Source organism: Variovorax sp. GW821-FHT09B05 (assembly GCF_059418265.1).
This window is the reverse complement of the sequence record NZ_JBWKPN010000014.1, coordinates 165,435-216,749: the sequence shown is the minus strand read 5'-3', so window position 1 is coordinate 216,749 and position 51,315 is coordinate 165,435. Positions and strand designations below refer to the sequence as shown.

Sequence of the window (51,315 nt, the reverse complement as noted above, 5' to 3'; positions counted from 1 at the left end):
TGGGTCGCCTTTTCTTTGGTTACTTTCTTTTGGCGAAGCAAAAGAAAGTGACTCGCCCGCCGGGGCGAGTCCCGGCCGACAACCTACCCAAAGTCAACAGCCGCAAAAAAATCAGAGCGTATGACTCCGATCCCCCTCACTAAACCCAACAGCCTCCCACGCATCACCCACAGCAAACCCCACCACCTTGAACAATTCCCCCATCTCATGCTCATGCACCAGCCGAGCCCCCATGGCCCTCTCCCCCACAGAAGCCGTCTCCATCAACGAAACCAACCCACAGTTCAACAAAAACCGCGCCTGACTCGCATACCCCAACACAGCCAGCCCCGCCTCCTGCCCAGCCAACGCCACCCCCGTGAAGTCAACGTGAGCAGTGATGTCCTTCAGCCCCACGTCGGACAGCGGATCCCCATCCGCCCGATGCGCCCGATGGCACATCACCGTCCCCATGTGCCGCTGCGGGTGGTAGTACTCGCTCTCGGGAAAGCCGTAGTCGATCAAGAAGGCAGCCCCGCGCTCGAGCCGGTCCGCCAGGGTCGCGACGAAGGCCTTGGCCTGGGGATGGATCTCGGTCAGGTAGTCGTGCTCGCCCGGCACCTCGACCGGCGGCCGCAGCTCGGTCTCGCGGTCGGCCCAGGCCCAACCGTCGCCGGCCGCATTGCGCACCACGCCGCGCTCGAACCAGCGCCCGCCGTGGCGCGCCAGCAGCTGCACCGGCATCGCGTCGAGCACCTCGTTGCCGACCACCACGCCCTGCATCGCCGCGGGCAGCTCGAGCCGCCATTCGACGCGGTCGCCGAAGCGCGCCAAGGCCTGCTGCTGGCGCGCGCGCAGGGTGCCCGAGAGGTCGACGATGCGGTAGTTCACGTCGCCGCGGCCCAGCGCATCGAGCGCATCGAGCAACTGGGCGGCGAGCGCGCCCGAGCCGGCGCCGAACTCCCACACCGTGGCGGTGCCGGTCTTCTCGAGCGCCTCGGCCAGCTGCGCGGCCAGCGCGCGGCCGAACAGCGGGGTGAGCTCGGGCGCGGTCACGAAGTCGCTGCCCGACTCGGGCATCTGGCCGAACTTGGCGAGGCTGTTGGCGTAGTAGCCGAGGCCGGGCGCATAGAGCGCGAGCGCCATGAAGCGGTCGAAGCCGATCCAGCCGCCGGCGCGCTCGACGGCGCGGGCGATCAGGGTGTCGAGGGCGATGGGTAAACTGCTGTGGGTCTGTGTCGTCACGGGCACCGATTCTCCTCGCATCCTCCAGCCCCCACCTTCCGCATGAGCGCCGCGCCCTCCTTCACCGCCCCGGCCCCCGAGCGCCGCACCGTCCTCGTCACGGGCGCGGGCAAGCGGCTGGGGCGCGAGATCGCGCTGGCGCTGGCCGCCGGCGGCTGGCGCGTGGCGGTGCATTTCCGCCAGTCGCGCGCCGAGGCCGAGCAGACGGTGGCCGACTGCGCCGCGCTCGCGGGCGAGGCCCACGCCTTCGGCGCCGACCTGCTCGACGAGGCCGCCACGCGCGCGCTGCTGCCGCAGGTGGCGGCGCACTTCGGCCGGGTCGACGCGGTGGTGCACAGCGCCGCGCTGTTCGAGCACGACGACGCGGCCAGCTTCAGCTACGCGCTGATGGACCGCCATGCGCGCGGCAACACGGGCGCCGCGATCGTGCTGGCGCAGGCGCTGCACGCGCACCTCGCGCAACGCGATCCAGAAGGCACGCTCACCGGCGCGGTGGTCCACATGCTCGACCAGAAGCTGTGGAACACCAACCCCGATTTCCTCAGCTACACGCTCTCCAAGGCCGCGCTCGAGGCCGCCACGCCGATGCTGGCGCTGGCGCTCGCGCCGCGCGTGCGCGTGGTGGGCGTGGCGCCCGGCCTCACGCTGCCGAGCCACATGCACGACGACGACAAGTTCGCGCAGCTGCACAAGCTGTCGCCGCTGGGGCGCTCGTCCACGCCGGCCGACGTGGCCGCCACCGTGCGCTTCGCGCTCGAGAACGGCTCGATCACCGGCACCACGCTGCTGGTGGACGGCGGCCAGCACCTGATGAAGTTCGAGCGCGATTTCTCGCACATGTGAGCTGAACCCGCCGCCCGCGGCCCCTTTTTCGAGCACCACCCGATGTCACCCACCACCCCCCTCGGGCGCCAGACGCTCACCCTCAACGGCCTGCGCTTCGACGCCAACCTCGGCATCCTCGAGCAGGAGAAGGTCGCGCCGCAGCCGATCCAGGTCGATGCCGAGCTCAACCTCGGCCCGCAGCCGCTGCTGCCCAAGGACGACGACATCTTCCACGTGCTCGACTACCGCAAGGTGCGCCGGATCATCATCGACGAGTGCACCGCCGAGCACGTGAACCTGCTCGAAAGCCTCATCGGCAAGCTCGCGCAGCGCCTGCTGCAGCTGCCCGGCGTGCTGGGCGTGCGCGTGAAGATCGCCAAGCTCGAGATCTTCGAGGACTGCGAGGTCGCGATCCGCATCGAAGCCGGGGAATGGTGATCCGGGGCAAAATCGCCCCCTTCCCCCGTTTTTTGCTGCCCCGGGCAGCCCTTTTGCCATGAACGCCGTCTGGATCGACGAGGCGCCCGTCGCCGACGCCTCCGCCTCGCCCCCGCCCGCCAACTCGATGAAGATCGAGCGCGAAACGCACAAGCTCGAGAAACGCCTGTGCCGCGAGGTGGGCCGCGCCATCGTCGACTACAACATGATCGAGGAAGGCGACAAGGTCATGGTCTGCGTGTCGGGCGGCAAGGACAGCTACGGCCTGCTCGACATCCTGCTCAAGCTCAAGGCCCGCGCGCCGATCCACTTCGACATCGTCGCGGTCAACCTCGACCAGAAGCAGCCCGGCTTCCCCGAGGAAGTGCTGCCGAAGTACCTGAGCGATCTCGGCGTGGCCTTCCACATCGAGAACCAGGACACCTACAGCATCGTCAAGCGCGTGATCCCCGAGGGCAAGACCACCTGCGGCCTGTGCAGCCGGCTGCGCCGCGGCATCCTCTACCGCGTGGCCGACGAGCTGGGCGCCACCAAGGTCGCGCTGGGCCACCACCGCGACGACATGCTGCAGACCTTCTTCCTCAACATGTTCTTCGCGGCCAAGCTCAAGAGCATGCCGCCGAAGCTGGTGAGCGACGACGGCCGCCACGTGGTGATCCGGCCGCTGGCCTACGTGGCCGAGAAGGACCTGGTGCGCTGGGCCCAGCACCGCGAGTTCCCGATCATTCCGTGCACGCTGTGCGGCAGCCAGGAGAACCTGCAGCGCAAGCAGGTCGGCGAGATGCTGCGCGAATGGGAGCGCAAGTACCCGGGCCGGATCGAGAACATGTTCAGCGCGATGCAGAACGTGGTGCCTTCGCACCTGCTCGACGGAACGCTGCACGACTTCAAGGGTCTGAAGCCGACGGGCGTGGCCGACGAGAACGGCGACAAGGCCTTCGACGCGCCCTCCTTCGACCCGCTCTCCCAGGCACCCGCCGCCCTGCGCATCGTCCAGGGCTGATCCGGCTACCCAGGGGAATTTTGGGCTCACCAGCCCGGAGACCCTCATGAAACGTGCTTTTCCTGCTCTGCTTCTGGTAGCAACACTGTCCGGCTGCGCCACCTCCTGGGTGGTCGACAGCGACGTGAAGAGCTTCTCCGCCATCGACACCGTTCCCGCCGGCGCCACCTACCGCTTCGAGCGCCTGCCCTCGCAACAGGCCAACGGCGAGCGCCAGGCCTCGCTCGAGGCCATGGCCGCCGCCGCGCTCGAGCAGGTCGGCCTGCGCCGCGACGACGCCAACCCGCGCTACACGGCGCAGATCAGCGCCCGCGTGACCACCACGCTGTCGCCCTGGGCCGATCCCTGGCTCTGGGACGGCCCCTTCGGCTACGGCTATGGCTACGGCCCCTACGGCTACGGCCGGCGCTGGTACGGCGGCGGCTGGTATGGCGCGCCGATCATTCCGCAGGCCTCCAATCCCTGGTACGAGCGCGAGGTCGGCGTGGTGCTGCGCGAGCTCGGCAGCAACCGCGTGGTCTACGAGACCCGCGCGCGCAACGACGGCCCCTACACCGCGAGCGCGGCGGTGCTGCCGGTGATGTTCCAGGCCGCGCTGCAGGGCTTCCCGAAGCCGCCCGAGGGTGTGCGGCGCGTCAACATCGAGCTGCCCACGGCGAAGAAGCAACAGTAAGGGCCCGCCTCGGGCCTGGAGCGGCGGCACGATCCGAAATGCCGCCCTCCTAGAATTTCGACCATGGAAGACCTCACCCGCCTGATCGCCGTTCGCCATGGCGAAACCGCCTGGAACGTCGACACGCGCATCCAGGGCCAGCTCGACATCGGACTCAATGCCACCGGCGTCTGGCAAGCCCAGCGCGTGGGACAGGCGCTGGCCGACGAACCGCTGGCCGTCATCTACGCCAGCGACCTCTCGCGCGCATGGCAGACCGCGCTCGAGATCGCCAAGCCGCACGGCCTCGAGGTCCGGCCCGAACCCGGCCTGCGCGAGCGCGCCTTCGGCCGCTTCGAGGGCATGAGCTTCGCCGAGATCGAGGCCGAGCTGCCCGAGCAGGCCAGGCGCTGGCGCGAGCGCGATCCCGAGTTCGAACCCGAGGGCGGCGAGAGCCTGCTGGTGTTCCGCGAGCGCATCACGCGCGTGGCCGCCGACCTGGCCTCGCGCCACACGGGCGAGCTGGTGGCGCTGGTCGCGCACGGCGGCGTGATGGACGTGCTCTACCGCGCCGCCACGCGCCAGGAGCTGCAGGCGCCGCGCACCTGGCAGCTCGGCAACGCGGCCATCAACCGCATGCTGTGGAGCAGCGAGGGCTTCAGCCTCGTGGGCTGGAGCGACATCTCGCACCTCGCGGCCGAGGGCGGGCCGCGCGACGAGTTCGCCAACTAGCTCAGTGCGTCAGTGCGAGCCGGGCGCCACCATCCGGTGGCGCAGCTGGTCGGCCACCACCGCCACGATCAGCAGCGCGCCCAGCACCACCATCTGCAGGTACGACCCCACGCTCGCGAGGTTCATGCCGTTCTGCACCAGGCCGATGAAGATCGCGCCCATCACCACGTTCGGCACCCGGCCCATGCCGCCGCGCAGGCTCACGCCGGCGATCACGCAGGCCGCGATCGACTCCAGCGCCACGGTGCCGCCGAGGTTGGCCTCGCCGGTCTCGACGCGCGCGGTCAGCAGCAGGCCGCTGACGGCCGCGAGGCCCGCGCACAGCAGGTAAGCCACGAGCAGCACGCGCCGGGTGTCGATGCCCGACAGCGCCGCCGCCTTGGCATTGCCGCCCACGGCCAGCAGGTGGGTGCCGGTCGGCATGCGGCCCATCAGCACGCCCATGGCCGCCACGCAGACCGCCGTGACCCAGATCGGCACCGGCACGCCCAGCAGCGTGCCGAAGCCGAACAGCTCGCTGAAGCCCGCGGGCAGGCCCGACACCGGCACGCCGCCCGTGAGGTAGAGCGCCAGGCCGAAGCCGATCGACTGCACGCCCAGCGTGACGATGAAGGGCGAGACGCCGATGAAGGCCACGCCGATGCCATTGACCAGCCCCACCGCGAGCCCGGCCAGCATGCCGCAGGCACAGCCCAGGGCGATGGCCAGCCAGGCGGCGTCGGGCAGCGCGGCGCCGAGGAACTGCATGGCCAGCGCCGCCACCACCGAGGTGATCGCCATCACGGTGCCGACCGAGAGGTCGAAGCCGCCGGTCACCAGCGCCAGCATCTGGCCCATGGCCACCAGGATCAGGTAGACCGACTGGCGCAGCAGGTTGACCAGGTTCTGCACCGTGAGGAACTGGTCCGAGAGGCTGCCGAACACCACGAAGGCGATCGCCAGCATGAAGGGCAGCACGCCCAGGCGCAGGAACAGCGCGCGCAGCAGCGCCAGCGCGCGGCCGGCGGGACCCGGTGCCGCGGGCACGGCGGTGGCGACGGAGGAAGACGAAGTCATGGCTTGTTGTTCTCGCTGGGACCGAAGAAGAGGTTGAGCACGGCGCTCTCGCCGATGGCGTCGCCTTGCAGCTCGCCGGCGATCTCGCCGCGGCACATCACGTAGACGCGGTGGCTCAGGTGCAGCACCTCGGGCAGATCGGAGGAGATCACGACCACCGCCGCGCCGCCCTCGCAGAGCTTGCGGATCACCTGGTAGAGCGCGCTGCGGGTGCCGATGTCGACGCCCACCGTGGGCTCGTCGAACACGTAGAGCGCGGCGTCGCGCGTCATGCCCTTGCCGAACAGCACCTTCTGCTGGTTGCCGCCCGAAAGAAGCGCCACCGGCCGCTCGAGGTTGCGCGGCGCGAGCTCCACGCGCTCGGCCGCGGCCGTCGACAGCCGGCGCCCGAGCCGCTTGCGCAGCCAGCCGCCATGGCCGCGCAGCGGGCCGTGCACCAGCGGCAGCGTGATGTTGGCGCGCGAGCTGAAGCCCAGCACCAGCCCTTCGCCCTTGCGGTCGGGCGGCAGGTAGAACAGGCCCTCGTCGAGCAGCCGGCGCACCCTGGCGCCGGTGCGCGGCTGGCCCCTGAACAGCACGCGGCCCGCGCTCACCGGGTCGAGCCCGCAGACCGCGCGGAACAGCTCCGACTTGCCGCAGCCCACGAGGCCGGCCAGCCCGACCACCTCGCCGCGCCGCACCCTGAGGCTGGCGCCGCGCACGCCGTTGGGCGAATGCAGGCCCTCGAGCTCGAGCACCGTCTCGCCCGGCGCGAAGGCGATGCGCGGATAGACCTGCTCGATGGCGCGCCCGCTCATCAGCTCGATCAGGCGATCGGCATCGGTCTCGCGCGCCTCGACCGTCGTGACCTGGCGGCCATCGCGCAGCACGGTGATGCGGTCGGCGATCCGCGCGATCTCCTGCATGCGGTGCGAGATGTAGACGATGCCCACGCCGCGCGCCTGCAGCCGCGCCACCAGCTCGAACAGGCGCTGCGCCTCGGCATCGGTCAGCGAGGCCGTGGGCTCGTCGAGGATCAGCACCGAGACCTCGCCGCGCAGGCCCTTGGCGATCTCCACCATCTGCTGCTGCGCGCGCGTGAGGCCGGCCACCGGCGCATCGACGTCGATCGCGAAGCCCAGGTCGGCCAGCATCGCGCGGGCGCGTTCGCGCAGCGCGCCGCGGTCGAGCAGGCCGCGGCTGCGCGGCTCCTCGCCGAGGCTCAGGTTCTGCGCCACCGACAGCGTGGGGATCAGCGAGAACTCCTGGAACACCGCGCTGATGCCGTGGCGCCGCGCGTCGTGCACGTTCGCGAAGCGCACCGGCTCGCCGCGCAGCCGGATCTCGCCGGCGCTCGGCACATTGGCGCCGGCCAGCAGCGAGATCAGCGTCGACTTGCCGGCGCCGTTCTCGCCGAACAGCACGTGCACCTCGCCCGCGCGCAGCTCGAAGTCCACGCCGTCGAGCGCCAGCACGCCCGGATAGCGCTTGCCGAGTCCGCGGGTCTGCAGCAGGGGTGGCATCGCGGGCCTTACTTGACCTCGAACACCGGCTTGAAGCCGGTCGGCGGCAGGATGTCGGCCTGCTTCACGCTCTGGATGTTGCCGCTGTCGACCACGAAGATCTTCGGGCCCACGTGCTTCGCGACCTCCTTGCCCTCGAGCAGGCGCACCGCCTGGTCGACCGCGATGCGGCCCTGGATCACCATCGAGTCGGCCGGCGCGGCCACGATGCGGCCGCGCTGGATGCCCTCGTAGACGCCCGGCGTCATGTAGAAGGACAGCACCTGCACCTTCTTGTCGAGGTTGCGCGAGCGCAGGATGCCGGTGGCGGCCTCGGCCGTGACCGCCGTGCCGGCCACGTAGGCCAGGTCGGGGTTGGCCTGCAGCACGTCCTCGATCAGCTTGCTCTGCGCTTCCTTGCCGGTGTCGCCGTACTTCGGATCGAGCACCACCACCGCGCTGCCCTTGACCGCCTCCATGAAGCCCTTGTGCGCGGCCTCGACCCAGCCCGCGCCGGCGGGTCCCGGGAACCAGCCGACCTTGACCGGCGGCGAACCGGCCGGATGCTTCTTCGCGAGGTAGGCACCGGTCGACTGGCCCATGGTGTGGAAGGACACCAGCGACTTGGCCGAGAGGTCGGGCGAATTGATGCCGTTGACCAGGTCGATCACCGGCACCTTCTTCGCGGCCGTGGCCTTGATGACGTTGTTGAGGCCGTCGCCCGAGATCGCGCCGATGATCACCGCGTTGGCGCCGCGCGCCACGCAGTCCTCGATCTGCGAGACCTGCTTGCCGAGGTTGGTGTAGCCGCCCGCGTCGGCCACCTGCAGCTTCACGCCCTGGCGCCGGGCCTCCTCGATCACGCCGTAGTCCACGCCGAGCCAGTAGGCGTCCTTCATGTGCGGGAACGACACGCAGAGGTCCCACTTCTTCGAGGCCTTGGGCAGCGGCACGTAGTCGATGGGCTTCTTCGTGCCCTCGGCCGAGAAGGCGGGCTCGGTGGCCTCGGCCTTGTAGGGAAACCAGTCGGCGGCCGAGGCACCGCCGTGCCACAGCACGGTGGCGGCGAAGGCGGCGGCGGTCAATGAAACGCGCAGGGGCAAGCTGTTCATGAAGAACTCCTAGGTGGCAACGGGGAAGAAAAGAAAGGGGGTGGGCGGCCTTGCCGCCCGGGCGCTCAGTCGGCGAGCGCGGCGCGCAGGCGCTCGATGCGCCGTCGTCGCTCGGCGCGCGCGGCCAGCGCCTGCGCCATGTCGACCGCGACGAAGCGCGCCTTGTGGTTGGGCTGCATCTGGGCGATCAGGTCCATGTCGGCGCTGATCACCGTGCCGACCATCGCGTAGCCGCCGCCCGAGACCGCGTCGCGGTGCAGGATGATCGGCTCGCGCCCGCCCGGCACCTGGATCGAGCCATAGGGATAGCCGGCATCGACGATGTTCGACGGATCGGCGCCCGCGCCGAAGGGCGGCGTGCGCTCGATGAACTTCAGCGGCGTGCCGTTCTTGTAGCGGTAGCCGATGCGATCGGCCTCCGAGCCCACGCTCCAGGTGTCGGCGAAGAAGCTGCGCACCGAGTCCTGCTGCAGCCGGTGGAAGTAGATGCCGGGCAGCACGCGCAGCGTCACCTCCTTGGCGAGCACCGGCAGCAGCTCGGCCGCCACGCCACGCCCGGGCCGTGCGCGCGCCGAGGGCGTGCCCACGGGCAGCCGGTCGCCGGCCAGCAGCTTGCGGCCCTCGAAGCCGCCGAAGGCGCCGAGGCCGTAGGTCGAGCGGCTGCCGAGCACCAGCGGCACGTCGATGCCGCCGGCCACCGCGATGCACATGCGCGCGCCCAGCAGCATGAAGTCGAAGCCGAGCACGTCGCCGGCCTGCACCGCGAAGGCTTCGTTGCGCGGCCTCTCGGCGCCGTTGAGCTTGACCTTGGCCTGCGCGCCCGTCACCGCCACCACGGCGGGCGCATCGAAGCGCAGCTCGGGCCCGAGCAGGGTGCTCTCGATCACGGCCGCGCCCTCGTCGTTGCCCACCAGCAGGTTGGCCAGCACCAGGCCCTGCTGGTCGAGCGCGCCCGACAGCGGGATGCCCAGGTGGTAGTAGCCGGGACGGCCCGCGTCCTGCACGCTGGTCGCGAGGCCGGGCTTGAGCACTTCAATCGCCATGGAGCACCTTCAGCAGCTGTTGGTTGTAGCCGTCGGGATCGGCCAGGAATTCCTGCAGCGAGAACGACACCGGCGCGATGCGCAAGGTGTAGTCGCCGGCCTCCACCTGCGCCACCTGGCGGTCGTACTCGGCGCGGTCGATCGGCTTCCACTTGACGATGTCGCCGGGGCGGAAGAACACCATCAGCTCCTTGAGGTAGGGCAGGCGCTGGGCCGGATCGAAGATCGGCGCCGGCGTGACGCCGAACATCTGGTAGCCGCCGGCCCCGCGCACCGAGTAGATGCAGCTGAAGCAGCCGCCATGGCCCAGGGTGAGCCGCGGCGTGTCGGTGCGCGGGCTCAGGTACTTGGGCACCTCGAGCTGGCGCTCGCGCTCGACCATCTGGAACAGGAAGGGCAGCCCGGCCACGAAGCCCACCATGGAGACGAACCACGGCGCGCCCGAATGCGCGGCGATGAAGGCCTCGACGGAATCGAGGCCATTGATGCGCGCGGCGTATTCGATGTCGGTGCTGGCCGGGTCCTGGTGGCGCTCGCGGAAGCGCATCAGGGTCTCGTGCGTCCACGGGTCGTTGTAGAGCACGGGAATCTCGACGATGCGGGTCTGAAGCCGCAGGTCGGCCTCGCCGATGCCGGACTCGATCCCCTCGAGCACGGCCTGCAGCGCGTCGGGCGCGATCAGGTCGGGATCGAAGCGCACCAGGTAGGCCGCGTTGGCCGGGCAGATCTCGGTGACGCCCGCGATCTCGCCGGCCTGCACGCGGCGGCGCAGCTCGTTGCAGATCGCCATGCCCTTGAAGAAGGCGGGCAGCGACATCGATTCGCTGATCTCGACGAACAGGTGCTCGTCGCCGCCGAAGCTGTAGCGGGCCTGGGCCGGGAGGATGGCGGCGGCGGTCATGCGGGCACCTTCTCGGCCATGGAAGCAGGAACGGGAGCGGCCGGCTCGGCCAGCGGATGCGCCGCAAGCCACTGCTCGAGGAAGCCGGTGTGGAAGGCCGCGGCCGCGACCTCGGCGTCGTCGCACAGCGCGCGGTGCAGCGGGATGGTGGTGTGGATGCCCTCCACGCGCAGCTCGCCGAGCGCACGGCGCATGCGCGCGAGCGCGGCGGCGCGGTCGCTGTCGTGCACGATCAGCTTGCCGAGCAGCGAGTCGTAGTAGGCCGGCACGTTGCAGCCCGCGAACATCAGGGTGTCGAAGCGCACGCCGGGCCCGCCCGGCACCGCGAGCCGCGTCACCAGGCCCGGGCTCGGCATGAAGTTCTTCGCGGCGTTCTCGGCGTTGATGCGCACCTCGATGGCGGCGCCGGCGAGCCGGATGTCCTCCTGCTTCAGGCGCAGCGGCTGGCCCAGCGCGATGCGCAGCATCTCCTTCACGAGGTCGATGCCGGTGACCATCTCGGTGATCGGATGCTCGACCTGGATGCGGGTGTTCATCTCGATGAAGAAGAACTCACGCGTGTCGTCGTCGTAGAGGTATTCGAGCGTGCCCGCGCCGCGGTAGGCCACGGCGCTCGCGAGGCGCAGCGCCGATTCGCACAGCGCGGCGCGCGTGGCGGCATCGATGGCGGCCGAGGGCGCCTCTTCCCACACCTTCTGGCGCCGGCGCTGCAGCGAGCATTCGCGCTCGAAGCAGTGCACCACGCGCTGGCCGTCGCCGAGGACCTGCACCTCGATGTGGCGCGCCTTGCGGATGAAGCGCTCGAGGTAGACCTCGCCGTTGCCGAAGGCGGCCTGCGCCTCGGCGGTGGCGGTGGCGAACTGCTGGCGCAGTTCGGCCTCGTCGTGGGCCACGCGGATGCCGCGCCCGCCACCGCCGGCCGAGGCCTTGATCATGATCGGGTAGCCGATGTCGCGCGCGAGCTCGACCGCCACGCCGGCATCGCTCACCACGCCGGCGCTGCCGGGCACGGTGGGCACGCCGGCCTTCATGGCGGCGGCGCGCGCGGCCGCCTTGTCGCCCATGGTGCGGATCGCATGCGGCGTCGGGCCCACGAACACCAGGCCCGCGGCCTCGACGCGCGCCGCGAAGTCGGCGTTCTCCGAGAGGAAGCCGTAGCCCGGATGCACGGCGCCCGCGCCGCTGTGGGCCGCGGCCTGCAGGATGGCATCGGCGCTCAGGTAGCTCTTGCTGGCATGGGCCGGGCCGATGCGCACGGCCTCGTCGGCCATCTGCACGGCCAGGCTCTGGGCGTCGGCGTCGCTGTGGACGGCGACGGTCTTCAGGCCCAGCTCCTGCGCGGCGCGGATCACGCGCACCGCGATCTCTCCGCGGTTGGCGATCAGCAGCTTGTCGAATGCGGCGGTCATCGCGTCGTCTTCCTCAGGCGGTCTCGATCACGGCCAGCGGCTGGCCCGGATCGACCGGCTCGGCGTTCTCGACCGCGAAGCGCAGCAGGCGACCGGCCGCGTCGGCCGTGACTTCACTGAACTGCTTCATCACCTCGACCAGGCCCAGCACGTCGCCCACGGCCACCGTGTCGCCCTCGGACTTGAACGGCGGCGCATCGGGCGCCGAGCGGCGGTAGAAGGTGCCCGGCAGCGGGCTCAGGACTTCATGGGTAGCGGACATGGGATGCACTCCTGGGGACGGAACGGAAAACGGGGAAGGGAAAGAGGGGATCAGCCCTGCGCGGCGAGCCCTGCAACCTCGATGCCATGCGCGGCCAGCGCGCGCCGCGTGGCCTGCACCAGCGCGAGCGCACCGGGCGTGTCGCTGTGGATGCAGACCGAGTCGAAGCCGATGGCCAGGTCCTCGCCCTCGACCGTGCGCACCGTGCCCTCGGTGCAGGCGCGCAGCACCTTGGCCGCGACCGCCTCGGGGTCGAGCGCGCCGACGCGGCGCGTGAAGACGATGGAGCCGCTCAGGTCATAGTCGCGGTCGGCATAGAACTCGCGCACCACCGGCTGGCCCAGCTCGCGCGCCACGCGGCAGGTGACCGAGGACTCCATGCAGAACAGGCGCAGGCCGGGCTCGATGCGCTGCAGCGCCTCGACCAGCGTGCGCGACAGCGCCTCGTCGCGCGCCGCATGCATGTAGAGCGCGCCATGCGGCTTGATGTGCTGCAGCGCCAGCCCCTCGAGCCGCGCGAACTCGCGCAGCGCGCCGAGCTGGTAGACCATGTCGTTGACCAGTTCCTCGGCCGGCGCCTGGATGTGGCGCCGGCCGAAGCCCACGAGGTCGCGAAAGCCCGGGTGCGCCCCGATGCCCACGCCGTGCTCGCGCGCCAGCGCGACCATGCGCCGCATGATGTTCGGATCGCCGGCATGGAAGCCGGTGGCGATGTTGGCCGAACTGATCAGCGGCATCAGTTCCGCGTCGACGCCATCGCCGATGGTCCAGGGGCCGAAGCCCTCGCCCATGTCGGAGTTCAGATCGATCCGCTTCTTCTTCACGTGTGACAGCCTTTGTTCGTTGTGCGTCCCGTGGCCGCCAAGGCGCGGCGCGGCGGGACGGTCCGAAGATTAGTGAGCGGTCCAAAGACTGAAAAGCATTGTTTTCCGCGCACTCGGTATCTGAAAAACAGATGCTGCGTTGCGGCGCATGCCTTGCTACGCTGGAGCCATTCGATCGCGCGGTATCGGGTTTTCACCAACCCATGCACCGGCTGCCCCGCGTTGCCGATACCGATCCACTCCCCGAAGCCCCGCCATGTCCCTGACCCTTCGCCAGCTCAAGTACTTCTCGGCGGTGGCCGAGGCGGGCCGCATCTCGCACGCGGCGCTGCAGCTCAACATCTCGCAGTCGGCCGTGACCACCGCGATCCGCGAGCTCGAGGAGATGCTGGGCCAGCAGCTGTTCGAGCGCCATCCGCACGGCGTGGAACTGACCAAGGGCGGCCGCCGCTTCCTGAGCCATGCCTATGCGGTGCTGGCCGCGGCCGACGAGGCGCAGCGCATGCCGCACGAGGACGCCGCCGTGCAGGGCGAGCTGACCATCGCCGCGAGCTACACGGTGCTGGGCTACTTCCTGCCGCACCACCTGCAGCGCTTCGAGCAGCTGCATCCGCAGGTCACGCTGAAGGTGCACGAGGTGGCGCGCGAGGCGATCGAGGAAGGGCTGATCACGCGGCGCTACGACCTCGGCGTGGTGCTGACCTCGAACGTGGTGCTGCGCGAGCTCTCGCTCGAGACCTTTTTCGGCTCGCAGCGCCGGCTGTGGGTGCCGGCCAAGCATCCGCTGCTCGACAAGGCCGAGGTCACGCTGGCCGACGTGGCGGCCGAGCCCTACATCATGCTCACGGTCGACGAGGCCGCGGCCACCGCGCTCAAGTACTGGGGCCGCACGCCGCACCAGCCCAAGGTGCGGCTGCGCACCAGCTCGGTGGAGGCGGTGCGCAGCACGGTCGCCAACGGCGGCGGCGTGACGGTGCTGTCGGACATGGTCTACCGCCCGTGGTCGCTCGAGGGCAAGCGCATCGAGACCATCAACCTGCGCGACCCGATCCCCACCATGAACATCGGACTCGGCTGGAAACAGGGCGTGGAGTTCTCGCCCGCGATGACGGCGCTGCGCGACTACTTCCGCCAGCTGTTCCTCGATCCCGCGTCGGCGCGGCAGGGGCGCGGGCGCGCCTGAGCCCGACGCGCTCGCTCAGGCGTGCGAGACCTCGGCCTGCGCTTCCTTCGGCAGGTCGACCATCGGCCCGCTGCCGCTGTAGCGGTCGAGCGCGAGGTAGATCGCGGGCGTGATGTAGAGCGTGATCACCTGCGAGAAGATCAACCCGCCCACCACCGCCACGCCCAGCGGCTGGCGCAGCTCGGCGCCGGCGCCCAGGCCCAGCGCGAGCGGCAGCGCGCCCATCAGCGCGGCCAGCGTGGTCATCAGGATCGGGCGGAAGCGCAGCCGGCAGGCCTCGCGGATCGCCTCCACCGGCTGCAGGCCCTCGGTGCGCTGCGCGTCGAGCGCGAAGTCGATCATCATGATCGCGTTCTTCTTCACGATGCCGATCAAGAGCAGGATGCCGATGGTCGCGATCAGCGTGAGGTCGAAGCCGAAGATCTTCAGCGAGATCAGCGCACCCACCGCCGCCGAGGGCAGGCCCGCGAGGATGGTGATCGGATGGATGTAGCTCTCGTAGAGCACGCCGAGCAGCACGTAGATGACCAGCACCGCGAGCACCAGCAGCACGGCCTGGCTGGACTGCGAGCTCTGGAACACCGCGGCATCGCCCCCGTAGGTGGTGATGATCGACTGCGGCATCTTGAGCTCGTCCTTGAAGCGGTCGATCTTGGCGGTGGCATTGCCCAGCGGGACGTCGGGCCCGAGGTTGAACGACACCGTCACCGCCTGCAGCTGGCCCTGGTGGTTGACCGAGGTCGGGCCCACGGTGCGCTCGATGCTCGAGAAGGCCGACAGCGGCACCAGCCGGCCGGTGGTGCTGCGCACCGACAGGCGCGAGACGTCGTCCTCGAACTGCCGGTCGTTGTCGGACGCCGAGAGGATCACCTGGTAGGTGTTGCTGGCCGCGTAGATGCTGCCGATCTGGCGGTCGCCGTAGGCGTTGTAGAGCGCGGTGCGCAGGTCGCCCACGGCCACGCCGAGCACGCCGGCCTTGTCGCGGTCGATCTTCAGCGTGGCCTGCAGGCCGCGGTTCTGCGAGTCGCTGGTGACGTCGCGGAAGTCGGGGTCGGCGCGCATGCGTTCCATCAGCCGCGTGGCCCAGGGCACCATCTCGCCGGCGTTCACGCTCTGCAGCGTGTACTGGAAGCGCGCCTTGCTCTGGCGCCCGCCCAGGCGCAGGTTCTGCACCGGCTGCATGTAGACGGCGATGCCGGGAATCTCGCGAAAGCGCTGGCGCAGCGACTCGAGCACCTTGGGCATCTTCGGCCGCTCGCCGCGCGCCTTGAGCACCGCGAACAGCCGGCCCGAGTTCTGCGTGGCGGTGGGGCCGCCCACGCCGACGAAGGAGCTCACGTAGTCGACGCTGGGGTCGGCCATCAGCGCGTCGGACACGCGGTCCTGCAGCGCCTTCATGGCGGTGAAGGAGATGTCCTCGGCGGCCTCGGTCGTGATCTGGATCTGGCCGATGTCCTCCTCGGGGAAGAAGCCCTTGGGGATCGTGATGAACAGCCAGGCCGTGACCACGAAGGTGGCGCCGGCCATCAGCAGCATCAGCCCGCGGTGCGCCAGGGTCCAGTCGAGCGTGCGCATGTAGCTGCCGTGCACCCAGCGGTAGCCGCGCTCGAAGGCGCGGCCGATCGCGGTGCCGGGCTCGGGATGCTCCTCTTCATGGTCGTGGCGCGCGCCGCCCTCGGGCCGCGGCACCTGCTTGAGCAGCCGGCTCGCGAGCATCGGCACCAGGGTCAGCGAGACGATCGCCGACACCAGCACCGCCAGCGCCACCACCACCGCGAACTCGTGGAACAAGAGGCCGATCACGCCCGGCATGAAGAAGATCGGGATGAACACCGCCACCAGCGAGATCGAGATCGAGACGATGGTGAAGCCCACCTCGCGCGCGCCGCGCAGCGAGGCCGCCAGCGGGTCCATGCCCTTCTCGACGTAGCGCATGATGTTCTCGAGCACCACGATCGCGTCGTCCACCACCAGGCCCACGGCCAGCGTGATGCCCAAGAGCGAGACGTTGTCGAGGCTGTAGCCGAAGGCATAGAGCAGCGCCACCGCACCGATCAGCGAGATCGGGATGGTGGCGGCCGGGATCAGCGTGGCGACCAGCCGGTGCAGGAACAGGAAGATCACCAGCACCACCAGCGCGATGGTGCCCAGCAGGGTGAGCTGCACGTCGTGCACCGCCTCGCGGATCGACAGCGAGCGGTCGTTGACCATCTGGATCTCGACCGACTGCGGCAGCTCGGCCTTGAAGCGCGGGATCAGCGCGCGCACCGCGTCGACCACCTGCACCGTGTTGGCATTGGGCTGGCGCTGCACGGCCAGCGAGATCGAGCTCTGGCCGTTGAAGCTGCTGGCGGTCTTGACCGACTCGAAACTGTCCTCGATGGTCGCGACCTCGTCGAGCCGCACCGGCGCGCCGTTGCGCTGGCCGACGATCAGCTTGGCGAAGTCGGCCGCGCGCGTGAGCTGCTGGTTGGCCTGGATGGTGAGCGTCTGGCGCGGGCCGTCGAGCACGCCGACCGGCGTGTTGGCGTTGGCCGAGTTGACCGCGCGCGCGAGCTCGTCGAGCGTGATGTTGCGCGCGTTGAGCAGGTCGGCATTGGCCTTGATGCGCACCGCGAAGGCCTTGCGGCCGTACACGCCCACCTGCGCCACGCCGTCGATGGTCGAGAGCGTGGGCGAGATCAGGTTCTCGGCGTAGTCGTTGAGCTCCGAGGGGTTCATCGACGGCGAGATCAGCGCGATGAACAGCACCGGCGCATCGGCCGGGTTGACCTTGCGGTACGAGGGCAGCTGCGTGAGCTCCTGCGGCAGCTGGCGCTGCGCGCGCAGGAGCGCGGCCTGCACGTCGACCGCGGCGGCGTCGATGTCGCGGCTGCTGACGAACTCGAGCGTGAGCGAGGTCACGCCCTGGGTGTTGACCGAGCTGATGGTCTGCAGGCCCGGGATGGTCGAGAACTGCTTCTCGAGCGGCAGCGCGACCGAACTCGCCATGGTGTCGGGACTGGCGCCCGGCAGCTGCGCATTGACGTTGATGACGGGCGTGTTGTAGCTGGGCAGCGCCGCGACCGGGATGCTGAAGTAGGCGAAGATGCCCACCACCACGACGGCCGCTGACAGCAGCACCGTCATCGCGGGACGGCGGATGCACAGCTCGGAGATGTTCATGCGCGTTCCCGCTGCGTCGAGCGGATGTCGACGCCATCGGACGACGCCGCGCTGCCGGGCGTCACGCCCGTGGTGCCGCCAGGCGCGGCCGGGGTCGCGGGCGTGTCGCCGCGCGGCTTGTCGTCGATGCGCACCTTGCCGTTGGGCCGCACGTTCTGGCTGCCCTCGATCACGACCTGCTCGCCGGGCTCGACGCCGCTGACCGCGACCTTGGTGCCGAAGGTGTGCAGCGTCTTCACCTTGCGGCGGCTCGCGTTGCGTTCCTTGTCGACCACGTAGAGCGAGGTGCCCTCGGGCAGCATCATCAGCGCCGCCGCGGGCACCACCGTGACGCCCTCGAGCGTGCGCACCGTGATGCGGGTGCCGACGAACTGGCCGGGCCACAGGCTCTGGTCGGCGTTGTCGAACACGGCCTTGGCGCGCACGGTGCCGATTTGCGGATCGACCGTGTTGTCGACGAAGTTGAGCGTGCCCTGCAGCGTGTCCTTGCGGCCCGTGACCACGGCCTCGACGCGCGAGCGCGTGCGCGCGGCGGCCAGCAGGTCCTGCAGGTTGGCCTCGGGCACGGGGAAGCTCACGGCGATCGGGTCGAGCTGCGTGACCGTGACCAGCGACAGCGTGGGCTGCACCAGCGTGCCCGGGTAGATGTTGACGGCGCCGATGCGGCCCGCGATCGGCGCATGCAGCTTGGTGTAGCTCAGCGCCACCTGGGCCGACTGCACCGCGGCGCGGTCGGCCGCGACCGCCGCGCGCTGCGCCTCGAGCTGCGACAGCGTGGCATCGGTCGCGCTCTTGGAGATGAAGTTCTGCGCCAGCAATTCCTGGCTGCGCTTGTACTGGCGCTCGAGGTCGGCCAGCGTGGCCTCGTCGCGCTTCTGCTGGGCCTGGGCGCGCGCCAGGTTGGCCTGGTCGTTGCGGTCGTCGAGCGTGAAGAGCAGTTGCCCCTGCTTCACGAACTGGCCTTCCTTCACGTGCACCACGTCGACCGTGTTGGTCACCTGCGGTCGCAGGTCCACGCTGTTGAGCGAGACCACGCTGCCGTTGACCTGCACCGTGACCGGCACGTCCTGGCGCACGGCGGTGGCGAGCGTGACCAGCGCGGTCGGCGCGGCGGCCGGCCCCTTGGCGCTCTTCGCCGCGGCGCGCTCGCCCGAGCCGCTCCACCACCATCCCGCGGCGGCGACGATCGACACGCCCACGAGGGCGATGACTGCGTTCTTCTTCATGGGTTTTTGTGCACTTTGGGCTGACAGCGGCTATTGGATCGCGGGGGGTTCCGAGTGTCCATCCGCACCGTAAAGAAAAGTAAAGGCCAGGGCGCCGCGCCCGGTAAAAACGGTCGGGATAAGCACCGATGGACAGGCACCCCGCTCGCTAGAATCCCCGCTCCACAGCCTCTGGATGAACCCCATGAACCGCTGCAAGACACCCACGAACGCTCTTCATTTCATAGCAGCCTGCGCAACGCTGGCAGCCACTTCCAGCTTCTTCCCGCTCCAGGCCAGCGCGCAGGACGCGGTGCCCCGGCCGCAGACCCAGAACGAATCGCTGGTCGGCGGGCGCAATTTTCCGGTCGGCACCCTGCGCGGCAAGTTCCGCGTGATCGACGGCAACGACGTGATGCTCGACGGCCGCGCCGACCGGCTCGCGCCCGGCGCGCGCATCCGCAGCGGCCAGAACATGCTGGTGATGAGCGGCGCGATCACGGGCCAGAACCTGCTGGTCAACTACACGCGCGATGCCGCCGGCATGCTGCGCGAGGTCTGGATCCTCACGCCCGACGAAGCCACCGCCAGCCGCGAATCGCTGAACAAGCCCTTCCTCAACATCTGGCCCTTCGTGCAGAACGACACGGTCAACACGCAGTAGGTATCTCGCCAGCGGCCACCGGCCGCACCGGCATTCCTTTCGCGGACACGCCCCGCCGCTTTCGCCACGAAAGCCCCGTGTCCGCCCGGCCCCTCCGCAAGACGAGGGGCCACTCATACATATAGAAGAGCTCCCCATGACCGCCAAGAAAGTCTTCATCAAAACCTTCGGCTGCCAGATGAACGAGTACGACTCGGACAAGATGGCCGACGTGCTCCATGCCGCGCAGGGCTACGAGCCGACGCAGAACGTCGACGAGGCCGACCTGATCCTGTTCAACACCTGCTCGGTGCGCGAGAAGGCGCAGGAAAAAGTGTTCTCCGACCTGGGCCGCGTCAAGCACCTGAAGGCGCGCGGCGTGAAGATCGGCGTCGGCGGCTGCGTGGCCAGCCAGGAGGGCAACGCCATCATCGCGCGCGCGCCCTACGTCGACATCGTGTTCGGCCCGCAGACCCTGCACCGGCTGCCCGAGATGCTGGCCGAGCGCGAGCGGCTCGACCGCCCGCAGGTGGACATCAGCTTTCCCGAGATCGAGAAGTTCGACCACCTGCCGCCCGCGCGCGTGGAAGGCGCCACCGCCTTCGTGTCGATCATGGAAGGCTGCTCCAAGTACTGCAGCTACTGCGTGGTGCCCTACACGCGCGGCGAGGAAGTCAACCGGCCGCTCGACGACGTGCTGGTCGAGATCGCCGGCCTGGCCGACCAGGGCGTGCGCGAGGTCACGCTGCTGGGCCAGAACGTCAATGCCTACCGCGGCCGCATGGGCGACACGGCCGAGATCGCCGACTTCGCGCTGCTGATCGAGTACGTGGCCGAGATCCCGGGCATCGAGCGCATCCGCTACACCACCAGCCACCCGAACGAATTCACGCCGCGGCTGATCGAGGCCTATGCCAAGGTGCCGCAGCTCGTGAGCCACCTGCACCTGCCGGTGCAGCACGGCAGCGACCGCATCCTGATGGCGATGAAGCGCGGCTACACCGCCATGGAATACAAGAGCACGGTGCGCAAGCTGCGCGCGATCCGGCCCGAGCTCGCGCTGTCGAGCGACTTCATCGTCGGCTTCCCCGGCGAGACCGAGGCCGACTTCGACAAGATGATGAAGCTGATCGACGACTGCCAGTTCGACGCCAGCTTCAGCTTCATCTTCAGCCCGCGCCCCGGCACGCCGGCCGCCGCACTGCACGACGACACGCCGCACGAGGTCAAGCTGGCGCGGCTGCAGAAGCTGCAGGCCGTGATCGACGGCAACGTGAAGCGCTTCGGCGAGGCGCTGGTGGGCAGCACCCAGCGCGTGCTGGTGGAAGGCGCCTCGCGCCGCGACGCGAGCGAACTCATGGGCCGCACGGCCTGCAACCGGGTCGTCAACTTCGAGGGCGACGCACGGCTCGTGGGCCGGATGACCGACCTGCGCATCACGCGCTCGCTGGCCTACACGCTGCGCGGCGAAGTGCCCACGCGCGAGAGCGCGTCCGCCGCCGGGGCGCTCGCCTGATGGCGAAGCGATCGATACGGGGCTCGTTCCAGCAGCTCCTGCTGTTCGCCTTCCTGCTGATCACCGCGCTGCTGGTGGGCGTGGCGCTGCGCTCGGTGCTGCAGTACGACACCTTGATGACGCAAAGCCGCGACGCCGCGGCGCGCGCGCTGCGGCTGTCGGGCGCGGCCCAGTCGCTGGCCGAGCGCAGCGCGGCGATGGAGCGTGCCGGGCGCCAGTCGCTGGTGCTCAACGACTCGGTGCTGCGGCGCCGCTTCGACGATGCCGCGCGCGAGGCCCACGGCGTGCTCGAGCGGCTCGAGAAGAACGGCCTGGCGCCCGCCAGCACCGAGGCCTGGCGCACCCAGCTCGGCGTGATCGAGGGCCTGATGAGCGGCAACGCCGACAGCGCGCTGCAGCGCGAGAGCACGATGGCGATGCAGTTCCGCGACCTCGATGCGCTCAACACCAACATCGCGCAGCAGGCCCAGTTCCTGATCGAGATGCAGAACGACGCGCTGGCCAAGCGCATCGAGAACGCGCGCCGCCGGCTGATGCGCGAGGTGGTCGCGGCCAGCGTGCTCGCGGTGTCGCTGGCGCTGGCCTTCGGCATCTGGCTGGCGCGGCCGTTCAAGCGGCTCGAGCACGCCATCGTCGGCCTGGGCCAGAACCGGCTCGACGAGCCGATCGACATCCGCGGCCCGGCCGACGTGCGGCGCGTGTCGCAGCAGCTCGAATGGCTGCGGCTGCGGCTGACCGAGCTCGACGCCGACAAGGCGCGCTTCCTGCGCCACGTCTCGCACGAACTGAAGACGCCGCTGGCGGCGCTGCGCGAGGGCGTGTCGCTGCTGGAGGACGGCGTGACCGGCGCGCTGAACCCGGCACAGCTCGAGGTGGCGCAGATCCTGAACCAGAACACGGTGGCGCTGCAGGGCCAGATCGAGGCCCTGCTGCGCTTCAACGCGGCCGCCTTCGAGGCGCGCGAGCTGCGCCGCGAGCGCACCGAGCTGCTGCCGCTGATCGAGGAGCAGATCGAGTCGCAGCGGCTGCAGTGGCAAGCCCACGGCCTCACGGTGCGCGCCGAGGGCGAGCGCATCGCGCTCACGGTCGACCGCACCAAGCTCGGCACCGCGATCGCCAACCTGCTGTCGAACGCGATCCGCTTCTCGGCGCGCGGCGGCACCATCACCCTCGTGGTCTCGGGCACGCCCGAGGCGGTGCGCATCGACGTCAACGACGCCGGCCCGGGCATCGCCGAGGGCGACCGCGACCGCATCTTCGAGCCCTTCTACCGCGGCGAACGCCAACCGGAGCATGCGGTCAAGGGCACGGGCATCGGACTTTCCATCGTGCAGGAGTACATTGCAGCCCATGGGGGCCGCATCGCCCTGCTGCCCGAGGGGCCCGGCGCGCGTTTCCGCATCGAGCTGCCGCGCACGGCCTGAGCTTCCCGGCGCCCCCACATCCCCGTAGCCATCGCCAACGCCCCGCGTCGTCCTTCTTCGTCCATGTCTTTTTCGTCCGTACGCCCCTCCACCGCCACCCGCGCACTGGCTGCGCTGGCCGCGCCGTGGCTCCTGCTGCTGGCCGCCTGCAGCGCGCCGCCCAAGCCGCCCGCGGAAGCCGATGCGCTGCCGCCGCCGCCGGTGCTGCCGCGCGTGATGCCGGTCGAGGCCGAGCCGAAGGCGCCGGCCACCCAGCCGGCCTCGCTGTTCACGCTGATGACCCAGGGCCCGGTGGCCGCCGTGCTGGCCTACGCCGACAAGATGCGCCCGCTCAGCGGCGCCGAACTGAGCGCCGAGATCCAGCGCCTGGGCGACCCCGGCGACGCGCCCACGGCGCAGATGCACCTCGCGATCCTGCTGTCGCAGACCCGCGTGCCGGCCGACCTGGCGCGCGCGCTGGGCCTGCTGCAGCGCGTGATCGCCAATCCCGCGCCCGAGGCCCAGCCGCTGCAGCCGCTGGCGCGCGCGCTGGCCGCGCGCTACATCGAGCAGCGCCGCGTCGAGGACGACCGCGACAAGCAGGTGCAGCAGCTGCGCGACAGCCAGCGCCGCATCGACCAGCTCAACGACCGCATCGAAGCGCTGCGCGCCATCGAGCGCAGCTTCGCGCGGCCCAACACGCCCGCGGCACCGGCCTCGGCACCCAACGGAAGCAGGTCCACCCCATGAGTACTTCGGGCGCCCGCCTGCTGGTCGTCGACGACGATCCGGACATGCTGCGGCTGCTGTCGATGCGGCTGAGCTCGGCGGGCTACCAGGTCACGGCCGTGACCTCGGCCGAGACGGCGCTCACGCAGCTGGAGATCGAGCATCCGCAGCTGGTGCTCAGCGACGTGCGCCTGCCCGGGCGCGACGGCCTGGCGCTGTTCGACGAGATCCGCAAGCGCCATCCCTCGCTGCCGGTGATCCTGCTGACCGCGCACGGCACCATCCCCGACGCGGTGGAAGCCACCGCGCGCGGCGTCTTCACCTACCTGACCAAGCCCTACGACGGGCGCGAACTGCTCGACAAGATCGCCCAGGCGCTCGCGCTGGGCGCGCCGGCCACGGTGCCGAGCAAGACCGGCGACGACAGTTGGCGCGTCGACATCGTGAGCCGCAGCAACCGCATGGCCGAGCTGCTGGCCGAGGCGCGCATGGTCGCCAAGTCCGACGCCTCGGTGCTGCTGCGCGGCGACTCGGGCGCCGGCAAGGAAATGCTGGCGCGCGCCATCCACAAGGCCAGCGCGCGCGCCGACAAGCCCTTCGTGGCGGTCAACTGCGGCGCCATCCCCGAGGCCCTGCTCGAGTCCGAGCTGTTCGGCCACATGAAGGGCGCCTTCACCGACGCCCACGCCAACCACAAGGGCCTGTTCCAGCAGGCCGACGGCGGCACCCTGCTGCTCGACGAGATCGGCGACATGCCGCCCGCGCTGCAGGTCAAGCTGCTGCGCGTGCTGCAGGAGCGCGCGGTGCGCCCGCTGGGCGCCAGCCAGTCGATCGAGGTCGACGTGCGCATCATCTCGGCCACCCACCGCGACCTCGATGCCGCGATGGAAGCCGGCCAGTTCCGCGAAGACCTCTATTACCGGCTCAACGTAGTCACTCTCACGCTGCCGCCGCTGTCGGCGCGCCGCGAGGACATCCCGCTGCTGGCCAACCACTTCCTGCAGAAGCTCTCGACCAAGTACGGCAAGCGGCTGTCGGGCTTCGCGCCCGAGGCGCTGAAGGCGCTGACCACCGCGGCCTGGCCCGGCAACGTGCGCCAGCTCTACAACGTGGTCGAGCAGGTTTGCGCGCTGTCGAGCTCGCCGCTGATCCCGCTGGCGCTGGTGCAGCGCGCGCTGCGGGTGCCGACGGTGGAGGTCCAGACCTATGCCGAGGCCAAGCAGCGTTTCGAGCGCGAATACCTGGTCGGCCTGCTGAAACTGACCGACGGCAACGTCGCCGACGCGGCCCGCCTGGCCGACCGCAACCGCACCGAGTTCTACCGCCTGCTGCAGAAGCACGAGCTCACGCCGGGCCACTTCAAGGCCGATGCTGTCGCTCCCGGCGGCGAGGGTGTCGCTGACGAGCGACGCCCCTAAGTCGTTGATTCATATGGGTGTTTTTCGGCAGGCCGGTGAGCTTGTCGGGATTCGGCGACAAAAACGGGGGTTTTGAGGCCCTTTTCGCCCTCCGGCCCCCGGAAATTCCGGCCGAAGCGGCCCAAGTGCTTGATTCCAAAGCACTTTTCCATGCTGGCACAGGGTTTGCCCCTGTAGTGGCATGACAGCATTCAACAGCCCATCTTTCGCACTGCGTCCGCAGCGCGACGGCCTGCGTCAAAAGCAGTTTTCCGCCTCGCGGCCCCGTGCCGCGGGCCATTCGCCAGCCGCGCTCGCCAGCGCCGGCGGCGTCGCGACGGATTGCGTCTTCAAGCGCTTTCCGGCCATTGGCGACACCTCCTCCTCCCTCGACAAGCAACGTTGGTAAACACCATGAAGCCGAACGACTTCTCCCAACTCAATGTCCTGGCCGATTCCGACTTCTCGCGCCGCAGCCCGGTGCGTGAGGAACGCCATCCCAACGCCGTCACCGCGCCCCCGGTCAACCGCGGCTCGATGACGCCCCGCCCCTGGCGCGGCTTCTGGAACAGCATCGGCACCGCCCTGCTGGTCCGCCTGGGTGCCGGCGGCAAGCGCGAAAGCGCCCCGGCCGAAGCCAGGCAGCCGTGGCAGCGCGCCGCCTCGCAGCGCCGCCTGGCCTTCATGCTGCTGACCGTGCTGAGCACCGTGGTCGCTTCCACGCTGTTCGCGGGCGTGCAGCCCGACTACGACAACGTCTGGCTCGAATACGGCCAGATCGGCCTCTACGGCCTGCTCTCGGGCTGGGTCGTGACCGGTTTCGTGACCGCCCTCATGGGCTTCTACGTCTCGGTGCGCGGCGACAAGCACGCGCTCTCGGTCAAGCAGGTGGCCAACCACCCGATGAACCCCGAGGCCCGCACCGCGATCATCATGCCGATCTGCAACGAGGACGTGGCCACCGTGTTCGCTGGCCTGCGCGCCACCTGCGAATCGGTCGCGGCCACCGGCCACGCCAAGCAGTTCGACGTGTTCGTGCTGTCCGACAGCTACAACCCCGAGACCGCCGCCGCCGAGCGCGCCGCCTGGGAAGACCTGCGCGCCGCGCTGGCCGACAGCCCGAACCAGCCGCAGGTCGAGGTCTACTACCGCCTGCGCACCCGCCGCACGCACCGCAAGGCCGGCAACGTGGCCGACTTCTGCCGCCGCTGGGGCAAGGACTACCGCTACATGGTCGTGCTCGACGCCGACTCCGTGATGAGCGGCGACTGCCTGACCTCGATGGTCAAGCTGATGGAAGCCAACCCGAGCGCCGGCATCATCCAGACCGCTACCCAGGCCATCGGCCACGTGACGCTGCATGCCCGCGCCCAACAATTCGCTTCCCGCGTGACGGGCCGCCTGTTCACGCTGGGCATGCAGTTCTGGCAACTGGGCGAATCGCACTACTGGGGCCACAACGCGATCATCCGCGTCGAGCCCTTCATGAAGCACTGCGCGCTGGCTCCGATCAAGGGCACCGGCGGCATGTCGGGCGGCATCATGTCGCACGACTTCGTCGAAGCCGCGCTGATGCGCCGTGCCGGCTACAACGTGTGGCTGGTGTCCGACCTGGTCGGCAGCTACGAACAGCAACCGCCGGACCTGCTGGCCGAGCTGCAGCGCGACCGCCGCTGGTGCCAGGGCAACCTGCAGAACGCCCGCCTGATGGCCGAGCCCGGCATCCACTCGGTGCACCGCGCGATGTTCGTGACCGGCACCATGGCCTACGTTTCCGCCCCGCTGTGGCTCGCGTTCCTGACGCTGGGCACCGCGCTGTGGCTCAGCGGTTCCAGCCTGATCTCGAGCTGGAGCGTGCTGCCGGCCGAACTCGCCGGCCTCTGGATCTGGACCCTGTGCCTGCTGTTCCTGCCCCGCGTGCTCGGCATCGTTGCCGTGCTGATGCGCGGCGAGCAACGCCAGTTCGGCGGCCTGTGGGGCCTGATCAAGAGCTCGGTGATGGAAAGCGGTCTCGCGATCGTGCAGGCACCGGTGCGCATGCTGGCCCACTCGCTGTTCGTGCTGGTCGCCCTCACCGGCATCAAGCTCGACTGGAAGTCGCCCCCGCGCGAAGCCGCCGCCGTGCCGTGGAAGGTCGCTGCCTCGCAGCTGGCCCCCATGACGCTGGTGATCGCACTGCTGGCCGTCGGCGTCGCGATGATCGACCCGAGCGCCCTGATGTGGCTCATGCCGGTCGGCCTGCCGCTGCTGCTGGCGATCCCGCTGACCGTGCTGACCAGCCAGATCGCGCTGGGCACCACGCTGCGCGACCGTGGCTTCCTGCTGATCCCCGAGGAATCGCGTTCGCCGGCCGTGCTGCGCCGCGCCTGGATGCATGCGCTGCGCCTCTCGCGTCCCGCGGCGCTGGCCACGGCCTGACGCGCGCACGCCACACGCCTCGCACGAAGCCGGCCCCGAGGGGCCGGCTTTTTTCATGGCGCGCCTAGAATCGCGCCTTCCTTTTTTTCCACCCACGGATCCTCTCGATCCCCTGGAGCGCCAAGTGCCCCGATTCGCCGTCATCACCCTCTGACGCCGACAACACCACTTCACTGGTCATGTCGGGCGCCAAGCTGCGCATCCGCTGACCGGACACGGCCCTTCGCTGGAAACAGCGGCCGTCGAAGTCGCTCCCGATCCCTCTCAGCTTCGCTCCCGCACGTTGTCGGTTCTTCCTGGTTTCCATCCGGAGAACAAACGTGTTTCCCCTTTCTTCTTCCCTCTCGTCGCTGCCGCTGCTGAAGTACCCGCGGACCGCGCACCTCGAAGGCTCGCGGCTGCAGCCCGGCGACAGCGACGACGGCCAGACGCCATTGGCGGCGCTGCACGGACTGCACGTGGTCATCGAGGAAAAGCTCGATGGCGCGAACGCCGCCGTGTCGTTCAGCGCGGCCGGCGAACTGCTGCTGCAGTCGCGCGGCCACTACCTCGCGGGCGGTGCCGGCGAGCGCCAGTTCAACCTGTTCAAGCACTGGGCCGCCACGCACGAGGCGGCGCTGCTCGAACGGCTCGAGGACCGCTACGTGATGTACGGCGAATGGTGCTTCGCCAAGCACAGTTGCTGGTACGACCGGCTGCCGGCCTTCTTCCTGGAGTTCGACCTCTACGACCGCCAGGCGCAGCGTTTTCTCTCGACGCCGGCGCGGCAGGCGCTGCTCGCGGGCGGCCCGGTGCTGTCGGTGCCCGTGCTCTACGAGGGCGCGATGCCGCGCCAGCCGAAGGCCCTGCGTTCGCTCGTGCGGCCCTCGCTCGCGCGCAGCACCGACTGGCGCTCGGCCTTCGAACAGGCCGTGGCCGACGAAGGCCAGCCGCTCGCGCTGGCGCGGCAGCAGACCGACCTGTCGGACCTCGCGGAGGGCCTCTACCTCAAGTCCGAGTCGGACGGCCAGGTGACGGGCCGCTACAAGTGGGTGCGCCCGGACTTCGTCCAGACCATCCTCGACTCGGGCTCGCACCACAGCCGCCGGCCGCTGCTGCCCAACCGGCTGGCGCCGGGCGCGGACCTCCATGCACCGGTGCCGCCGCTCGGCTGGCACGACCTGGGACTGCGCACGCTGCGCGATCCCGCCGAACTCACGACCACCGGGAGGCCGCGATGACTTTCGACGAACTTCGCACGCTGGTGCCCGCGCCCGGAGCAGGCGCCGAGTGGGCGCGCTGCTGCGAACTGCTGCCGGGCCTGCTGCGCCTCGAGGAGACGCCGCAGGATCCGTACTACCACGCCGAGGGCAACGTCGGCCTCCACACGCGCATGGTGCTCGATGCACTGCTGCAGGACGAGCACTACCGGCGCGCCGATGCCGACGGCCGCTTCGTGCTGTTCATGGCCTGCCTGCTGCACGACATCGCCAAGCCCGACACCACGGTGATCGACGAGGCCAGCGGCCGCATCGGCCAGCCCGGCCATTCGCGCCGCGGCGCGGTCGACGTGCGCGTGCTGATGTGGAAGGCGCGCGTGCCGTTCGCGCTGCGCGAGGCCGTGTGCCGGATCGTCGCGGTGCATCAGTTGCCGTTCCATGCCTTCGCCTCGCGCAAGGGCGAGCGGCCCGAGCGGCTGGTGCATCGGCTGTCGTGGGAACTGAGCCTGCCCGACCTCTGCTGCGTCGCGCGCTGCGACATGCTGGGGCGCCATTACGAGAAGCGCTCCGACAGCCTGGCCGACATCGCGCTGTTCGAGCAGCTCGCGCAGGAGGAAGGCTGCTGGGACGGCCCGCGACGGATGGTCGACGCCCACACGCGCCTGGCCTACTTCCGCGGCGCCGACACCAGCCCCGACTACCCGCTGTTCCAGAACCCGGGCTCGCGCGTGACGGTGATGTGCGGCCTGCCCGCGAGCGGCAAGAACCACTGGGTGTCGCAGCAGCGCAAGGGGTGGCCGGTCGTGTCCTTCGACGATGCGCGCGCCGGGCTGGGCCTGAAGCACGGCGAGAACGACGGGCTCGCCGCGCACCACGCGGTCGACCAGGCGAAGGCGCTGCTGCGCAGGCAGGAACACTTCGTCTGGAACGCCACCCACCTGAGCCAGCAGATGCGCACCAAGACGCTGGACCTGCTGTGGGCCTACCACGCCCGGATCGAGCTGGTGTACCTCGAGGTGCCGCATGCCGAGCTGATGCGCCGCAACCGCGAGCGCGACACGACGCTGTCGAACGCGGGCATCGAGCGCATGCTGCACCGCTGGGAGCTGCCGACGCCGATCGAGGCGCATGCGACGGTCTATGAGGTGCAGACCTGAAAGCGACGAAGCCCGCCGGGTCATCCCCGGCGGGCTTCGTCCATCTCTCTATATATGTACGCGGCTCAGAACGGCAGCTTCGGCCCGCCGGGCCCCCCCATCCCGCCCATGCCCTTCATGCCGCCCATCTTCTTCATCATCTTCATCAGGCCGCCGCCCTTCATCTTCTTCATCATCCCCTGCATCTGCTCGAACTCGTTGAGCAGGCGGTTCACTTCCTGAACCTGCACGCCCGCGCCGGCCGCGATGCGGCGCTTGCGCGTGGCCTTGAGCAGCTCGGGCTTGCGGCGCTCGAGCGGCGTCATGCTCTGGATGATCCCTTCCTTGCGGCGGATGTCGCGCTCGGCGCGCGTCATGTCGGCCTCGCTGGCCTTGGCGGCCATCTGCGTGGGCAGCTTGTCCATCAGGCTCGAGAGGCCGCCCATCTGCTTCATCTGCTGCAGCTGGCCGAGGAAGTCGTTGAGGTCGAAGCCCGCGCCGCTCTTGACCTTGGCCGCGAGCTTCTGCGCCGCCGCCACGTCGACGCCGGCCGTGACCTGCTCGACCAGCGCGACGATGTCGCCCATGCCCAGGATGCGGCCCGCATGGCGCTCGGCATCGAACACCTCGAGGCCGTCGATCTTCTCGCTCACGCCCGCGAACTTGATCGGCACGCCCGTGACCTGGCGCACCGACAGCGCCGCGCCGCCGCGCGAATCGCCGTCGGTCTTGGTCAGGATGATGCCGGTGAGCGGCAGCGCCTCCTTGAAGGCGCGCGCCGTGTTGATCGCGTCCTGGCCCTGCATGGCGTCGACCACGAACAGGGTCTCGACCGGGTTCAGCGCGCCGTGCAGTTGCTGGATCTCGGCCATCAGCACCTCGTCGATCGCGAGCCGGCCGGCCGTATCGACCAGCAGCACGTCGAAGAAGTGGCGCTTGGCGTGGTCGAGCGCGGCGCGCGCGATGTCCAGCGGCTTCTGGTCGGGCGTGCTCGGGAACCATTCGGCGCCGGCCTGCTTCGTGACGGTCTTGAGCTGCTCGATGGCGGCGGGCCGGTAGACGTCGCCCGAGACCGTGAGCACCTTCTTCTTGCGCTTCTCGATCAGGTGCTTGGCGAGCTTGGCGGTGGTGGTGGTCTTGCCGGCGCCCTGCAGGCCCGCCATGAGGATCACCGCCGGCGGCTGGGCCGCGAGGTTGATGTCCGAGACGCCCTCGCCCATGGTGGCGGCGAGTTCGCGGTTGACGATGCCCACCAGCGCCTGGCCCGGCTTGAGCGAGCCCAGCACTTCCTGGCCGAGCGCCTTTTCCTTCACGCGGGCGACGAAGTCGCGCACCACGGGCAGCGCCACGTCGGCTTCGAGCAGCGCCATGCGCACTTCGCGCAGCATGTCCTGCACGTTGCTTTCGGTGATGCGCGCCTGGCCGCTCATCGTCTTGACGAGGCGGGAGAATTTTTCGGTGAGAGCGCTGGCCATGGAGGGGATGCCTTGCTTGCTGCCCCGCTGCGGCGGGACGGATGGGAGAAGTCGCGGGAGACGGGTAGGAGGGAAGCTGGCGCGCGGCACCCGGAAATGCAAGGGTGAGCGGCTAAACTCCGATCGATGATTTTAGCGATCCCCTCCCCACTCGGCGTGGCGCTGGGCATCGCCGCCGCGGCCGCCTACGGTTTTGCCGCCGCCGCAGGCGCCCGGCTGAGCCGGCAGGCCACCCAGTGGGCGCTCGGCCTGGCCTGGCTGCTGCATGCCGCGGTGCTCGGCCATGGCCTGGTCGGCCACGAACCCCGCTTCGGCTTCGCGCCCGCCCTGTCGGTCACGGCCTGGCTGGTGCTCACCGTCTACGCGGTCGAAAGCCGCATGTACCCGCAGCTGCAGGTGCGCCGCGCGCTGGCCTGGCTCGGCGCGGCGGCGGTGCTGCTCGCGATCCTCTTTCCCGGCACGCCGCTGCATGTGTCGGCCTCGCCCTGGCTGCCGCTGCACCTGGCGCTGGGCATCGCCTCCTACGGCCTGTTCGCCGCCGCGGTGGTGCACGCCTGGCTCACGACCCGCGCCGAGAAGCAGATCCGCCTGGCCACCGAACCGCAGGGCGGCGTGCCACTGCTGACGCTCGAACGCCTCACCTTCCGCTTCGTGACGGCCGGCTTCGTGCTGCTGTCGGCCACGCTGCTGGCCGGGCTGCTGTTCAGCGAACAACTCTACGGCGCCGCGGGCCGGGCCTGGAAGTGGGACCACAAGTCGGCCTTCTCGGTGCTGGCCTGGATCAGCTTCGCGGTGCTGCTGATCGGCCGCGCGCGCTTCGGCTGGCGTGGGCGCACGGCGCGGCGCGTGCTCTACGCGGGCTCGGCGCTGCTGCTGCTGGCCTACGTGGGCTCGCGCTTCGTGCTCGAAGTGGTGCTGGCGCGTCCGCCGGCCTGAAGACACCTCATGAAATACCTTCTCGTCCTCGCGGTGGTCTGGGTCGCGATCTGGCTCTGGCGCAAGAATCGCCGCGAAGAAATGCAGGAGCGCGCCGCCCGCACGCCGCGTCCCGCCGCGCCGCCCGCTGTGGGCGCGCCGCAGGCGATGGTGCGCTGCGCGCATTGCGGCCTGCACCTGCCCGCGAGCGACGCGGTGCGCGGCGCCGACGGCACCGCCTTCTGCAGCGCCGCGCACCGGCAGGTCGCCGAGCGCGCCTGAACGGCGCCGAGCCGGCTTCGTCGCAGCGATGGGCAGCAGCTCCTCCCTCTGGGCCAGCGGCGAACCGGTCACCGACTGGGACGTGCTGGAGCCCGGCGCGCGCGAGAGCGCCGCGCTGCTGCGGCTGTGGCGCGGTTTCATGGGCGCGCGCTGCTTCGTCGCGCTGGTGCTGGTGCTGCTGCAGGGCGTGAGCTTCGCGCTCGGCCAGACCATGCAGCCGGTGGCGGTGGTGCTGTCGGCCAGCTACCTCGCGGCGGCGGCGCTGGGTGCGCGCTACGTGCATTTCGAGCCGCCGATGCGCGGCTTCGGCGCCACCTGGATGCTGAGCACCGGCGTCGACCTCGCGGTCTTCGCGGCGCTGCAGGTCACGCAGGGCGGCAACATCAACTACACGCCGCTGTTCGCGCTGCCGGTGCTCATGAGCGCGGTGCTCGGCACGGTGATGGTGAGCATGGGCACCACTGCCACCGTCACGCTGCTGCTGCTGGCCGATGCCGCCTGGCACTGGGTGCAGCAGCCCGGCGACTCGCCCGCGCGCTTCGTGCAGGCGGCACTCACGGGCACCGGGCTGTTCGTGGTGGCGCTGCTGGCGCACGAGCTCGCGCGCCGGCTGGCGCGCGAAGAAGCCGTGTCGCAGCACAACCGCAGCAGCGCGCAGATGCAGGCGCAGGTCAACGACCTGGTGATCGAGACGCTGAGCGAAGGCGTGCTGGTGATCGATGCCGAGGGCCTGGTGCATGCGGCCAACCCGGCGGCCGACGCGATCCTGGGCCAGGGCCTGGGCCAGTTGCGGCTGCCCTTTCCGCTGCATGCCCAGCCGGCCTGGCATGCGCTGGCCGCGCTGGCGCGCCAGACCTATGCGCGCCGCGAACCGCAGTCCGAGGAGATCCCGGTCGCGCAGGCGCGCGGCGCAGCGCGCGAGGTGCGCGTGCGCACCCGCCTCACGCCCTCGAGCGACCAGCGCATGGGCAGCCTGTGCGTGATGTTCCTGCAGGACCTGCGCGAGCTCGAGGCCCGCATCCGCACCGAGAAACTGGCCGCCATGGGCCGCATGTCGGCCGCGGTCGCGCACGAGATCCGCAACCCGCTGGCCGCCATCACGCAGGCCAGCGCGCTGCTCAACGAGGACCTGACCGATCCCGCGCACCGCCAGCTCACGCACATGGTGCAGCACAACGCGCAGCGCCTGGCGCGCATCGTGGACGACGTGCTCGACGTCTCGCGCGCGCGCCAGCAGCGCGTGCTGTCGCTCGGCGAGCAGGTGGTGCTCGACCCCACGGTGCAGGCCCTGACCGAGGAATGGATGCGCCAGACCCAGCGCAAGGGCGTGACCGTGGTGCTCGACGCGCCGGGCGTGGAGGTGCGCTTCGACGTCGAGCACCTGCGCCGCCTGCTGGTGAACCTGCTCGACAACGCGGCGCGCTACGCGAGCCTGCGCGAGGGCGCGATCCAGGTCGTGACCACGCTGCAGCGCGCGGGCAGCCCGGGCCGGCCGACCCTGCAGGTCTGGAGCGACGGCGCACCGCTCGAACCGGCCGTGCAGCGCCACCTGTTCGAACCCTTCTTCTCGTCGGAGAGCCGCTCGAGCGGGCTCGGCCTGTTCCTGTGCCGCGAGCTGTGCCGGCGCCACGGCGCGGCCATCGGCTACGAGCGGCGCGCGCTGGCGGGCGAGGCGCCCGAGGGCAACGAATTCTTCGTCGGCTTCGCCGCGAGCGAAAACCGGCTGACACAATAGCGGCGTGAGCAGCTCCCATCCGCCCTCCCAGCGTCCCGCGCAGATCCTCGTCATCGACGACGAACCCGACCTTCGCACGCTCTATGAACTCACGCTGCTGCGCGAAGGCTACCGGGTCGAGGCCGCGGGCAGCGTCTCCGAAGCCTGGCAGCACCTCGAGGCCACGCGCTTCGACGCCGTGATCACCGACATGCGGCTGCCCGACGGCCAGGGCATGGAGATCATCCAGCGCATCCAGAAGAACCAGCGCAGCGAGCGCTGCGTGGTGATGACCGCCTACGGCTCGGCCGAGAACGCGGTCGAGGCGCTGAAGGCCGGCGCCTTCGATTACCTCACCAAGCCGGTCGACCTGAAGCAGTTCCGCGCGGTCGTCGCCTCGGCGGTGCAGGCGCAGCAGCCGCCACCGGTCGCGCAGGCCGCGGCGCGCCCGGCCAAGGCCGCCGATGCGAGCGACGGCACGTCGGCGCTGGCCGCCGCGGGCAGCGCGGGGGCTTCCGCGCTCGAGCGGCTGGTCGGCGATTCGGAGCCGATGCGGCTCGTGAAGTCGCGCATCGCCAAGGTGGCGCGCGGCATGGCGCCGGTGCTGGTGCGCGGCGAATCGGGCACCGGCAAGGAGCTGGTGGCGCGCGCGGTCCATGCCTGCAGCCAGCGCAGCGACGGCCCGTTCGTCGCGGTGAACTGCGGCGCGATTCCCGAGAACCTGCTCGAGGCCGAATTCTTCGGCGCGCGCAAGGGTTCGTACACCGGTTCGGCGCAGGACCGCGACGGCTACTTCCAGGCCGCGCGCGGCGGCACGCTGTTCCTCGACGAGATCGGCGACCTGCCGCTGGCGATGCAGTCCAAGCTGCTGCGCGCGATCCAGGAACGCAGCGTGCGGCCGATCGGCTCCACGCAGGAAGACGCGGTCGACGTGCGCATCGTGAGCGCCACCCACAAGGACCTGCACGCCGAGGTGCAGGCCGGCCGTTTCCGGCAGGACCTGTTCTATCGGCTCAACGTGATCGAGATCGCGGTGCCCGCGCTGCGCGAGCGCCGCGAGGACCTGCCCGCGCTGTGCGTCGCGCTGCTCGCGCGCATCGCGCAGGACGGCGGGCTGCCCGCGCCGCGCCTGTCGGACGCGCTGCTGCGGCAGCTCGCGCAGCATCCGCTGCACGGCAACGTGCGCGAGCTCGAGAACCTGCTGCACCGCGCGGTCGCGCTCTACGACGGCGACGAACTGCAGCTCGACCTGATGGATGGCGCAGGCGGCGGCTGGGTGACGGCCGCGCCCGGGCCTGCCGCGCCGCAAGCCGCGAACACCGCGACGACTGCGGCGCCGCTCGCGCAGCCCGAGGCTTTCGACGCGAAGCCCGTCGTGGCCGCGCCGCCGCCCGCGCCGCGCCCCGTGGTGCCCACGCCGCTGCCCTCCGACCTGCAGGCCTACCTCGATCAGCAGGAGCGCGAGATCCTCGTGCGCGCGCTGCACGAGAGCGGCTTCAACCGCACGGCGGCCGCCGCGCGCTTGGGCATGAGCCTGCGCCAGATCCGCTATCGCATCGCGCGCCTGGGCATCAACACGCCCAACGGCGACGATGGCGCGAGCAGCCATGTCGACGACTGAAGACAGCCTGCGCGCCTCCACGGGCGATGCGCTCTGGCGCGACGGCTGGTACCGCTTCGCGAAGGCGCTGCCCTCGCCCAACTTCGGACCGCGCCCCGCGCCGGCACGCGAGCGCATCGACCTCGTCGTGCTGCACTCGATCAGCCTGCCGCCCGGCGAGTACGGCGGCGACGCGGTGCAACGGCTCTTCACCAACCGGCTCGACTGGGACGCACATCCTTACTTCGAAAGCATTCGTGGGCTCGAGGTGTCGTCGCATTTCTACGTGCGCCGCAACGGCGAGCTCTGGCAGTTCGTGAGCGGCGACGATCGCGCGTGGCATGCGGGCGTGTCGTCGTGGCGCGGCCGGGACAACTGCAACGACGACTCGATCGGCATCGAGCTCGAGGGCCTCGAGGGCGGGCCGTTCGAGGATGCGCAGTACGAGACGCTCGCGAGCCTCGCGGCGGCGATCGCGCAGCACTATCCGATCGCGCACATCGCGGGCCACGAGCACATCGCACCGGGCCGCAAGCAGGATCCCGGCGCCGGCTTCGACTGGCATCGGCTGCGCGATCATCTCGGCTGGGGTCCACACATGTTTCCCTCGCAGGTGGTGGAGCGCTAATTTTTTCAATCGCTGCACGCCGTGCGATGCCCTGGGCTCGCAGTGCAGCAATCGCTCCATTCGCAAGCGCGATGCGTAGCAACCATGCGCCTTGCAGGCCCAAATCGGCTCGAAAGCCGCATGGAACGTGGGTTGCGAGAGGATGATCCACTGTTCATGCGGCATGGATGGCCGCGAAGCGCGAAAACAGGTTTCCCCTCCCTCTTGAAGCCTGAAGGAAAACGCTACATCTAGTGGGTTGTACACCCCCCGCACCCTAGATATAGTGTGTCCCGGCCGGCCTCAGAGCCGACGAAGCGGCCCCAGCAGCGCCGCTCATCCAACAAGAATTGCCAACCGAGAGGAAGCGAATGCAAACAGCACTGAATACACCTACCGCCGCGCGTGCCATCCCCTCCACGCCGCCCCAGTCCCCCCGCGACACCGCCGGTTCGCCCACCGGACAGAACCTCGCGCACTACCAGATCATCCGCCGCAACGGCGCCGTGGTCCCGTTCGAGCCCAACAAGATCGCGATCGCGATGATGAAAGCCTTCCTGGCCGTGCATGGCACCCAGGGCGCGGCCTCGGCCAGCGTGCGCGAGACCGTCGACGCGCTGACCCAGGCCGTCGTGAAGGCGCTGGTGCGCTCGCGTCCGGGCGGCGGCACCTTCCACATCGAAGACGTGCAGGACCAGGTCGAACTGGGCCTGATGCGCGGCGGCCACCAGGAAGTGGCGCGTGCCTACGTGCTCTACCGTGAACGCCGCACCCAGGAACGCGCGAAGCAGGGCGAGCAGGATGTGCAGGTCGCGGCCCCCGCGCTGCACGTGCTCGACCGCGGCGAACGCGTCGCGCTCGACCTCGGCGAACTCAAGGGCCTGATCGAGTCGGCCTGCCAGGGCCTGGGCGACAGCATCACGGCCGCGCCGATCGTGGCCGAGACGATGCGCAACCTGTACGACGGCGTGCCGCTCGACGAGGTCTACAAGGCCTCGATCCTCGCGGCCCGCACGCTGATCGAGAAGGATCCCGACTACACCTTCGCCACCGCGCGCCTGCTGCTGCACACGATCTTCAAGGAGATCGTCGGCCGCGAAGTCATGCCGGCCGATCGCGCCACCGCCTACGCCGACTACTTCCCCTCCTTCATCAAGAAGGGCGTCGAGAACGAGTTGCTCGACGAGAAGCTGCTGCAGTACGACCTGCCCCGCCTGGGCGCGGCGCTGAAGGCCGAGCGCGACAACCAGTTCGACTACCTCGGCCTGCAGACCCTGTACGACCGCTACTTCCTGCACGTGCGCAAGAGCCGCATCGAGCTGCCGCAGGCCTTCTTCATGCGCGTCTCGATGGGCCTGGCGCTCAACGAGATCGACCGCGAAGCCCGCGCCATCGAGTTCTACGAAGTGCTCTCGTCCTTCGACTTCATGTCGAGCACGCCGACGCTGTTCAACAGCGGCACGCTGCGCTCGCAGCTGTCGAGCTGCTACCTGACCACCGTGCCCGACGACCTCGACGGCATCTACGAGTCGATCAAGGAAAACGCGCTGCTCTCGAAGTTCGCGGGCGGCCTGGGCAACGACTGGACCCGCGTGCGCGCGCTCGGCAGCCACATCAAGGGCACGAACGGCGAATCGCAGGGCGTGGTGCCCTTCCTCAAGGTGGTCAACGACACCGCCGTGGCCGTGAACCAGGGCGGCAAGCGCAAGGGCGCCGTCTGCACGTACCTCGAGACCTGGCACCTCGACATCGAGGAGTTCCTGGAGCTGCGCAAGAACACCGGCGACGACCGTCGCCGCACGCACGACATGAACACCGCCAACTGGATCCCCGACCTGTTCATGCGCCGCGTGATGGAAAAGGGTTCGTGGACGCTGTTCTCGCCCTCGAACGTGCCCGACCTGCACGACCTGTTCGGCGCCGACTTCGAGAAGGCCTACGTCGCCTACGAAGAGAAGGCCGCGCGCGGCGAGATCAAGCCCAGCCGCACTGTGCAGGCCACCGACCTGTGGCGCAAGATGCTCACGATGCTGTTCGAGACCGGCCATCCCTGGATCACGTTCAAGGACGCCTGCAACGTGCGCTCGCCGCAGCAACACGCCGGCGTGGTGCACTCGTCGAACCTCTGCACCGAGATCACGCTGAACACCAGCGACACCGAAACCGCGGTCTGCAACCTCGGCTCGGTCAACCTGCTGCAGCATCTGAAAGACGGCAAGGTCGACCAGGAGAAGCTCAAGAAGACGATCTCGACCGCGATGCGCATGCTCGACAACGTGATCGACATCAACTACTACGCCGTGAAGAAGGCGCGCGACTCGAACCTGCGCCACCGTCCGGTCGGCCTGGGCCTGATGGGCTTCCAGGACGCGCTGTACGACCTGCGTATTCCTTACGCCTCGCAGGAAGCCGTGCAGTTCGCCGACGAATCGATGGAAGCGATCTGCTACCACGCCTACTGGGCCTCGACCGAGCTGGCGCGCGAGCGCGGCAAGTACTCGAGCTACAAGGGCTCGCTGTGGGACAAGGGCATCCTGCCGATCGACTCGCTCGACCTGCTCGAGAAGGCACGCGGCGGCTACGTCGAGGTCGACCGCTCGTCGACCCTCGACTGGGACGCGCTGCGCGCCAAGATCAAGGCCGACGGCATGCGCAATTCGAACTGCGTGGCCATCGCCCCGACCGCGACCATCTCGAACATCATCGGCGTGGACGCCTCGATCGAGCCCTGCTTCGGCAACCTCTCGGTCAAGTCGAACCTGTCTGGCGAATTCACCGTGATCAACCACTACCTGGTGCGCGACCTCAAGCGCCTGGGCCTGTGGGACGACGTGATGGTGATGGACCTGAAGCACTTCGACGGTTCGCTGCGTCCCATCGACCGCGTGCCGCAGGACGTGAAGGCGCTCTACGCCACCGCGTTCGAAGTCGAGACGACGTGGCTGGTGGAAGCCGCCGCGCGTCGCCAGAAGTGGATCGACCAGGCGCAGTCGCTGAACATCTACATGGCCGGCGCCTCGGGCAAGAAGCTCGACGACACCTACAAGCTCGCGTGGCTGCGCGGTCTGAAGACCACCTACTACCTGCGCACGCAGAGCGCGACGCATGCCGAGAAGTCGACGGTGCAGTCGGGCCGCCTCAACGCGGTGTCCTCGGGCAACGACGCACCGTCGGGCATGAGCGCACTCGAGGCAGCGGCCGCCGCGGCGAAGGCACAGATGAGCGCGATCCCCGCGACCGACATCGCCTTCTGCGGCGTCGACGATCCGACCTGCGAAGCCTGCCAGTGATGCACGCAGCGCACCGCGAACACAGCGCGGTGCGCTGCACTACCAAGAGTGAGGCGCATGCGATGTCGTGCGATGACGGAGGCCACTTGAAGGCATTGACCGACATCGCGCGATGCATGCGAGCAACATAACAACCACATAAATGGAGTGCGATGTGAACGAGCACTTTGCAACTCACATCGTTGCTCGGATAATTTGAGCATTGGATTTTTCTATGTTGACCTGGGACGAAGAAGTCAAGCCCTCCTTGCCAAAGGACATGCAACAAGGTTTGCATCACCACCCCTCGACCGGCGCTGCCGCCGGCCGTGCGGTGGATGTGTCGGCTTCATCGATGGCACAACCTTCGCTGCAACCCGTGCAGCAGCCTGCCCGCCAGGCCGCGCCCGCATCGAGCGGCGCGAGTGCTCCGGCTGAAACGCGCCGCGTCAGGGCCGCCGACAAGCGCATCATCAACGGCGAGACCGACGTCAACCAGCTGGTGCCGTTCAAGTACAAGTGGGCGTGGGAAAAGTACCTCGCCACCTGCGCCAACCACTGGATGCCGCAGGAAGTGAACATGACGCGCGACATCGCGCTCTGGAAAGACCCGAACGGCCTGACCGAAGACGAGCGTCGCATCGTCAAGCGCAATCTCGGCTTCTTCGTCACCGCCGACTCGCTGGCCGCCAACAACATCGTGCTGGGCACCTACCGCCACATCACGGCCCCCGAATGCCGCCAGTTCCTGCTGCGCCAGGCCTTCGAGGAAGCGATCCACACGCACGCCTACCAGTACATCGTCGAGTCGCTCGGCCTGGACGAGAGCGAGATCTTCAACGCCTACAACGAGGTGCCGTCGATCCGCGAGAAGGACCAGTTCCTGATTCCGTTCATCGACGCGATCAGCGACCCGAACTTCAAGACCGGCACCCACGAGACCGACCAGACGCTGCTCAAGTCGCTGATCGTGTTCGCCTGCCTGATGGAAGGCCTCTTCTTCTACGTCGGCTTCACGCAGATCCTCGCGCTGGGCCGCCAGAACAAGATGACCGGCGCCGCCGAGCAGTACCAGTACATCCTGCGCGACGAGTCGATGCACTGCAACTTCGGCATCGACCTGATCAACCAGCTCAAGCTCGAGAACCCCGGCCTCTGGACGGCCGAGTTCAAGGCCGAGATCAAGGCGCTGTTCATGCGCGCCGTCGAGCTCGAATACAAGTACGCCGAAGACACCATGCCCCGTGGCGTGCTCGGCATGAATGCTTCCATGTTCAAGGGCTATCTGCGCTACATCGCCAACCGGCGCGCGCAGCAGATCGGCCTCGAAACGCTCTTCCCGAACGAGGAAAATCCGTTCCCATGGATGAGCGAGATGATTGACCTGAAGAAAGAGCGCAATTTCTTCGAGACCCGCGTGATCGAATACCAATCGGGTGGTGCGCTCTCCTGGGATTGAATATTTCGATAACAATAAATGAATTCAAGAATTGCCCTTGCCACCGACCGCGCCGAAGAGCGCGGCATGGATGAGGGCTCAGGTGTTCATGGTGCTGGAGCACGGAATCCAACGCCATGAATCACTCCAGCGCTACCAACATGCGCGGAGTGCTTCAATAGGTTGATTTTTTCAACTTGATCAAGGAGAAAACAGAAATGGCAACTGCAAAGAAAGCACCGGCTAAGAAAGCCGCAGCGAAGAAGGCTCCGGCCAAGAAGGTCGTAGCGAAGAAGGCTCCGGCCAAGAAGGTCGCCGCCAAGAAGGCTCCGGCCAAGAAGGTCGCTGCCAAGAAGGCTCCGGCCAAGAAGGTCGCTGCCAAGAAGGTAGCCGCGAAGAAGGTCGTCGCCAAGAAGGCTCCGGCGAAGAAGGCAGCTCCGGCGAAGAAGGCCGCAGCGAAGAAGGCTCCGGCGAAGAAGGCTGCTGCCAAGAAGGCGCCTGCGAAGAAGGCTGCCGCCAAGAAGGCCCCTGCCAAGAAGGCTGCGGCCAAGAAAGCCGCGAAAAAGCCCGCTGCCAAGCCTGCCGCTGCTGCCAAGAAGCCTGCTGCGAAGAAGGCTGCCAAGGCACCCGCCAAGGCCGCTGCTGCGCCCGCTCCCGCTGCGCAGACGACGCTGAATCCCCAGGCAGCCTGGCCGTTTCCCACGGCCAGCAAGCCCTGAGTTTTCTCGGCAGCCCTGAAAAGGCATCAAGCCCGGCACCGCAAGGTGTCGGGCTTTTTCATTGGGCGAAGAAGATCGCGAAACGACGAGGCGGCGGCCCCCACCGCCGCGCCATCGCCCGTCAAGCCAGGCCGAGTGCCTGGCGATCGACCTGGTAGTTCTGCGGGCCGCGCTGCGCGATCTTGAGCGCGCCGACCTGGTTGCCGAGCGCCGCGCACTGCGCGAGCGGCCAGCCCTTTTCCAGACCGAACAGCAGCGCGCCGCGCCATGCATCGCCGCAACCCGTGGGCTCGATCACCGCGGTCGGCACCACGCCCGGCACATGCTCGCGTTCGCCGTTCATCCACACCTCGCAGCCCTCGGCCGCGAGCGTGACCACGAGGCCGCGCACGCGCTGCGAGATCTCCGCCAGGCTCCAGCCCGTGCGCTGCGACAGCATCTTGCCTTCGTAGTCGTTGACCACCACCCAGCTCGCGAGCTCGACGAAATGCTTGAGCGCCTCGCCGTCGAACATCGGCAGGCCCTGGCCCGGATCGAACACGAAGGGAATGCCGGCGGCCGCGAACTGCTCGGCATGCTGCAGCATCGCCTCGCGGCCATCGGGCGCGACGATGCCGAGCCGGATGTCCTCGCGCGCCGCGACCTTCGTGATGTGCGCCTGCTGCATCGCGCCCGGATGGAAGGCCGTGATCTGGTTGTTGTCGGCGTCGTTCATGATCATCGCCTGCGCGGTGAAGGTGTCGTCGAGCTGGCGCACGAACTCCGTGCTGATGCCCAGCGAGCGCATGCGCTCGATGTAGTCGGCGCCATCGCTGCCGAGCGTGGCCATCGGCAGCGCCGTGCCGCCGAGCGCGTTGAGGCTGTAGGCGATGTTGCCGGCGCAGCCGCCGAAGTCGCGGCGCAGGCCCGGCACCAGGAAGGACACATTGAGGATGTGCAACTGGTCCGGAAGGATCTGGTCGGCGAACCGGCCCTCGAAGGTCATGATGGTGTCGAAGGCGAGGGAACCGCAAATCACTGCTGCCATGGGCTGATCCGTTGAGGTGAGGAAAAGAAAAAAGAGAAGAAGGCGTGGAGGCGAAACCGGCGGCTCGCCCCAGGCCTAGGGATAGAAAGCTTCCACGCGATAGCCCGCGATCGGCGGCAAGGCGTCCGCCTCGGACGCCGTCAGCGTCATCGGCAGCGAAGCCGAGCGTTCGCCGCGCGCCGCGAGCACCGCGGGCGCGCCATAGTCCGCCGGCGAGAGCACGCGCCGCACCACGGCACGCTCCTGCGTGTCGAGCAGCACCAGCTCGATCGACGGCATCGCGAGCGGCACCGCGGCGTTGTTGCGCAGGTTGAAGCTGAGCCGGTAGTCGTTGCCGCCGCTCTTCTCGCGCGCGAAGGCCGCGCCCTCGATGACGATGTCGCCGATGCGGCGCAGCGGCGCGAGCTCGCAGCCCGTCGCCTGGCACAGCGCGGCCAGTGCGGGGCGCAGCGAAGGCTGGCGCGCGACGATGCCGTCGCGCTCGTGCCGCAGGACCTGCACGGCGAGCAGCAGGACCGCGAGCACCGCGAGCGCGATCAGCCCGCGGCGCGTGCCGATGCGCTGCCAGAGGGACTTCGGTCGATCGTCGCTCTCGTCCTCGTCCGCCTCGTCGGTGAAGCGATGCGCCGCGCGATCCTCGGTCTCGTCCGCCGCGTCGAGCACGGAGGCGAAAGGCAGCAGCGCGGGGTCTTCGCTGTTCGCGCGCGCCTCTCGCTCGTCGCGTTCGTCGCGCGCCTTGGCGCTGGCGGCGATCTTGGCCGACCTGGCGCGTGCCCTGCGCAGCGCCTTCTGCATCTGCAGCTGGTCCTTGTCGTCACCCGCCTCGGGTGCATCGGCGTCGTCGCGCTCGAGCTCGGTGTCCTGGTCGCCGTCTTCGTCGGCGCCGGAACGGCGCAGCGTTGCGAAGCCCGCGGGCTTGCCATTCGCCGGTGCCGCGGCCGCATCGGATCGACGCGTCCACACCGCGGGCAGCGGTGGCACCGGTGCGGGCGGCGGCGATGGCGGCGCGGCGAGGTTGAGGTCGATGTCGGGAAACGGCGGCAGCGAACTCGGCGGCGGCCGCCATGGCGGCTCGCGCGCCTCGAGGTCGGACCAGGGCTCGTCGGCGACGATGCCGTGCGCGGGCAGCGTGAAGTCCGCGCTGTCACGCACCTCCGGGGACTGCGGTGGCGCGGGCGGCGACGGCTCGGGCTGCACCGGCGGCGGATCTTCGTTGACCTCGTCGTCGAGGAAGTCGGACTCCTCGACCTGCGGCGGAGCCGGTGCGAAGGAAGGCGGCGCCGACAGGCCGTCGAATCCGCCGGCCGGCTCTTGCGGCGGCGCTGCACCCTCGTCGGCACGCGCATCGAATCCGAAGCCGGTGTCGATGGAAGGGGCCGCGGGCGCTGGCGGTGTCGAAGCCTCGGGTTCAACGGGCTCCGCGCTCGGCGCGACTGCCGGCGCCGATGGCACCTGTTCCTGGGGCGGTGCGACGGCACCCGGTCGAGCCACCCCATCGGGCGTCTCGTGCAGATCGAGCGTCGCATCGAACACATGGCTGCAGCGACCGCAACGCACCCACCCGTCCGAGATCCGGAGCTGGTCGCGCACCACCTTGAAGGTGGTGGCGCAGGCGGGGCAACGCGTGACGAGGCTCATGAGGGGGCGATTGTAGGGTTGGGCCCTCGGCGCGACGTGGTGCCGGCAGCGCCGTTTGCGCCGGGCCGCAGCCCCGGCGCGAACGCGTTCAGCGGCGTGCCGTCATGAGGATCCAGCCGTCCTCGCTGTCGCTGACTTCGAGCGCCACGTAGGGCGCGTACGCTTCCTTCAGCTCGTCGGCCTGGCGCTCGAGGATGCCGGCGAGCACCAGCGAGCCGCCGGCCGCCACGCGCTCGCACAGCAGCGGCGCGAGCACCTTGAGCGGGGTCGCGAGGATGTTCGCGAGCACCGTGCCGTACTGGCCCTGCGCCGCCTCGGGCAGGCCCGTGTGGAGCGTCACGCCGTTGGCCTCGGCATTGAGGCGCGTCGAGCTCACGGCGGCCTCGTCGATGTCGACCGCGTCGATCTCGCTCGCACCGTACTTCGCGGCACCGATGGCCAGGATGCCGGAGCCGCAACCGTAGTCGAGCACGCGCTGGCCCGCGAGCGCGCCGCGGGTCGCGATCCAGCGCAGGCACATGCGCGTGGTGGGATGGGTGCCGGTGCCGAAGGCCAGGCCCGGATCGAGCCGGATCACCTGCGTGGCCTGCGCCGGCGCCTCGTGCCAGCTCGGCACGATCCAGAACTCGGGCGTGATCTCGACCGGCGCGAACTGCGACTGCGTGAGCCGTACCCAGTCCTGGTCCTGCAGCTCGGCGATGCCCAGCAGCGTGCAGCCTTCGAAGAAATCCTGCAGCGCGAGCACCGAGCCCGCGTCGCGCGCCAGCTCTTCGGTGGCGAACAGCGCGATCACGCGCGAGCGCTGCCAGCCCTCCTTGGGCGGCGGCATGCCGGGCTCGCCGAACAACGCCTGCTCGGCATCGGTCTGCGCGTCGGCGTCCTCGACCGAGATGCTCAGTGCGTCGAGCGCATCGAGCGCGTCGCCGAGGGACTCGATGCGCTCCTCGGGGGCCAGCAGGCGAAGTTCGAACATGGCGGGCAGGGACGGCTCAGCGCTTGTGCGCGGCCAGCCACTCTTCGAGGTAGTGGATGTTGGTGCCGCCGGCCATGAACTTGGCGTCGACCATCAGCTCGCGGTGCAGCGGGATGTTGGTCTGGATGCCTTCGATCACGGTCTCGTTGAGCGCGGTGCGCATGCGGGCCATGGCCTGCTCGCGGGTGTCGCCGAAGACGATGATCTTGCCGATCATCGAGTCGTAGTTCGGCGGCACGAAGTAGTTGGTGTACGCATGCGAATCCACGCGCACGCCCGGACCGCCCGGCGGATGCCACATCGTGATGCGGCCCGGCGACGGCGTGAACTTCCACGCGTCCTCGGCGTTGATGCGGCACTCGATCGCGTGGCCGTGCATCTGGATCTGGCGCTGCGTGAACGGCAGCTTCTCGCCGGCCGCCACCATGATCTGCGTCTTGACGATGTCGATGCCGGTCGTGAGCTCGGTCACCGGATGCTCCACCTGCACGCGGGTGTTCATCTCGATGAAGTAGAACTCGCCGTTCTCGTAGAGGAACTCGAAGGTGCCGGCACCGCGGTAGCCGATCTTCTTGCAGGCGGCCGCGCAGCGCTCGCCGATCTTCTCGATCAGCTTGCGCGGAATGCCCGGTGCGGGCGATTCCTCGATCACCTTCTGGTGGCGGCGCTGCATCGAGCAGTCGCGCTCGCCGAGGTAGACCGCGTTGCGGTGCTTGTCGGCCAGCACCTGGATCTCGACGTGGCGCGGGTTCTGGAGGAACTTCTCCATGTAGACCGAGGGATTGTTGAAGGCCGCCGCGGCCTCCGCCTTGGTCATCTGGATCGCGTTGATCAGCGCGGCCTCGGTATGGACCACGCGCATGCCGCGGCCGCCGCCGCCGCCCGCGGCCTTGATGATCACCGGGTAGCCGATGGCGCGCGCGATGCGCTTGTTGGCCGTGGCGTCGTCGGAGAGCTCGCCATCGGAACCGGGCACGCAGGGCACGCCGGCCTTGATCATCGACTGCTTGGCCGAGACCTTGTCGCCCATCGTGCGGATGTTGTCGGGCGTCGGCCCGATGAACTGGAAGCCGCTCTGCTCGACGCGCTCGGCGAAGTTGGCGTTCTCGCTCAGGAAGCCGTAGCCGGGGTGGATCGCCTCGGCATCGGTCACTTCGGCCGCCGAGATGATGGCCGGCATGTTGAGGTAGCTCAGCGACGAGGGGGCCGGGCCGATGCAGACGGCTTCCTCGGCCAGCTTGACGTACTTGGCCTCGCGGTCGGCCTCGGAATAGACCATCACGGCCTTGATGCCGAGTTCGCTGCACGCGCGCTGGATGCGCAAAGCGATCTCGCCGCGGTTGGCGACCAGGATCTTCTTGAACATGGTCACTCGATGATGAACAGCGGCTGGCCGTATTCGACCGCCTGACCGTTTTCTCCGAGGATCTGGGTGACGGTGCCGGCCTTGTCGGCCTCGATTTCGTTGAGGATCTTCATCGCCTCGATGATGCAGAGCGTGTCGCCCTCGTTGACCTTGCTGCCGACCTCGACGAAGGCCGGAGCGCCCGGGCTGGCCGAGCGGTAGAAGGTGCCCACCATCGGGGACTTCACCGGATGGCCGGCCGGAGCGGCCTCGGCCACGGGTGCGGCAGGTGCCGCTGCGCCGGCGGGGGCCGCGGCCACGGCGGGCGGTGCGGCCAGGGTCTGCACGTACTGAACGGGGGCGGCACCGCCGCCCTTGACGATGCGGACCTTGCCTTCGGTTTCAGTGATTTCCAGTTCGGAAATATTCGATTCGGACACCAGATCGATCAGTGTCTTGAGTTTGCGCAGATCCATGGGACTCCAGTGCCGGGTTTTCCGGTTATTAGGATACAACTAGGCCGAACATCGTTGATTGTCGGCTTTCGGCGGTTAACGCCGACCTGTGTATCTAATTCTAACTGTGAACGAGTTCACGTCGCCAACCCTCCAGGTCGGCCTCTTCGAGCTTGCCCATTTTACGGGCCGCCACCGAACCGTCGGCATTCAGCACCAGCGTGAACGGCAGCCCGCCACCGGTGTTGCCGAGATTCTTGACCAGTTCCGTGCCCTGCAGGCCGGCCAATCCGGTTGGATAGGTGACCGGCGTGCGTTGCAGGAACTTGCGCACGGCGCTCGGCTGATCGATCGCCAAGCCGACGACTTGCCAGCCGTTGGCGCCATGATCGCGGAAGAAGCGATCGATCATCGGCATTTCTTCCACGCACGGCGGGCACCAGGTGGCCCAGAAGTTGAGCAGCACCGGCTTGCCGCGCAGGCTGGTCATGGCGAGCTCGCCGCCCTCGGGCCGCTCGAAGCGCTGGGCCCAGAAATCGGCGCCGAGCGTTTCGCCGGCCGCGCCGCTGCCGCGATGGCGCCACCAGGCACCACCGAGGCCGGCCGCGGCGGCCACCACCGCCACGCCGCCGTACAGCAGGCCGCGTCGTGTGGTCGAAGAAGTCATCCGTTGTCCTTTTCTCTTTCAATCAGCCGCCGCAGCGCCGCCAGGTCGCCGCGCGGCGAACGGCCCTGGGCGTCGGGCTTGAGCGCGCCGCGCAGGTCGTCGAGGTCGTAGACCAGCAGGTGCACGCCGATTTCCTCGCCCAGGGCCCGGCTCGGCGCATGCACGCTCAAGGCCTCGACCTGCTCGCCATGGAAGCCGGTCACCATGCGCGGCTCGTAATCCACGTGATGGTCGATCAGCGCGATCTCGGCCGACTTCGAATCATCGCAGAACAACTGAATATAAATGTCTGACAGCCGGGTCGCCGTGCCGTGCCAGACGGCGCCGCCCACATGGGGCCGGAACACGGCCATCCGCTCCATCCATTCGAGCGCCAGCAGGCGCAGCGCCTGGAGTTCCTTGGGCTGGGTGTCGGCGCAGAACAGCGCGATGTAGTCGCGGACCTCGGCCTCGACATCGTCGTTGTTCGGCAACGCGGTGCGCGCCGACAGGCCCAGGTCACGTAGCGCCCGGCGCTTGGCCGGGCCGTATTCGAGCCCCTCCTCGACCACGAGACGGGCGGCGGTGGCGGCGATTTCGCGCTTGGACGTGTCCATCGGGGCATTTTGCCCGCAGAGCATGGTCCGTACGATGAACATCAGTACCGCGGCCAAGGCCGTGGCCTCGGGCCGGGAGGATCGGCCTCCCTAGAATCGCCCCCCATGCATATTCATGTTCTGGGCATCTGCGGCACGTTCATGGGCGGTCTGGCCGCCCTGGCGCGCGAGGCAGGCCACCGGGTCACCGGCTGCGACGCCGGCGTGTACCCGCCGATGAGCGACCAGCTGCGCGCGCTCGGCATCGACCTGATCGAGGGATTCGGCGCCGACCAGCTCGCGCTGGCGCCCGACGTGTTCGTGGTCGGCAACGTGGTGTCGCGCGCCCGGCTGGCCGACGGCACGCCGAAGTTTCCGCTGATGGAAGCCATCCTCGACGCCGGCAAGCCCTACACCAGCGGCCCGCAGTGGCTGGCCGAGCACGTGCTGCTGGGCCGCCACGTGATGGCGGTGGCCGGCACGCACGGCAAGACCACCACCACCTCGATGCTGGCCTGGGTGCTCGAGCGCGCGGGCAAGGCGCCGGGCTTCCTGGTCGGCGGCGTGCCGCTGGACTTCGGCGTCTCGGCCCGGCTCGGCGACGGACCGGCCTTCGTGATCGAGGCCGACGAGTACGACACCGCCTTCTTCGACAAGCGCAGCAAGTTCGTGCACTACCGCCCGCGCACGGCGATCCTCAACAACCTCGAGTTCGACCACGCCGACATCTTCGACGACCTCGCGGCCATCGAACGGCAGTTCCATCACCTGGTGCGCACCGTGCCGTCCACCGGCCGGCTGGTGGTGAATGCCACCGAGCCCAGCCTCGAGCGCGTGCTGGCGCAGGGCTGCTGGAGCGAACTCGCGCGCTTCGGCGGCGAAGGCCCGGGCGCGCGGTGGCAGGCGCGGGGCACGCACGACGCCTTCGACGTGCTGCACGAGGGCGAGCCGGTCGGCCGCGTCGAATGGGCGCTGTCGGGCCTGCACAACCAGATGAACGCGCTGGCCGCGATCGCGGCCGCCGAGCACGTGGGCGTGGCGCCGGCCGAGGCGGCGCGCGCGCTCGGCAGCTTTCGCAACGTGCGCCGGCGCATGGAACTGCGCGGCACGGTCGAGCGCGCGGGCGGCGCGATCACGGTCTACGACGACTTCGCCCACCATCCGACCGCGATCCGCACCACGCTCGACGGCCTGCGCCAGAAGCTCGACGCCGCGGGTCGCCAAGGCGAGCGCATCCTCGCGGCCTTCGAGCCGCGCAGCAACACGATGAAGCTCGGCGTGATGGCGGCGCAACTGCCCTGGAGCCTCGAGTCGGCCGACCTGTCGTTCTGCCACACGGCCGGGCTCGACTGGGATGCGGCCGCGGCGCTGGCCCCGATGGGCGAGCGTGCCCGGGTGGCTGGCGACATCGGCACGCTGGTGGACCAACTGGTCGCCACGGCGCGGCCCGGCGACCACATCGTCTGCATGAGCAACGGCGGCTTCGGCGGCGTGCACGACAAGCTGCTGCAGGCCCTGCGCGACGGCATCGCCTGAAAGAGAGAACGCGCATGGCGGCCGCGGCACCCGACGACACGTTGCTCGGCCTGCTGCGCCGCGTGTACGACAACGGCAACAGCTACTTCGACGCCGACGGCAACCACTGCCACCGCATTCCCGACACCTTCAGCGAGGCCGAGCGGCAGACGCTGGCCGACGCGGGCCTCGAGCCCAATCGCTTCGTCGCGATCCCGCACGACGAGGCGGTGAACCGACTGCGGCAGGCAGCGGCCGGCGTCGACCTGCGCCGCGCGGCCGATGCCTTCGTCGCTTCAATGACCTCGAGCGACCTGGCCTGGCTCACGGTGCTGCCCGCCACCGCCCTCGGCCTGGCGATGCCGGCGCATCCGATGGCGGCCATGGGTGGTGGCAGCTGCCGCGTCTGCTTCTACCGCGACGGGCGCGCAGACCCGACGCTGCGCGCCTACTTCCGCCACCTGCAGGGCGCGGGCTGGGGCACCAGCGGACCGGTCGAAGGCCTGCTCGCCCTGGAAGCCACCGGCCCAGCCGATGGCTGGCCGCGGCCTACACCGCGCGACATCTGGGTCTTCCATCGCCTGCTCGACCTGCTGCGCGCCCTGCCGGCCGACACGCGCTACGGCAAGGCACGCACGGCGCTCAAGGACGCGAAGCTGTTGCGCGTGAACAATCCCTACCGCTGCGAGACGGTGCTCGAGGCCCTGGCCACGCTCGGCGTCATGCAGACGCCCGAGCATCCGGGCCTCTTCACGCGCTGGACCACCGCCGTCGAACGCGACCAGCGCCCTTCCACCAAGGTCGAAGCACCGGCCCCGCTGGGCTGGTGGCGCGCGGCCGATGGCCTCGACGAGCAACTGGTGAAGCAGCTGTTCGGCCATCTGAAACGCCCCAGGCAGGAACCGCCTGCCGAGGCCGCCGAACCGGTTCGGCGCAAAGCCGCCGCCGGTGCGCGCGCCAAGTCGATCCCCGGCCCGCCGGCCGCGGGCGACGTGCACGCCGTGCGCCTGCGCGAAGACCTGTGGACCGCCGCCTACTGCCACGAAGTGAAGGCCGACCATCGCGGCATCGTGCGTGGCCGCGTGGAATACCTGGACCTGCTCTCGCCCACGCCACCCACCGCCGAGCAGATCGCCGGCATCGGCTTTCGCGACCGCCGCAACGGCGAGCGCTGGCAGAGTTGGGTCGCCGGGCTCGGCAAGACCACCGGCGTGACGCGGATCGCGGTCGGCGTGCCGGCACCATCGCATGCTCAGCCCCTGCCGGAGCGCATTCCCGGCGGCCAGGCCAGCGACCTGAAGCACCTGGCCGGCTGGCACTTTCCCGCCACACCCTGAACGAGGACCCGCCCATGACCCAGCGCGCCACCCAACTCATCGACACGCTGGGGCTGCAGCCGCATCCCGAGGGCGGCTGGTACCGCGAGGTGTTCCGCTCCGCGGTGCAGGTGACTCCCGCCGACGAGCGCGCGGCCCGCAGCGCGCTCACCAGCATCTACTTCCTGCTCGAAGCCGGCCAGCATTCGCGCTGGCACCGGGTGCTGTCCGACGAGGTCTGGGTGCATCTCGAAGGCGTGCCGCTGGCACTGTGGACCTGCGATGCCTCGCTGCGCACCGCGCCGGCCCATGTGCGGCTCGGGCCGGTCGACGTGCACGGCACGCGGCCCCAGCACGTGGTGCCCGCGGGCCAGTGGCAGGCCGCGCGGCCGATCGAAAGCCATTCGGCGGGCGACTTCACGCTGGTCGCCTGCATGGTCGGGCCGGGCTTCGACTTCGCCGACTTCTCGCTGATGGCGCCCGACGGCGACGAGGCGGCCGCGGTGCGCCATCACTGGCCCGAACTCGCCGCGCTGATCTGAGCGATCAGCCGCGGCGCTGCTTGACCGCCTGCGACAGCGTCTCGAGCACCTGGGTCGAGTCCTCCCAGCCCAGGCAGGCGTCGGTGATGCTCTTGCCGTATTCGAGGCCCGCGATCTTGTCCTTGCCCGGCGTGAACTTCTGGGCGCCGGCCTGCAGGTGGCTCTCGACCATCACGCCGAACACGCGGCGCGAACCGCCGGCGATCTGGTCGGCGATGTCCTTCGCGACGTCGATCTGCTTCTGGTGCTGCTTGGAGCTGTTGGCATGGCTGCAGTCGACCATCAGC

At 69.4% G+C, this 51,315-nt stretch carries 46 protein-coding genes (1 of these 46 cut by a window edge); 26 read left to right on the top strand and 20 right to left on the bottom strand.

Translation table 11 applies throughout. The annotated features are described in order from the left end of the window. Nucleotides 1–111: 111 nt before the first annotated feature. Nucleotides 112–1,245 (bottom strand): class I SAM-dependent methyltransferase, encoded by a 1,134-nt coding sequence (locus AC07RM_RS30865; RefSeq protein ID WP_208512497.1) that lies wholly within the window; start codon nt 1,243–1,245, stop codon nt 112–114. A gap of 21 nt (nt 1,246–1,266) precedes the next feature. Between AC07RM_RS30865 and AC07RM_RS30860 the strand changes: the two genes are divergently transcribed. From AC07RM_RS30860 to AC07RM_RS30840, 5 genes are all read left to right on the top strand, one after another. Further along, a complete protein-coding gene (locus AC07RM_RS30860; RefSeq protein ID WP_495336928.1) occupies nt 1,267–2,067 on the top strand; it encodes an SDR family oxidoreductase in 801 nt (266 codons plus the stop codon). 42 nt (nt 2,068–2,109) lie between these two features. Further along, entirely contained in the window at nt 2,110–2,487 is a 378-nt protein-coding gene (locus tag AC07RM_RS30855; protein WP_057591108.1) for a dihydroneopterin aldolase, read from the top strand. A gap of 58 nt (nt 2,488–2,545) precedes the next feature. Then, nucleotides 2,546–3,490, top strand: coding sequence for a tRNA 2-thiocytidine(32) synthetase TtcA (gene ttcA, locus AC07RM_RS30850; RefSeq protein ID WP_495336927.1), 945 nt, complete (start codon nt 2,546–2,548; stop codon nt 3,488–3,490). 46 nt (nt 3,491–3,536) lie between these two features. After that, complete coding sequence (locus AC07RM_RS30845; protein WP_495336926.1) at nt 3,537–4,163, top strand: DUF4136 domain-containing protein; 627 nt, start codon at nt 3,537–3,539, stop codon at nt 4,161–4,163. A gap of 63 nt (nt 4,164–4,226) precedes the next feature. Continuing rightward, the gene (locus tag AC07RM_RS30840) at nt 4,227–4,874 is read left to right on the top strand and encodes a histidine phosphatase family protein (protein ID WP_208510537.1); all 648 of its coding nucleotides are present in this window, start codon (nt 4,227–4,229) and stop codon (nt 4,872–4,874) included. 9 nt (nt 4,875–4,883) lie between these two features. Here AC07RM_RS30840 and AC07RM_RS30835 read toward each other — a convergent pair whose 3' ends face one another. The 8 genes from AC07RM_RS30835 to AC07RM_RS30800 all read right to left on the bottom strand — a co-directional run bounded on the left by AC07RM_RS30835 (nt 4,884) and on the right by AC07RM_RS30800 (nt 12,962). Continuing rightward, a complete protein-coding gene (locus AC07RM_RS30835; RefSeq protein WP_495336925.1) occupies nt 4,884–5,930 on the bottom strand; it encodes an ABC transporter permease in 1,047 nt (348 codons plus the stop codon). Further along, nucleotides 5,927–7,432, bottom strand: coding sequence for a sugar ABC transporter ATP-binding protein (locus tag AC07RM_RS30830; RefSeq protein ID WP_495336924.1), 1,506 nt, complete (start codon nt 7,430–7,432; stop codon nt 5,927–5,929). The genes AC07RM_RS30835 and AC07RM_RS30830 overlap by 4 nt, the downstream gene beginning before the upstream one ends. Nucleotides 7,433–7,440: 8 nt before the next feature. Then, complete coding sequence (gene torT / locus AC07RM_RS30825; protein WP_431511527.1) at nt 7,441–8,523, bottom strand: TMAO reductase system periplasmic protein TorT; 1,083 nt, start codon at nt 8,521–8,523, stop codon at nt 7,441–7,443. A gap of 65 nt (nt 8,524–8,588) precedes the next feature. After that, nucleotides 8,589–9,566, bottom strand: coding sequence for a 5-oxoprolinase subunit C family protein (locus tag AC07RM_RS30820; RefSeq protein ID WP_057591114.1), 978 nt, complete (start codon nt 9,564–9,566; stop codon nt 8,589–8,591). Next, entirely contained in the window at nt 9,556–10,467 is a 912-nt protein-coding gene (locus tag AC07RM_RS30815) for a 5-oxoprolinase subunit B family protein (RefSeq protein ID WP_495336923.1), read from the bottom strand. Before AC07RM_RS30815 ends, AC07RM_RS30820 begins: the two co-directional genes overlap by 11 nt. Then, nucleotides 10,464–11,876: an acetyl-CoA carboxylase biotin carboxylase subunit gene (locus AC07RM_RS30810; RefSeq protein ID WP_495336922.1), complete on the bottom strand. Its 1,413-nt coding sequence runs from the start codon at nt 11,874–11,876 to the stop codon at nt 10,464–10,466. The genes AC07RM_RS30815 and AC07RM_RS30810 overlap by 4 nt, the downstream gene beginning before the upstream one ends. Nucleotides 11,877–11,889: 13 nt before the next feature. After that, entirely contained in the window at nt 11,890–12,138 is a 249-nt protein-coding gene (locus tag AC07RM_RS30805) for an acetyl-CoA carboxylase (RefSeq protein WP_057591117.1), read from the bottom strand. Between the two features lie 50 nt (nt 12,139–12,188). Next, nucleotides 12,189–12,962 carry a 5-oxoprolinase subunit PxpA gene (locus AC07RM_RS30800; protein ID WP_057591118.1) on the bottom strand — a complete coding sequence of 258 codons (774 nt, stop codon included), beginning with the start codon at nt 12,960–12,962 and terminating at the stop codon, nt 12,189–12,191. A gap of 256 nt (nt 12,963–13,218) precedes the next feature. Between AC07RM_RS30800 and AC07RM_RS30795 the strand changes: the two genes are divergently transcribed. After that, on the top strand, nt 13,219–14,145 hold the full coding sequence (locus tag AC07RM_RS30795) for a LysR family transcriptional regulator (protein WP_057591119.1): 927 nt from the start codon (nt 13,219–13,221) through the stop codon (nt 14,143–14,145). Nucleotides 14,146–14,160: 15 nt separating this feature from the next. On the opposite strand, the gene AC07RM_RS30790 is transcribed toward AC07RM_RS30795, so the two are convergent. Beyond that, entirely contained in the window at nt 14,161–17,310 is a 3,150-nt protein-coding gene (locus AC07RM_RS30790) for an efflux RND transporter permease subunit (RefSeq protein ID WP_495336921.1), read from the bottom strand. Beyond that, a complete protein-coding gene (locus AC07RM_RS30785) occupies nt 17,307–18,536 on the bottom strand; it encodes an efflux RND transporter periplasmic adaptor subunit (protein WP_495336920.1) in 1,230 nt (409 codons plus the stop codon). Before AC07RM_RS30785 ends, AC07RM_RS30790 begins: the two co-directional genes overlap by 4 nt. A 184-nt stretch (nt 18,537–18,720) precedes the next feature. On the opposite strand from AC07RM_RS30785, the gene AC07RM_RS30780 reads away from it, so the two are divergent. From AC07RM_RS30780 to AC07RM_RS30740, 9 genes are all read left to right on the top strand, one after another. Continuing rightward, a complete protein-coding gene (locus AC07RM_RS30780) occupies nt 18,721–19,179 on the top strand; it encodes a hypothetical protein (protein WP_093353702.1) in 459 nt (152 codons plus the stop codon). A 136-nt stretch (nt 19,180–19,315) separates the two neighbouring features. Next, complete coding sequence (gene miaB / locus AC07RM_RS30775; RefSeq protein ID WP_495322027.1) at nt 19,316–20,674, top strand: tRNA (N6-isopentenyl adenosine(37)-C2)-methylthiotransferase MiaB; 1,359 nt, start codon at nt 19,316–19,318, stop codon at nt 20,672–20,674. Further along, nucleotides 20,674–22,098 carry a sensor histidine kinase gene (locus tag AC07RM_RS30770; protein ID WP_093353484.1) on the top strand — a complete coding sequence of 475 codons (1,425 nt, stop codon included), beginning with the start codon at nt 20,674–20,676 and terminating at the stop codon, nt 22,096–22,098. The genes miaB and AC07RM_RS30770 overlap by 1 nt, the downstream gene beginning before the upstream one ends. 63 nt (nt 22,099–22,161) lie before the next feature. After that, entirely contained in the window at nt 22,162–22,827 is a 666-nt protein-coding gene (locus AC07RM_RS30765) for a hypothetical protein (RefSeq protein ID WP_296780767.1), read from the top strand. After that, a complete protein-coding gene (locus AC07RM_RS30760; protein WP_093353476.1) occupies nt 22,824–24,224 on the top strand; it encodes a sigma 54-interacting transcriptional regulator in 1,401 nt (466 codons plus the stop codon). The genes AC07RM_RS30765 and AC07RM_RS30760 overlap by 4 nt, the downstream gene beginning before the upstream one ends. 181 nt (nt 24,225–24,405) lie before the next feature. Beyond that, a complete protein-coding gene (locus AC07RM_RS30755; protein ID WP_057591126.1) occupies nt 24,406–24,612 on the top strand; it encodes a hypothetical protein in 207 nt (68 codons plus the stop codon). A 5-nt stretch (nt 24,613–24,617) separates the two neighbouring features. Beyond that, nucleotides 24,618–26,621, top strand: a complete 2,004-nt coding sequence (mdoH, locus tag AC07RM_RS30750; RefSeq protein ID WP_495336919.1) for a glucans biosynthesis glucosyltransferase MdoH — start codon at nt 24,618–24,620, stop codon at nt 26,619–26,621. Nucleotides 26,622–26,941: 320 nt separating this feature from the next. Then, the gene (locus tag AC07RM_RS30745) at nt 26,942–27,841 is read left to right on the top strand and encodes an RNA ligase family protein (RefSeq protein WP_495336918.1); all 900 of its coding nucleotides are present in this window, start codon (nt 26,942–26,944) and stop codon (nt 27,839–27,841) included. Then, nucleotides 27,838–28,977, top strand: coding sequence for an AAA family ATPase (locus AC07RM_RS30740; RefSeq protein ID WP_495336917.1), 1,140 nt, complete (start codon nt 27,838–27,840; stop codon nt 28,975–28,977). Before AC07RM_RS30745 ends, AC07RM_RS30740 begins: the two co-directional genes overlap by 4 nt. Before the next feature lie 65 nt (nt 28,978–29,042). Here the strand turns inward: AC07RM_RS30740 and ffh are convergent, their stop codons facing one another. Then, nucleotides 29,043–30,431: a signal recognition particle protein gene (ffh, locus tag AC07RM_RS30735; protein ID WP_208508242.1), complete on the bottom strand. Its 1,389-nt coding sequence runs from the start codon at nt 30,429–30,431 to the stop codon at nt 29,043–29,045. A 126-nt stretch (nt 30,432–30,557) separates the two neighbouring features. Between ffh and AC07RM_RS30730 the strand changes: the two genes are divergently transcribed. The 8 genes from AC07RM_RS30730 to AC07RM_RS30695 all read left to right on the top strand — a co-directional run bounded on the left by AC07RM_RS30730 (nt 30,558) and on the right by AC07RM_RS30695 (nt 40,975). After that, nucleotides 30,558–31,367, top strand: a complete 810-nt coding sequence (locus AC07RM_RS30730; RefSeq protein WP_093353466.1) for a cytochrome C assembly family protein — start codon at nt 30,558–30,560, stop codon at nt 31,365–31,367. Between the two features lie 9 nt (nt 31,368–31,376). Beyond that, complete coding sequence (locus tag AC07RM_RS30725) at nt 31,377–31,628, top strand: PP0621 family protein (protein WP_057591133.1); 252 nt, start codon at nt 31,377–31,379, stop codon at nt 31,626–31,628. 28 nt (nt 31,629–31,656) lie between these two features. Then, nucleotides 31,657–33,363: a two-component system sensor histidine kinase NtrB gene (locus AC07RM_RS30720; protein ID WP_495336916.1), complete on the top strand. Its 1,707-nt coding sequence runs from the start codon at nt 31,657–31,659 to the stop codon at nt 33,361–33,363. Between the two features lie 4 nt (nt 33,364–33,367). Beyond that, on the top strand, nt 33,368–34,963 hold the full coding sequence (locus AC07RM_RS30715) for a sigma-54-dependent transcriptional regulator (protein WP_495336915.1): 1,596 nt from the start codon (nt 33,368–33,370) through the stop codon (nt 34,961–34,963). Continuing rightward, nucleotides 34,950–35,570 (top strand): 1,6-anhydro-N-acetylmuramyl-L-alanine amidase AmpD, encoded by a 621-nt coding sequence (gene ampD / locus AC07RM_RS30710; protein WP_495336914.1) that lies wholly within the window; start codon nt 34,950–34,952, stop codon nt 35,568–35,570. Before AC07RM_RS30715 ends, ampD begins: the two co-directional genes overlap by 14 nt. 350 nt (nt 35,571–35,920) lie before the next feature. Next, entirely contained in the window at nt 35,921–38,839 is a 2,919-nt protein-coding gene (locus AC07RM_RS30705; protein ID WP_093353452.1) for a ribonucleoside-diphosphate reductase subunit alpha, read from the top strand. Nucleotides 38,840–39,053: 214 nt separating this feature from the next. Beyond that, nucleotides 39,054–40,277 carry a ribonucleotide-diphosphate reductase subunit beta gene (locus AC07RM_RS30700; protein WP_495336913.1) on the top strand — a complete coding sequence of 408 codons (1,224 nt, stop codon included), beginning with the start codon at nt 39,054–39,056 and terminating at the stop codon, nt 40,275–40,277. A 197-nt stretch (nt 40,278–40,474) separates the two neighbouring features. Further along, a complete protein-coding gene (locus tag AC07RM_RS30695) occupies nt 40,475–40,975 on the top strand; it encodes a histone H1-like DNA-binding protein (protein WP_082321630.1) in 501 nt (166 codons plus the stop codon). A 121-nt stretch (nt 40,976–41,096) separates the two neighbouring features. Here AC07RM_RS30695 and AC07RM_RS30690 read toward each other — a convergent pair whose 3' ends face one another. From AC07RM_RS30690 to AC07RM_RS30660, 7 genes are all read right to left on the bottom strand, one after another. Then, nucleotides 41,097–42,002, bottom strand: a complete 906-nt coding sequence (locus AC07RM_RS30690) for a carbohydrate kinase family protein (protein ID WP_495336912.1) — start codon at nt 42,000–42,002, stop codon at nt 41,097–41,099. Between the two features lie 75 nt (nt 42,003–42,077). Further along, nucleotides 42,078–43,640 carry a zinc-ribbon and DUF3426 domain-containing protein gene (locus AC07RM_RS30685; RefSeq protein ID WP_495336911.1) on the bottom strand — a complete coding sequence of 521 codons (1,563 nt, stop codon included), beginning with the start codon at nt 43,638–43,640 and terminating at the stop codon, nt 42,078–42,080. An 88-nt stretch (nt 43,641–43,728) separates the two neighbouring features. Beyond that, entirely contained in the window at nt 43,729–44,613 is an 885-nt protein-coding gene (gene prmA / locus AC07RM_RS30680) for a 50S ribosomal protein L11 methyltransferase (RefSeq protein WP_495336910.1), read from the bottom strand. Nucleotides 44,614–44,629: 16 nt separating this feature from the next. After that, entirely contained in the window at nt 44,630–45,979 is a 1,350-nt protein-coding gene (gene accC / locus AC07RM_RS30675) for an acetyl-CoA carboxylase biotin carboxylase subunit (protein ID WP_093353440.1), read from the bottom strand. A 2-nt stretch (nt 45,980–45,981) separates the two neighbouring features. Further along, on the bottom strand, nt 45,982–46,434 hold the full coding sequence (accB, locus tag AC07RM_RS30670; protein ID WP_208513492.1) for an acetyl-CoA carboxylase biotin carboxyl carrier protein: 453 nt from the start codon (nt 46,432–46,434) through the stop codon (nt 45,982–45,984). A 100-nt stretch (nt 46,435–46,534) separates the two neighbouring features. After that, complete coding sequence (locus AC07RM_RS30665; protein ID WP_093353434.1) at nt 46,535–47,080, bottom strand: TlpA family protein disulfide reductase; 546 nt, start codon at nt 47,078–47,080, stop codon at nt 46,535–46,537. Beyond that, a complete protein-coding gene (locus AC07RM_RS30660) occupies nt 47,077–47,676 on the bottom strand; it encodes a hypothetical protein (RefSeq protein ID WP_208513493.1) in 600 nt (199 codons plus the stop codon). Before AC07RM_RS30660 ends, AC07RM_RS30665 begins: the two co-directional genes overlap by 4 nt. A 105-nt stretch (nt 47,677–47,781) precedes the next feature. Here AC07RM_RS30660 and mpl point away from each other — a divergent pair, with 105 nt between their 5' ends. Genes mpl through AC07RM_RS30645 form a run of 3 tightly spaced genes read left to right on the top strand, consistent with a single transcriptional unit; the run spans nt 47,782 to nt 51,028 of the window. Further along, the gene (gene mpl, locus AC07RM_RS30655) at nt 47,782–49,191 is read left to right on the top strand and encodes a UDP-N-acetylmuramate:L-alanyl-gamma-D-glutamyl-meso-diaminopimelate ligase (protein WP_495336909.1); all 1,410 of its coding nucleotides are present in this window, start codon (nt 47,782–47,784) and stop codon (nt 49,189–49,191) included. A gap of 14 nt (nt 49,192–49,205) precedes the next feature. Beyond that, nucleotides 49,206–50,507: a hypothetical protein gene (locus AC07RM_RS30650; protein ID WP_495336908.1), complete on the top strand. Its 1,302-nt coding sequence runs from the start codon at nt 49,206–49,208 to the stop codon at nt 50,505–50,507. 14 nt (nt 50,508–50,521) lie between these two features. Continuing rightward, complete coding sequence (locus tag AC07RM_RS30645; protein WP_495322017.1) at nt 50,522–51,028, top strand: cupin domain-containing protein; 507 nt, start codon at nt 50,522–50,524, stop codon at nt 51,026–51,028. 4 nt (nt 51,029–51,032) lie between these two features. Here AC07RM_RS30645 and AC07RM_RS30640 read toward each other — a convergent pair whose 3' ends face one another. Further along, on the bottom strand, nt 51,033–51,315 hold the 3' end of the coding sequence (locus AC07RM_RS30640; RefSeq protein WP_495336907.1) for a 3-deoxy-7-phosphoheptulonate synthase. The gene runs 836 nt beyond the window's last position; 283 of the gene's 1,119 nt are visible here — the last part of the coding sequence; the start codon falls outside the window, past its right edge; the stop codon is at nt 51,033–51,035.

Coding starts and splice junctions, on each gene's coding strand:
- AC07RM_RS30810 (WP_495336922.1), bottom strand. CDS start 11,876: ATGACCGCCGCATTCGACAAGCTGCTGATCGCCAACCGCGGAGAGATC.
- AC07RM_RS30725 (WP_057591133.1), top strand. CDS start 31,377: ATGAAATACCTTCTCGTCCTCGCGGTGGTCTGGGTCGCGATCTGGCTC.
- accC (WP_093353440.1), bottom strand. CDS start 45,979: ATGTTCAAGAAGATCCTGGTCGCCAACCGCGGCGAGATCGCTTTGCGC.
- AC07RM_RS30830 (WP_495336924.1), bottom strand. CDS start 7,432: ATGCCACCCCTGCTGCAGACCCGCGGACTCGGCAAGCGCTATCCGGGC.
- mpl (WP_495336909.1), top strand. CDS start 47,782: ATGCATATTCATGTTCTGGGCATCTGCGGCACGTTCATGGGCGGTCTG.
- AC07RM_RS30645 (WP_495322017.1), top strand. CDS start 50,522: ATGACCCAGCGCGCCACCCAACTCATCGACACGCTGGGGCTGCAGCCG.
- AC07RM_RS30765 (WP_296780767.1), top strand. CDS start 22,162: ATGTCTTTTTCGTCCGTACGCCCCTCCACCGCCACCCGCGCACTGGCT.
- accB (WP_208513492.1), bottom strand. CDS start 46,434: ATGGATCTGCGCAAACTCAAGACACTGATCGATCTGGTGTCCGAATCG.
- ffh (WP_208508242.1), bottom strand. CDS start 30,431: ATGGCCAGCGCTCTCACCGAAAAATTCTCCCGCCTCGTCAAGACGATG.
- AC07RM_RS30785 (WP_495336920.1), bottom strand. CDS start 18,536: ATGAAGAAGAACGCAGTCATCGCCCTCGTGGGCGTGTCGATCGTCGCC.
- AC07RM_RS30685 (WP_495336911.1), bottom strand. CDS start 43,640: ATGAGCCTCGTCACGCGTTGCCCCGCCTGCGCCACCACCTTCAAGGTG.
- AC07RM_RS30650 (WP_495336908.1), top strand. CDS start 49,206: ATGGCGGCCGCGGCACCCGACGACACGTTGCTCGGCCTGCTGCGCCGC.
- torT (WP_431511527.1), bottom strand. CDS start 8,523: ATGAACAGCTTGCCCCTGCGCGTTTCATTGACCGCCGCCGCCTTCGCC.
- AC07RM_RS30720 (WP_495336916.1), top strand. CDS start 31,657: ATGGGCAGCAGCTCCTCCCTCTGGGCCAGCGGCGAACCGGTCACCGAC.
- AC07RM_RS30865 (WP_208512497.1), bottom strand. CDS start 1,245: ATGCGAGGAGAATCGGTGCCCGTGACGACACAGACCCACAGCAGTTTA.
- AC07RM_RS30795 (WP_057591119.1), top strand. CDS start 13,219: ATGTCCCTGACCCTTCGCCAGCTCAAGTACTTCTCGGCGGTGGCCGAG.
- prmA (WP_495336910.1), bottom strand. CDS start 44,613: ATGTTCGAACTTCGCCTGCTGGCCCCCGAGGAGCGCATCGAGTCCCTC.
- AC07RM_RS30805 (WP_057591117.1), bottom strand. CDS start 12,138: ATGTCCGCTACCCATGAAGTCCTGAGCCCGCTGCCGGGCACCTTCTAC.
- AC07RM_RS30700 (WP_495336913.1), top strand. CDS start 39,054: ATGTTGACCTGGGACGAAGAAGTCAAGCCCTCCTTGCCAAAGGACATG.
- ttcA (WP_495336927.1), top strand. CDS start 2,546: ATGAACGCCGTCTGGATCGACGAGGCGCCCGTCGCCGACGCCTCCGCC.
- AC07RM_RS30835 (WP_495336925.1), bottom strand. CDS start 5,930: ATGACTTCGTCTTCCTCCGTCGCCACCGCCGTGCCCGCGGCACCGGGT.
- mdoH (WP_495336919.1), top strand. CDS start 24,618: ATGAAGCCGAACGACTTCTCCCAACTCAATGTCCTGGCCGATTCCGAC.
- AC07RM_RS30845 (WP_495336926.1), top strand. CDS start 3,537: ATGAAACGTGCTTTTCCTGCTCTGCTTCTGGTAGCAACACTGTCCGGC.
- AC07RM_RS30820 (WP_057591114.1), bottom strand. CDS start 9,566: ATGGCGATTGAAGTGCTCAAGCCCGGCCTCGCGACCAGCGTGCAGGAC.
- AC07RM_RS30740 (WP_495336917.1), top strand. CDS start 27,838: ATGACTTTCGACGAACTTCGCACGCTGGTGCCCGCGCCCGGAGCAGGC.
- AC07RM_RS30760 (WP_093353476.1), top strand. CDS start 22,824: ATGAGTACTTCGGGCGCCCGCCTGCTGGTCGTCGACGACGATCCGGAC.
- AC07RM_RS30665 (WP_093353434.1), bottom strand. CDS start 47,080: ATGACTTCTTCGACCACACGACGCGGCCTGCTGTACGGCGGCGTGGCG.
- AC07RM_RS30855 (WP_057591108.1), top strand. CDS start 2,110: ATGTCACCCACCACCCCCCTCGGGCGCCAGACGCTCACCCTCAACGGC.
- AC07RM_RS30780 (WP_093353702.1), top strand. CDS start 18,721: ATGAACCGCTGCAAGACACCCACGAACGCTCTTCATTTCATAGCAGCC.
- miaB (WP_495322027.1), top strand. CDS start 19,316: ATGACCGCCAAGAAAGTCTTCATCAAAACCTTCGGCTGCCAGATGAAC.
- AC07RM_RS30730 (WP_093353466.1), top strand. CDS start 30,558: ATGATTTTAGCGATCCCCTCCCCACTCGGCGTGGCGCTGGGCATCGCC.
- AC07RM_RS30705 (WP_093353452.1), top strand. CDS start 35,921: ATGCAAACAGCACTGAATACACCTACCGCCGCGCGTGCCATCCCCTCC.
- ampD (WP_495336914.1), top strand. CDS start 34,950: ATGTCGACGACTGAAGACAGCCTGCGCGCCTCCACGGGCGATGCGCTC.
- AC07RM_RS30840 (WP_208510537.1), top strand. CDS start 4,227: ATGGAAGACCTCACCCGCCTGATCGCCGTTCGCCATGGCGAAACCGCC.
- AC07RM_RS30770 (WP_093353484.1), top strand. CDS start 20,674: ATGGCGAAGCGATCGATACGGGGCTCGTTCCAGCAGCTCCTGCTGTTC.
- AC07RM_RS30790 (WP_495336921.1), bottom strand. CDS start 17,310: ATGAACATCTCCGAGCTGTGCATCCGCCGTCCCGCGATGACGGTGCTG.
- AC07RM_RS30755 (WP_057591126.1), top strand. CDS start 24,406: ATGACAGCATTCAACAGCCCATCTTTCGCACTGCGTCCGCAGCGCGAC.
- AC07RM_RS30660 (WP_208513493.1), bottom strand. CDS start 47,676: ATGGACACGTCCAAGCGCGAAATCGCCGCCACCGCCGCCCGTCTCGTG.
- AC07RM_RS30695 (WP_082321630.1), top strand. CDS start 40,475: ATGGCAACTGCAAAGAAAGCACCGGCTAAGAAAGCCGCAGCGAAGAAG.
- AC07RM_RS30815 (WP_495336923.1), bottom strand. CDS start 10,467: ATGACCGCCGCCGCCATCCTCCCGGCCCAGGCCCGCTACAGCTTCGGC.
- AC07RM_RS30690 (WP_495336912.1), bottom strand. CDS start 42,002: ATGGCAGCAGTGATTTGCGGTTCCCTCGCCTTCGACACCATCATGACC.
- AC07RM_RS30860 (WP_495336928.1), top strand. CDS start 1,267: ATGAGCGCCGCGCCCTCCTTCACCGCCCCGGCCCCCGAGCGCCGCACC.